At 35.1% G+C, this 57671-nt stretch carries 38 protein-coding genes (2 of these 38 cut by a window edge); 36 read left to right on the forward strand and 2 right to left on the reverse strand.

The features are described from left to right. The 15 genes from ACO05S_RS13665 to ACO05S_RS13735 form a co-directional block, all read left to right on the forward strand. On the forward strand, positions 1 to 2281 hold the 3' portion of the coding sequence (locus tag ACO05S_RS13665; RefSeq protein WP_421918567.1) for a Gldg family protein. Its footprint begins 23 nt before the window's first position; only the last 2281 of its 2304 coding nucleotides appear in the window; the start codon falls outside the window, past its left edge; it ends in the stop codon at positions 2279 to 2281. A 32-nt stretch (positions 2282 to 2313) separates the two neighbouring features. After that, a complete protein-coding gene (locus tag ACO05S_RS13670; protein WP_421918568.1) occupies positions 2314 to 3693 on the forward strand; it encodes a TlpA family protein disulfide reductase in 1380 nt (459 codons plus the stop codon). Positions 3694 to 3716: 23 nt separating this feature from the next. Next, the gene (locus ACO05S_RS13675) at positions 3717 to 5375 is read left to right on the forward strand and encodes a trypsin-like peptidase domain-containing protein (protein ID WP_421918569.1); all 1659 of its coding nucleotides are present in this window, start codon (positions 3717 to 3719) and stop codon (positions 5373 to 5375) included. Positions 5376 to 6634: 1259 nt separating this feature from the next. Next, positions 6635 to 7189, forward strand: coding sequence for an RNA polymerase sigma factor (locus ACO05S_RS13680; protein ID WP_421918570.1), 555 nt, complete (start codon positions 6635 to 6637; stop codon positions 7187 to 7189). 239 nt (positions 7190 to 7428) lie between these two features. Continuing rightward, entirely contained in the window at positions 7429 to 8640 is a 1212-nt protein-coding gene (locus tag ACO05S_RS13685) for a FecR family protein (RefSeq protein ID WP_421918571.1), read from the forward strand. 86 nt (positions 8641 to 8726) lie between these two features. Then, positions 8727 to 12143 carry a SusC/RagA family TonB-linked outer membrane protein gene (locus ACO05S_RS13690; protein WP_421918572.1) on the forward strand — a complete coding sequence of 1139 codons (3417 nt, stop codon included), beginning with the start codon at positions 8727 to 8729 and terminating at the stop codon, positions 12141 to 12143. Between the two features lie 10 nt (positions 12144 to 12153). Continuing rightward, positions 12154 to 13623 carry a RagB/SusD family nutrient uptake outer membrane protein gene (locus ACO05S_RS13695; protein ID WP_421918573.1) on the forward strand — a complete coding sequence of 490 codons (1470 nt, stop codon included), beginning with the start codon at positions 12154 to 12156 and terminating at the stop codon, positions 13621 to 13623. 114 nt (positions 13624 to 13737) lie between these two features. Beyond that, a complete protein-coding gene (locus ACO05S_RS13700; RefSeq protein ID WP_421918574.1) occupies positions 13738 to 14496 on the forward strand; it encodes a DUF4843 domain-containing protein in 759 nt (252 codons plus the stop codon). Positions 14497 to 14508: 12 nt separating this feature from the next. After that, positions 14509 to 15960, forward strand: a complete 1452-nt coding sequence (locus tag ACO05S_RS13705) for a PKD-like family lipoprotein (RefSeq protein WP_421918575.1) — start codon at positions 14509 to 14511, stop codon at positions 15958 to 15960. 459 nt (positions 15961 to 16419) lie between these two features. Continuing rightward, on the forward strand, positions 16420 to 18660 hold the full coding sequence (locus ACO05S_RS13710) for a Gldg family protein (protein ID WP_421918576.1): 2241 nt from the start codon (positions 16420 to 16422) through the stop codon (positions 18658 to 18660). A 150-nt stretch (positions 18661 to 18810) separates the two neighbouring features. Beyond that, positions 18811 to 19740, forward strand: coding sequence for an ABC transporter ATP-binding protein (locus tag ACO05S_RS13715; RefSeq protein ID WP_421918577.1), 930 nt, complete (start codon positions 18811 to 18813; stop codon positions 19738 to 19740). Between the two features lie 154 nt (positions 19741 to 19894). After that, entirely contained in the window at positions 19895 to 22237 is a 2343-nt protein-coding gene (locus ACO05S_RS13720) for a Gldg family protein (RefSeq protein ID WP_421918578.1), read from the forward strand. A 212-nt stretch (positions 22238 to 22449) separates the two neighbouring features. Continuing rightward, positions 22450 to 23664 (forward strand): thioredoxin family protein, encoded by a 1215-nt coding sequence (locus ACO05S_RS13725; RefSeq protein WP_421918579.1) that lies wholly within the window; start codon positions 22450 to 22452, stop codon positions 23662 to 23664. 186 nt (positions 23665 to 23850) lie between these two features. Continuing rightward, positions 23851 to 25218, forward strand: a complete 1368-nt coding sequence (locus ACO05S_RS13730) for a TlpA family protein disulfide reductase (RefSeq protein ID WP_421918580.1) — start codon at positions 23851 to 23853, stop codon at positions 25216 to 25218. 248 nt (positions 25219 to 25466) lie between these two features. Continuing rightward, positions 25467 to 27134, forward strand: coding sequence for a DUF4369 domain-containing protein (locus ACO05S_RS13735; protein WP_421918581.1), 1668 nt, complete (start codon positions 25467 to 25469; stop codon positions 27132 to 27134). A gap of 310 nt (positions 27135 to 27444) precedes the next feature. Here the strand turns inward: ACO05S_RS13735 and ACO05S_RS13740 are convergent, their stop codons facing one another. Both ACO05S_RS13740 and ACO05S_RS13745 read right to left on the reverse strand, forming a co-directional pair. Next, positions 27445 to 28149 (reverse strand): DNA-binding domain-containing protein, encoded by a 705-nt coding sequence (locus ACO05S_RS13740; protein ID WP_421921291.1) that lies wholly within the window; start codon positions 28147 to 28149, stop codon positions 27445 to 27447. Next, positions 28134 to 28727 carry a transposase gene (locus ACO05S_RS13745; protein ID WP_421918582.1) on the reverse strand — a complete coding sequence of 198 codons (594 nt, stop codon included), beginning with the start codon at positions 28725 to 28727 and terminating at the stop codon, positions 28134 to 28136. The genes ACO05S_RS13740 and ACO05S_RS13745 overlap by 16 nt, the downstream gene beginning before the upstream one ends. 769 nt (positions 28728 to 29496) lie before the next feature. Here ACO05S_RS13745 and ACO05S_RS13750 point away from each other — a divergent pair. The 21 genes from ACO05S_RS13750 to ACO05S_RS13850 all read left to right on the forward strand — a co-directional run. After that, positions 29497 to 29958 carry a hypothetical protein gene (locus tag ACO05S_RS13750; RefSeq protein ID WP_421918583.1) on the forward strand — a complete coding sequence of 154 codons (462 nt, stop codon included), beginning with the start codon at positions 29497 to 29499 and terminating at the stop codon, positions 29956 to 29958. Positions 29959 to 30230: 272 nt separating this feature from the next. Next, positions 30231 to 31508, forward strand: a complete 1278-nt coding sequence (locus tag ACO05S_RS13755; RefSeq protein WP_421918584.1) for a retropepsin-like aspartic protease — start codon at positions 30231 to 30233, stop codon at positions 31506 to 31508. Positions 31509 to 31659: 151 nt separating this feature from the next. Continuing rightward, the gene (locus ACO05S_RS13760) at positions 31660 to 32127 is read left to right on the forward strand and encodes a hypothetical protein (RefSeq protein WP_421918585.1); all 468 of its coding nucleotides are present in this window, start codon (positions 31660 to 31662) and stop codon (positions 32125 to 32127) included. 38 nt (positions 32128 to 32165) lie between these two features. After that, positions 32166 to 33098: an IS630 family transposase gene (locus ACO05S_RS13765; RefSeq protein WP_421918586.1), complete on the forward strand. Its 933-nt coding sequence runs from the start codon at positions 32166 to 32168 to the stop codon at positions 33096 to 33098. A 509-nt stretch (positions 33099 to 33607) separates the two neighbouring features. Further along, entirely contained in the window at positions 33608 to 34159 is a 552-nt protein-coding gene (locus tag ACO05S_RS13770; RefSeq protein ID WP_421918587.1) for an RNA polymerase sigma factor, read from the forward strand. Positions 34160 to 34299: 140 nt separating this feature from the next. Beyond that, entirely contained in the window at positions 34300 to 35436 is a 1137-nt protein-coding gene (locus ACO05S_RS13775) for a FecR family protein (protein ID WP_421918588.1), read from the forward strand. A 223-nt stretch (positions 35437 to 35659) separates the two neighbouring features. Then, positions 35660 to 38998: a SusC/RagA family TonB-linked outer membrane protein gene (locus ACO05S_RS13780; protein WP_421918589.1), complete on the forward strand. Its 3339-nt coding sequence runs from the start codon at positions 35660 to 35662 to the stop codon at positions 38996 to 38998. Between the two features lie 10 nt (positions 38999 to 39008). Continuing rightward, complete coding sequence (locus tag ACO05S_RS13785) at positions 39009 to 40487, forward strand: RagB/SusD family nutrient uptake outer membrane protein (protein WP_421918590.1); 1479 nt, start codon at positions 39009 to 39011, stop codon at positions 40485 to 40487. 12 nt (positions 40488 to 40499) lie between these two features. Continuing rightward, entirely contained in the window at positions 40500 to 41288 is a 789-nt protein-coding gene (locus tag ACO05S_RS13790; RefSeq protein WP_421918591.1) for a DUF4843 domain-containing protein, read from the forward strand. A 283-nt stretch (positions 41289 to 41571) separates the two neighbouring features. After that, on the forward strand, positions 41572 to 43026 hold the full coding sequence (locus tag ACO05S_RS13795; protein ID WP_421918592.1) for a PKD-like family lipoprotein: 1455 nt from the start codon (positions 41572 to 41574) through the stop codon (positions 43024 to 43026). Between the two features lie 18 nt (positions 43027 to 43044). Next, positions 43045 to 44178, forward strand: coding sequence for a thioredoxin-like domain-containing protein (locus ACO05S_RS13800; RefSeq protein WP_421918593.1), 1134 nt, complete (start codon positions 43045 to 43047; stop codon positions 44176 to 44178). A 336-nt stretch (positions 44179 to 44514) separates the two neighbouring features. Further along, on the forward strand, positions 44515 to 45129 hold the full coding sequence (locus ACO05S_RS13805) for an RNA polymerase sigma-70 factor (RefSeq protein WP_421918594.1): 615 nt from the start codon (positions 44515 to 44517) through the stop codon (positions 45127 to 45129). A 404-nt stretch (positions 45130 to 45533) separates the two neighbouring features. Then, on the forward strand, positions 45534 to 46721 hold the full coding sequence (locus tag ACO05S_RS13810) for a FecR family protein (protein WP_421918595.1): 1188 nt from the start codon (positions 45534 to 45536) through the stop codon (positions 46719 to 46721). Positions 46722 to 46851: 130 nt separating this feature from the next. Next, positions 46852 to 47451 (forward strand): carboxypeptidase-like regulatory domain-containing protein, encoded by a 600-nt coding sequence (locus tag ACO05S_RS13815; RefSeq protein ID WP_421918596.1) that lies wholly within the window; start codon positions 46852 to 46854, stop codon positions 47449 to 47451. Then, positions 47439 to 50288: a SusC/RagA family TonB-linked outer membrane protein gene (locus ACO05S_RS13820; protein WP_421918597.1), complete on the forward strand. Its 2850-nt coding sequence runs from the start codon at positions 47439 to 47441 to the stop codon at positions 50286 to 50288. Before ACO05S_RS13815 ends, ACO05S_RS13820 begins: the two co-directional genes overlap by 13 nt. 32 nt (positions 50289 to 50320) lie before the next feature. Further along, positions 50321 to 51832, forward strand: a complete 1512-nt coding sequence (locus tag ACO05S_RS13825) for a RagB/SusD family nutrient uptake outer membrane protein (RefSeq protein ID WP_421918598.1) — start codon at positions 50321 to 50323, stop codon at positions 51830 to 51832. 30 nt (positions 51833 to 51862) lie between these two features. Next, entirely contained in the window at positions 51863 to 52618 is a 756-nt protein-coding gene (locus ACO05S_RS13830; RefSeq protein ID WP_421918599.1) for a DUF4843 domain-containing protein, read from the forward strand. 11 nt (positions 52619 to 52629) lie between these two features. Continuing rightward, entirely contained in the window at positions 52630 to 54099 is a 1470-nt protein-coding gene (locus ACO05S_RS13835; protein ID WP_421918600.1) for a PKD-like family lipoprotein, read from the forward strand. Between the two features lie 364 nt (positions 54100 to 54463). Further along, positions 54464 to 55642, forward strand: a complete 1179-nt coding sequence (locus ACO05S_RS13840; RefSeq protein ID WP_421918601.1) for a DUF4369 domain-containing protein — start codon at positions 54464 to 54466, stop codon at positions 55640 to 55642. A gap of 63 nt (positions 55643 to 55705) precedes the next feature. Beyond that, the gene (locus ACO05S_RS13845) at positions 55706 to 57088 is read left to right on the forward strand and encodes a TlpA family protein disulfide reductase (RefSeq protein WP_421918602.1); all 1383 of its coding nucleotides are present in this window, start codon (positions 55706 to 55708) and stop codon (positions 57086 to 57088) included. 181 nt (positions 57089 to 57269) lie between these two features. Next, positions 57270 to 57671: the 5' portion of a hypothetical protein gene (locus tag ACO05S_RS13850; protein ID WP_421918603.1), read on the forward strand. It continues 21 nt past the right edge of the window; only the first 402 of its 423 coding nucleotides appear in the window; it begins with the start codon at positions 57270 to 57272; its stop codon lies off the right edge, out of view.

Raw genomic sequence — 57671 nt, forward strand, 5'->3', positions numbered from 1 at the left:
AAAGTTGGAGCTTAGTACTTTGTTTTTTTCTCCAATAGCCTGGATCGTATTATTTGTTTTTTCATTATTATGTGGAATTTCTCTTTTTGGTTTTCTTGAGGAAACTTTTTTACTACAGCTTTTTTATGAAGAAGGCTCTGGTCAAACACTGTCATTCCTTGTGGATGGAGATTCAGGGTATTTTAGATTAATTCGAACAACCTTATTTGTTTTTATCCCATTGCTAACCATGGGTATCATTAGCAGGGAAAATCATAGTGGTTCCATAAAACTTTTATATTCATCACCGATAAGAATTCGTTCGATTATTGCTGGAAAATATCTAGCCATTTTGGTGTATGTTTTTCTTTTAATGTTTATCGCTTTTATTGGAGCTTTTTATACAATGTTTTATATCGAAAATGCCGATTTTAATATTGTTTTATCAGGTTTGTTAATTCTTTTCTTAATGGCTGCAGCTTATGCTGCCATTGGACTTTATGTTTCTTCTTTATCGCACTACCCGGTTGTTGATGTTATTGTTACAATAGCTATCCTGGGCTTTTTAGATTTAATGCTGAGTTTGGTTAGGGAAGTACCCGTTGCCCGTGATATATTCTATTGGTTTTCATTATCACAGCACACAAGAATAACCTTAATGGGCCTCATAACCACTGGCGATATTGCTTACTTTTTAATGATAATCATCTTGTTTTTATCATTAACCTGGTTTAAACTCAATTTAAACAGATTGTCGTCAAGAGAAAAAATGATATCAAGACTAAAAATGTTTGGAGTAATTTTATGTATTGCTGCGATAGGATATATTTTAACCCACCCAAAATATACCTATTACAAAGATGTTACACGGAATCAATCCAATACTATTGGGACAAGGTTACAAAATGTACTAGAACAACTTGATGGTGAGCAAATAAAAATGACCAATTATGCAAATATATCAGGTGGTGATTACGCATGGTTAATTCCTAAGTCTCAGATGTTGGATAAATCTATATTGGAATCCTACAGACGCTTTTTACCTGATATGAATGTGGATTATATTATGTATGTCCCAATTGATGGTAAGTTTGAAGATTTGAATGAACTTGGTCAGAAAAATATTGAGAAAGCCTTAAATCAGCATAAGATGAAGCTGGGGAAAGATGTTGTAACCTCAGGTGAATTGAAAGACAAGATTGATTTGAAAACATTGGCTAATAATATGTCGGTTCGTGTACTAGAATATAAAGACAGGAGGGCTATAATTCCTATACAGTATAGTTCTAATGACCTTGCAAAAGAGCAAGAATGGACAGCAGCCTTTTTGAATTTGGCTGATTCTTGCTGCCAGGTCGCATTTTTAACCGGAAATGGGGAGCGAGCTTATACTAATAGCTATGACAGAAAAGATAATTGGGGTTATTTCTTTACTCACAGAAAACTCCGAGGGTCACTTATTAATCAGGGCTTTGAAATTAGGGAGGTTGATCCCCGGAATGCTATCTCTGAAGATGTTGACATTCTGGTTATTGCCGATCCAACTTCTGCTTATTCAGAAGAAGAAATGACAGTGATACATAATTATGTTGATAGGGGAGGAAACTTAATAATTGCAGGTGAACCTGAACACCGGGGAAGCCTAAATCCCTTACTCTCATATCTTGGTGTTGAGTTGTTGCCTGGAGTAATTTACAACGATGATGCAGTAAAACATGCTCCAGATTTGATTACGGGCTATATGAATCATACTTATGGTATAAATAGTGAATTTTCATTGGAGGAATACGGAGGTTCCATTAAAATTGGTTTTCCTGGTGCTACAGCTTTGAAATATGAGGAAATTAAAGGATTTAAAGTGACACCATCCATAAGAACTAAGCAAGACTATACCTGGATGGAAGCTGAGAAAATGACTAATCTACAAATGGTAAAATATAATCCTGAGCTTGGAGAGAAGAAAGAGTCGTTTGCTTTAGGAATTGACCTGGTTAGAGAAATAAACGGTAAGCAACAAAAAATAATAATTTTTAGTGATGCAGATTTTATTACTCAAAAAGGGAGTGAAACTGCTTCAAGAACAGGGAGTCATTCCAATTTTTCACTAATCACTGAAATTGTACCCAAATGGTTTACAAATTCATTGCTGCCTCCTAAAACCGTTAATATTGCTGGAACCGATACTAGTGTTACAATCGGTTTATCTGGCCTAACTATTATAAAACTCATCTTTTGGGTATTGATACCTCTCTCAATTTTAAGTTTTGGGTGTATTATACTTATTAAACGCAAAAGGATGTAGTTGAACATTTAATTATAAAAAATTATACAACAATGAAAAAAATAGGATTACTGATATTCGCTGTTTGTTTAAGCATTCAAATATATGCCGAACAGGTAAAAGTAAATGTAAACATCAATAACCATAAGGGAAAACAAACATTATTGATTGTTAACGGTACTTCTCATAATTTCAATCTTAATGAAGAACATAAGGCAAGTCTTGATCTGGATATTTCAGAAACAAGCTGGGGCAGGTTTAAATATATGGGTTCATTATTAGTAGTTGATTTATTACTGATTCCCGGAAAAGAAATCAATATTGAGTTTGATGCGAAAGCCAGTCATAACGGAGTAATGGGTAAAATAGGCTTTCCTGTGGCTATTAAATGTGACGATGGAGGGATCAATGAGTTTTTGCTGAACTATCAGATTGATATTTCGGAAAGTCAATTGGCACCCTTTAGTATAGAGGATAGAGCAAAATCATCCGATGAATTAGCTGTACGTTTTGATGAGGTCATAAATAATGAATTGAAAAAGATTGATAAGCTTGGGACAGGTGTAAAATACAAAGAACAGCTTTCTTCATACATCAAAAATACCGTTGGTAACTCATTTCTGGGGTTTGCTTTCGAAAAAATGCGAAAAGGATATATTGTAAATTATGGAGATGCTTATTATCAAAAAATCGAATCTATAATTGAAAATAATGAAGAATCTGCATTCAATGAGTATAGCTTACAATATATTAAAGATGCAGTTTTCCTTATTTCATCGCGAAATACAGATACTAAGGCAAAAGTGTATACTAAAGCCGTTAATTATGCAGATAGTTTAAATATCAGGCCGCTAACAAGAATGTTGATATGGAAATATGCGTATGAATGTGTTGAAAATCACGGTATTGATGGTACCAAAGAAATGAGAGACGTTTTTGAAAAAACCTTTGCAGATACTCCGCAAGCTATGGATAGATTTAATTCTTTCATTAAACCATTTTTGATAACAGAAAAAGGGATGCCATCTCCTACATTCAATTTTAAAGATGTAAACGGTAAAATGGTTTCCTTAGAAAGCCTGAAAGGAAAATATGTCTATATCGACCTGTGGGCCACATGGTGCGGTCCGTGCAAGAGGGAAATTCCATTTTTGCAAAAGCTCGAACATGCTTATGCTGGTAAAGACATTTATTTTGTGAGTATTTCTACCGATTTTCCTGATGATTTAGAAAAGTGGAAGTCGATGGTAAAAGAAAAAGAACTGGGAGGAATTCAATTGCATATTGGAGAGGATAAAGAATTTGTTAAAGCTTATAAAGTAAAAGGAATACCTCGTTTTATTTTACTTGACAAAGAAGGAAAGATTGTTGATGCGAATGCTCCCAGACCTTCATCTCCAAAAGTTCGAGAATTGTTTAATGTTTTGTTGTAAACTTTTAAATTAAGTCTATGTTAATGAAAACAATGTGCTTTTTGGGATTTCTCAGTGTTCTAACATTATATACGCAAGCTCAAGCAGATATTGATGATAATTACACTAAGGCTATATCATTTGAAAAACAATTAATTGAAAATTATGATCGAATGCTGAAAAGTACTGTTCTGATAACAAAAGGAACAGGTGTTATTGTTTCGGAAGATGGCTACATTCTAACTGCAGCTCACGTAGTAGAGGGGCTCATTGAAGAGTTCGGTGATAGTATTTATACGGATATACAGTTATACGATGGAAGAGAACTTAAGGCAAAGATACTGGGTAGGGATGAAATCAATGATTATGCCTTATTGAAGATTGTTGATGAAGGCACTTGGCAGTACTCAAAAATTGGCAATACAGATACCTTTGGTGAAAACAATATTTGTTTCATGCTTGGGCATCCCGGTGGTCGAGAAGAAAACCGTCCGGCTGTACTACGTATGGGGTTTTATGAGCTATTGGCTGATAATTATTTCTTTCAAACTACTTGCATCATGAATCCCGGAGATTCCGGAGGACCTTTGTTCGATATTAAAGGAGAAGTTGTAGGCTTGTGCAGTTTCAATAATATAAAAACTGAATTTAACTTTTACACAAATATTGGTTATGTGAAAAGGAATTGGCATAAACTACTCGCTGGAGAGGTTTTTAACATTCTTTCTTCTTTAGATTATGAAAGCTCTAGTGGTCATGGTTTGTATACACCAAGAATTAAGAATGAGGTCAACGCCATTGATGGTGGATCTAAAGGTTTTAAAGAGGTGTTCAACAAGCTTAAGAATGAGACTGCTCATTCGATTGTTCTTGTCCGAAGTAATAAAAACAAACAAAAATCGCTTGTAAGTGGAAGCATTATTCATTCAGATGGTTACATTGTAGCAAAATCATCTATCGTAGGAAATGAAAATATAGAATGCTATTTGCCAGATAAAGAATGGGTTGAAGCTAAAGTTATACATCGGTTTATTGAGAATGATCTTGCACTTATTAAGGTTGAAAAAAATAATTTAAAACCTCTTAATATGAGTTTTCAGGATCAGTTGAAACCAGGTGATTTTGTAGCAACGATAGATTATAAAGATAGTATCAGGTATGCAGGAGTAGTAGGTGTACAAACCCGAAAGATTCCTGAGAAATCCCCTCCATATGGCTTTTTAGGACTTAAGTTCAAAGATGGATTAGAGGTTGAGCAGGTAGTTGGCTATAGCCCTGCTTACAATGTGGGCGTAAAGAAAGGTGACAGATTGCTTAAAATGGGACAGGATTCAATTGCTGATTTGCAAAGTTTTTATAAGTGGATGGAAGCAACTAAACCGAATCAGATTATAAGTTTTAGCCTTGAACGAGATGGTGAAGAATTGAATTTTGATGCAACACTCATAAAAAATACATTTTGGAGACCTCGGTTTAAAAATGGTAAAAATGGGCATAATTGGGCAGATGGTCTATCAGCAGTTTTCACACATGATATGCCATTGGTTTATGACGACGCAGGCACGCCGGTAATTAATTTAGATGGTGATGTGGTTGGGATAAATATTGCCAAAGAAAATCGAACCTGTTCTTTTGCAATCCCAATTTATGAAGTTAAAAAATTGCTTGATACATATTTGCAAAAACATGAAACGGATAAGTGAGGCCACAGAGAAAGTTTACTATCCAATTAAAGCAGTAAAAAAGATTTCTTCTTTTTTACTGCTTTCTGTGTATATAATCTATGCCAGAAAAGCACTTATTTTCACAAGCGTTTGAAAAGAGAACTTTACAAACAAGCGTTGGTTTCTTTAAAATCCAGAAATTTGCTTTCGTAATTTAAAAAAGGGCCTAAGGCAGTATTCCCGTTTATACAAATTACATTTCAAAACATCTGGTAAACCAATCTATTTTCTTGCAATCATTAATTCTTTTTGTATTGATTTGTATTTTCACCATCAAATTGTAAACAATCAATAGGAGAATAAAATACAAATCATTTTGATTCTTAAAATGTCAAATCAATTACGCAGTATCAATTATTCAATATACTGCATACAGAAACTTTTGGTTTACAATCAGTGCAATACCAGTTGAATAGCCAAAGGATTCTAACTTGTTTTTGCTAAAATCTCTACAAATTTTTTGTGATTTTTAGAAAACCGCTGCTTTTGTTCTGTTCGCACTTGCATTTGATTGCTCTGCATGTTGTGTTGATTTCGATTTCAGATGGTTTAATTGTGTCCGCAGCTTGTTTTGTATCAAAAACCACTGCTTTTGTTCTGTTCGCACTAGCATTTGAATGCTCTGCATGTTGTGTTGATTTGAGACTGTTTAATTAATTGTGTCCGCAGCTTGTTTTGTATCAAAAACCACTGCATTTGTTCTGTTCGCACTTGCATTTGATTGCTCTGCATGTTGTGTTGATTTCGATTTCAGATGGTTTAATTGTGTCCGCAGCTTGTTTTGTATCAAAAACCATTGCATTTGTTCTGTTCGCACTTGCATTTGATTGCTCTGCATGTTGTGTTGATTACGATTTCGGAAGGTTTAATTGTGTCCGCAGCTTCTTTTGTATCAAAAACCACTGCTTTTGTTTCATTTGCAGGAACTATCGGGGACTATTTTAAGTCGAATTCACGTTATTTAGCAAACTGTGTCGATCCTTAATTCAGAGCGCCCGAGCTTCACCCACTTTTGAAATTTGCGTGTTGATAAAGCGTATCGTTAGTATATGTTTCGAAACATAAACATTTAAAATCATGCCAATAGTACTGGTAACAGAACAGTTAATTATGCGATGGGCAGCCTCAATGGAGAGTGACTGCTCTTTTTTTACTCTCGGAACAAAGTATAAATTCAATTTTGTAACCGATTAATAAATTATCTTTTCAGATAAAACATCTATATTTGAACCACTAATATGAAAAATCAGGAGCAAATAATCATACAGACATTAAAGAAAGGCGATGAGTCTGGTTTGCGTCAGATGTTTGATCTGTACTACACTCCAATGTGTGTATTTGCACTAAAGTATATTGATTCTTTCGATCAGGCCGAAGATTTGGTTCAGGATATTTTTATTGGTTTTTGGGAAAACAAGCGCATAGATAATTTAAATAGCTCATTAAAATCTTATTTGTTTACTTCGGTTCGAAATAATGCCATCAATCGTATTAGAAAGGAAAAAAGATTTCATCTTGAGGAATTAGATGATGAGTTTGATCTGTTTGAAGATGATGTTGTAGATCTTGAAGAATTGGAAGAAAAAAAGCAGAGCATCTATAAAGAAATTGAAAAACTTCCAACTCAAAGTCGCAAAGTATTTGAACTAATCATATTTGGCAACTGCAAATACGATGAAGTAGCTGTTGAATTAAATGTATCACGAAATACCGTAAAAACTCATTTTTCCAGAGCCTTAAAACAACTGCGTTCATCGCTTGATGTTATAATTCTGATACTTATCGCATCATAAATGAAAAGAGCAATCTGTGTCAGTTGTCAACTATATTGCATTTCAATGTTTTCTAGACTCCTTCCAGACTTGTTTAAGACTCGTTCTACGTTTTAGGCTTCTTTTGTGCTTAATTTATAGCTTGTTACATGCGCATGTTTAAAAAACTGATCTTTTTTTTTAACTCTTGTCACCCATGAGCAATTTTTTGAATCATACTAATGTAAGCGCACTCGAAAAAGCTATTTAAATTGCGACAAATGAATCAGAACGAAGTATATATTATCAACTTGGCCTTAGACTACAGCAAGGGAGAGCTGTCGGCTGAGAAGAGAGCCGAATTAATACAGATCATGAATGATCCCGAAAGCAAGAAGATATTTGTACGATATTACAAAACTTACAAAAAGACTCGTTCTGTAGCTTTCATAAATCAGGTAAATGAGGGTGACGCTTGGAATAAAATCAATTCAAGAATTCGTAAATCAATTCCAATATCTCGTAAATCAAAACTTAATAGGTTCAAATCCTGGATTCCTTATGCTGCTGCCATAGCAATTTTTGCAATTGTTGGAACTTACTTGGTGCAACGTAGCATTAAGAATATTGATTATACAGCGAATTATAATTTTGAGGAATTGGTAGATGTTGACAGAGGAAAAGCTTTCTTAAAAATGGCAAATGGTTCTGTTGTTAATTTAGAGAAAAATAAGGAGTTAGAATTATCTGAATTGGATGGCACAAAAATTTATAAGGATTCGACCAATAGCATAAGCTACGAGACCGATAATACAGAGACTGTTGAAAGAAAACAGTCCAAGATACTATACAACACGGTAGTTGTACCTAAGGGGGGAGAGTATCAATTGATATTAATTGATGGTACAGTGGTTTTTCTTAATGCAGATTCTGAATTGCGATTTCCAATACAATTTGCTAACGACAAAAGGGAAGTGTTCCTAAAAGGGGAGGCATATTTTGATGTGGCTCAAAATAAAAACGCACCATTTACAGTATATGCACATGATACCGAGGTAAAGGCATTGGGTACCAAGTTTAATATTTCTGCCTACAACGATCAGGAATACATTGCCACTACTTTGGTAGAAGGTAGTGTAAGAGTAAACAACCTTGGGAATAGTACAGTTTTGGAGCCAGCTTACCAATCTATGGTAATCAGGGGGAGAAGCGCAATTGATGTAAAGGCAGTGGATACAAAATTATATACCTCGTGGATAGATGGTGTATATGAATTTGAGAATACGGAGTTAGAGTACATCATGACTCAACTGAACAGATGGTACAATGTTAAATTTTTTTTTGAAGAAGCACAGTATAAAAATATTAGATTTACAGGAGCCGTTAAAAGAGACAATTCATTTGAATATACATTGCAGCTGATTAGCCGTGTAGCTGATGTTGATTTTGCAATAAAGGATGATTATGTTGTAGTGAGAAAAAAAACAAAATAAAAACAGGAAGTATTGGCGTACTTCCTGCTAGTGATAGTTAACACCATTGTTGGCGCAATGGTATTTAGTAACCTCAACCCTAAATTATGAAAAAACTCGAAAAAAGGGTGCATTTATCTGCACCTGTTCGGAAAATTCTACGTGCTATGAAAATAAGTGTGTTTTTAGTACTGGTTTGTTCTTTGCAGCTGTCGGCAAGTGTAATGCTTGGTCAACAGGTAAAAATGCAAGAAGGACAAGCAAGTGTACGTGAAGTTTTTAAAGAATTTAAGAAACAAACAGGCGTCTACTTTATGTACAACGAAGAGGAGGTGGACAATTCTGTAACTGTAAAGGTCGACTTCGATAATATGAGTTTGGAAGAAGCATTGAATGATGTGTGTGAACAAGCTAATTTGGAGTACCAGATCGTGGATGATTATGTGTTAATCAAAAAGAAAGAGTTGATTCCTGATAATCAAGAACAACAACAAAAATCCATCAAAGGAAAAGTGACCGACAAAAATGGGATGGAGCTTCCAGGTGTTTCTGTTATTATTAAAGGAACATACACAGGTACTTCTACCAATATGGATGGTGTTTATCAAATTAAAGTTTCTGAAGGTGATGTTTTGGTGTTCTCGTTCGTAGGAATGCTTAATCACGAGGTTCGATTTGAAGGTCAAGCAGAATTGAACGTTGTGATGGAAGAGGCTGAAACAAAGCTGGATGACGTAATTGTTACAGGTCTGTACGAGCGTAGAAAACAAAGTTTTACAGGTACCGCAACAACTGTTTCGGGTGAGGAACTGATGGAGAAAGGTGTGGAGAATGTAATTCAAAGCTTGGTTCTTGTAGATCCGTCTTTAAATATCACCGAGAATAATTTGGCCGGATCTAACCCAAACAACATGCCTGAATTAAGGTTGCGTGGAACTTCTGTTTTAAATACAGGTGGTTTTGGTGAAATAAGCAGGGAAAATCTGATTGGTGATCCTAACCTTCCTACTTTTATTCTTGATGGTTTTGAAACGACCATGGAAAAAGTACTTGACATGGACATGAACAGGGTGAGTTCAGTAACCATTTTGAAAGATGCCGCAGCTACCGCACAATATGGATCAAAAGCAGCAAACGGTGTTATTGTAATTACAACAAAACGACCTAAAAGTGGTAAGCTGCAGGTTAGCTACAATACCAATATTGGCTTTTCTTTTCCCGACTTGTCTTCATACAATATGCTTGACGGATCGGAATTGTTTGAGCTACAGAAAAAATTGAACATTTATAATGTAGACGGAGCGGAGTGGGATTATAAAGCAGTTCAAATAGAAAGAAACCTCGCCAGTGGTGTTAATACCGATTGGATGTCGCAACCACTTAGAAATACAGTTAAACAGAAGCATTATCTAAATCTTACGGGTGGTAGCGAAAAAATGCTGTACAATATTGATTTGAACTACAGTAGTAACCCGGGTGTTATGAAGGATTCATACAGGCGTAATGCAGGCATAGCAATTGCTTTAAATTATAATTTGAATGATAAGATAAGGTTTCGAAACCAGTTGACCGTAAACAGAAATTACGCTAAAGAATCACCTTATGGTAGTTTCTTGGAATATACAAGAATACCTGACTATTTTCCTATGCGTGATGAATATGGGGAGCTGTTAGAGAAATTTTCATATACCTATTATGATGATACAGAACGCTCATTTGGATTTAGAAACCCCATGCAGGAAGCAACTGTTGGGAATGTCGACAAATCAAAATATACCGATATAACAGACAACTTACAGTTCGATTGGCGGATGACGGATGCACTTAGATTTATTGCAAAGGTATCCTATTCATACAAGACAAGTGAAGATACCTGGTTTAAATCGCCAGATTCGTTTGTGTATGCAAGAAATGGCATAAACCCTCTGGAAAAAGGAGAATATAGGTATACACATCGTGTAGATGAGAGATGGGAAGCAAGAGCACAGCTGAATTATAATAAAACTTTTAATGGACATATTATCAATGCTTCTTTGATTAATAGTTTAAGTGAAAGTTCTTACAATGTTTTAGGGTTTAGCGCCCAGGGTTTTGCTTCCAGTAATTTATCAAACCCTGCATTTGCTTCAGGATACGAGATTGGCGGGCTTCCAACCTCTAATGAAGGATCATCAAGGACTTTTAACATGGCTGGAAACATCAACTATTCTTTTAAGGACAGGTATCTTTGCGATATAACCTACAATTGGAATGGATCTTCGGCATTTGGTACAAAGAATAAATTTGCAGGATTCTATGGTTTTGGATTGGGTTGGAATGTACACGAAGAAAACTTTCTTAAAGATAACGGTTTGTTTAACAGGTTAAGAATAAAAGCCAATTATGGGCAAAGGGGTACTGTTAACTTCTCGCCCTATCAGGCGAAAGATATGGTGACTTATGATGCCGATAACAGATACCTGGGTGGTTTGCCAACTTCTATAATTGGGTTGGGAAACGAAAGTTTGGTATGGCAGACAACCAATACCTTAGATATAGGTACAGATTTCGGATTGTTTAACCGATTTGACTTTACTTTTAATTATTTTAAGAATGAGACCGTTGATATGGTATCTGATATTACTACACCTCCATCAACAGGATTTTTAAGCTTTGCTGATAACTTAGGAGAAATGGAAGTAAAAGGATTTGAATTTTCTGCAAGGGCTAATTTGATACGAAAGAATGATATAACGTGGTCGGTAAATGTAAATGGTTATCATGATAGAACGAAACTACTTTCAATTAACGATAATTTAAGTGGTTACAATGATTATGCCGATGATGCGGGTTTATCTAAAGAACAACAAACAGGTCTGGGAGCCGATCTAAGGTATGCCGAAGCATCTCATGATTTTTTAGTTCGTTTTGAAGAGGGAGGATCTACAACGGCAATTTGGGCTGTCAGATCATTGGGTATTGATCCGGCAACCGGTAAAGAGATATTTATGACAAAAGATGGAGGTATTACTGATGTTTATAACCCGGATGATCAGGTTATAGTGGGAAATACTGCACCTGACTTACTGGGTAACTTTGGAACACAATTCAGGTATAAAAACTTAAATATAGGTATGACTTTTTCTTACTCATTTGGAAGTGATGCTTATAATCGTACGCTTGTGGATAAAATTGAAAACTCCTCTAAGGTATATAATGTAGATCGCAGAGCTTTAAACGAAGCTTGGTTAGAGCCGGGAGATATTGTGAAATACAAGACGAATCATGATTTCCAAACAGGGGCATTTAATGAAAAAACCCCAAGTAGTTCAAGGTTTGTTCAGAAAAATAATTACATCCGATTTAGTTCGTTAAATATTAATTATTTAATGAACAACTCTTTTACAAAGAAATTAGGTTTAGAATCATTAAGGATATCTCTTTTAACAAATGAATTATTCTACATTTCTACCATTGAAAGAGAACGAGGATTAGATTATCCGTTTGAACGATCATTTACAGTAGGATTACGTGCTAACTTTTAAAAATTGAACAATGAAAAAAATGAAATTTATTTATATACTAATTTTAGGCCTTTCATTTACAGCATGTAGTGATTGGTTGGATGTAAAGCCTGAAACAGAAGTGGATCTTGTTGATCAGGTGAGTACGCCAAGAGGTTTGGTTGAGATGTTGAATGGGGTGTATGTTAAAATGGTAAGCCCTGAATTATACGGACACCATCTTGTCTATGGAGCAATTGCAGATCTTGCACAAAATTACTATACACGTCAGGACTGGAACCAACGCCCATTTATACATTATACTTATGAATCAACTCAAGGCAAAACGATTAAAGATAATATTTGGCATGGCATGTATAATGCAATAGCAAATACGAATGCAATTATTGATAATATTGATGCTATTAAAGAAAAAATGCCAACTGAAGATTACAATCTGATTAAAGGCGAAGCTTATGCGATTAGGGCTTATTTGCATTTCGACCTGATCAGATTATTTGGTGATGCTTATGAAGATGCAGGAGAATCTCCTCAAATACCTTATGCTAACAAGTTTGATAGAGTTCGTTTTAAGCATTTAAGTGCTGAGAAGGTGTACACCTACATTTTGGATGATATTAGCGAGGCTGAAAAACTATTAGTCGAATCGGATCCTGTAGTAACAGGTAGTGCATATGATGGTGATTTCTTTGAATTGGAAGACAGACTTAGACATCTGAATTATTATGCAGTTATAGCTCTTAAAGCAAGAGTGCATTTGACAATGGGTGATACACAAACAGCTTCAAATTTAGCCCAACAGGTGATAGATGAATATACATGGAATTGGACAGTAGTCGAGGATTTAACGCATTACGAAGTACAATTAGGAAAAAAGACTCTATTTGAACCAGAGTTGGTTTGTGCTTTAAACGTGAATAAGTTAAATACCTATTATAATTCGTATTTTGGTGATGAAGAAGAAGTTTCTTATAACGCAGGAATTGCAGATGTTGAGTTTTCAAGTTCATTATTTGAAGCTTCTGGTTTTGGAGCCAATGATTGGAGATATTTATACTTATGGCATAAGAATGAGCAAGGTTATTTTAATGTACCAAGTAAATACGACCAGATTTCTACAAAAGCAGGTGTTAATGTTAGAGAACCAAAGATTCAATCTGTCCCCTTGGTTCGTATTACCGAAATGATGTTAATTGTGGCTGAGCATGAGTTAAAAGATAACTATGCTGAAGCTATTTCTATTATCCAAACCATTCAGGATAAACGCGACTATCAGATTGCAGATCCTGATTTACTTACTGTTTCGGATGCAGGTACAATGCTTGAAAAAGAATTTAGAAAAGAGACCTATATCGAAGGTCAGTTATTTTATAGGTATAAAAGGCTTGGTTTAGAATCAATACCTGCCATGAATGATGTAGGGACAATTACACTGCCTGAAGGAGCCTACAAGTTGCCACTACCGGAAAGTGAAAGAGAATACGGCAATATTGATAATTAAAATTTTAAACAGATGAAACGAACATGTAAATTTTAATCTTAAAAGTTACACACAGGGTAATGATTAAAATTTCTTGAGAGTTCCATGTGATAAATGAATGAAAATTTTAGACACATGAAAAAGTTAAATATCATTTTTAGTATAATATTGTTACTTGTATTTATTTCTTGTGACAAGGACGAAATCATGACCTATGAAGGTGACGATTATCTTTATTTTACCAATGTAGATGAAGATGGAAATTATCCTGAATATTTCAACAACTTTGTTTTCGATGATGAAGCGGTAACCGAGAAGAATATTACTGTACCTATATTTTTAAGGGGTATGCTAAGTAATGCTGACAGAAACTTTAAAATCTCTGTTGTTGACACACTAACCACAGCAACTGAAGGTCTTCATTACACAATCATTCAGAATGATCAAATTGTTCCTGCAAATTCAATAGAAGGAACTGCCTCAGTTAAAGTGATGAAAACGGAGGACATGAATGAGAATGAATTTAGTATTGGAATTCAAATAGAATCGAACGAAAATTTTGATACAACAGCCAATACCGTTGTCATTTTAAAAATAACAAATTCATTTTCTCAACCAGATTGGTGGTATCCACATCCAAATAAGTATTATACTACCCATATTGGTCCATATACCCAAACAAAAGCTTTGTTGTGGTTGGAGTATTTTGGTGTAACAGATGGTTCAGATCCCTTGTTCGATATTAGGTCTTACGTTTGGAAAGGAGTTCAGTATTATGATCCAAACAAGTTCAAAGCTCAGGTTGCAGCTTTTAAACGTTGGCTTGAAAATGAAAAAGGAGATCCAACAGATGAAAATGGAGATTTGGTATCAAATACTTTATTATACGAATAAAATATTGAAATGATGAAAGCATTAAAAAAAATAACATACATAGCTATAGCATGCCTGTTACTCGTGTCTTGTCTCAAAGATGAGGGTAATTACGATTATGACATGCTTACCGAAATAGATCTTTCTGACATACAGTCACAAACTTATAACGTATTTGTTGGGGATATTTTAACTATAACACCTGAATTGGGCGAATCCATTTCGGAAGAGAATCTTGAATTTCTTTGGGCGAGACGCTATGTGGATGATAATTCAGATTTTCAATTAGATACCATATCGACAGATAAAACACTTGACGTAGCAATTAATCTTGCTCCCGGCAATCATACATTTATTTTAGATGTTTTAAATACAGAGCGAGTTTATAGAAAAAAAGTATTTTTCGACGTTTTGGTTGAAACGCCTTTTGATAAGGGCTGGGTTATTTTAAAGGAAAAAGGTACAGCTACAGATTTCGATTATTACTCTGATATTACTGAAAAATTATCTGAAAATGTTTTGGAAAATATCACGGGAGTGAATCTTTCAGGTAAACCGGTTTCTAGCGGACATATCTTTAATTCGTGGAACGGGTATAGTCAATTAAATATTTTATCAGAAGATGGCGGTGTATTTCTTGATGCCACATCAATGCTGGAAATAGGAACTTGGGAAGAGCAATGGAAACCAACATACCTGGAATTACCTTTTTCCGGAACTTCCATATCCTATAATGGAAGGTTAAAGACTTTGGTTGCAGGAGGTAAAATTTTTCCTTACTCGACCGATTTTCAGAATCCAATATCAGAAGGATTAGATTGGTTTGAATTACCTGTTAAAGGTGATTATTATGCAAATGGAATGCTTTGTGGATGGTATACTGGCCTTTTGGTTTATGATGAATTAAATAGAAGGTATATAAACTATAGTGGTAATACATTTGATGAATTTGAAGAAATTAGTGTAAATATTGAGGAACAGCCTTTCGATCCTAATAATCTTCAGATGAATGTTTTATATATGGATAATGACGAGCTTGAGGCCTATAATGGAAACGTAGTTTCATTTTTAAAGGCAGATGATGGTTCTTATTACACACATGAGTTCAAAACTCATAGGAGAGATGGATTTACTGTTGCTTATCATGAAAAGCTTCCGGATGGAGCAATAAGCGATATGTCAGTATATGCCGTTAGCACCAAATTACCATTTAGTTATATGTCAAATGGTAATAAAATTCACAGGTATAACAGAGATTCTTATCAGTTGCAAACTGATTACATAACTGCTGAGGGGAATATAACAGCTATGGGGCTTTCAAAAGACGGAAAAAATCTTGCAGTGGCTACTGATAATGGTGCAGGCTCTAAAATTACCTTCTATGATCTGTTTAATGATGAGCTTGTTCTAATGACACTTGAAACGGACTCTAAAGTTGTAAAGCTTATGCAGAAGTGGGATGTTCAAAGTTATCAGTTACGATAATCATGCATAGAACGCCTAAAACAGAGGCATACTAAAGCATAACGAGACTGACAAATGTATCATAAATTGTTCAGAATCTAGGGTATGTAGAGTTTGTTAATAAAGAATATAAAAACAAGAGGAACATCTTATGATGTTCCTCTTCTTATAAGCCGGCAACTCTTATTAACCTTAATTAACCTAAAAAGAACTAAGAAATTTACAACTGTCAATGCCATTAGCTAAGTGCTAATAGCCAAAATAACAGCAGAATAAAGCTCAATTCAATGTAATATTGGTATAATACGCCTAAAATCTTTTGAATTGAATATAAGATAGAAGAAAGAATTAGATAAAATATATTTGGCAAACAGAATAAATAAAAAGTAAGTTATAGCTTTTAAAGAGCTAATAGCAAATAGCCAACAACTAACAGCTAATGACTAACACTAATGACTAACAGCTAACTGCAAGATTAAAATGAAAACAACACTAAAAATAGCAAAACTACAACTGGTAAACCTGATGTATTCTCCTGTAGCCTGGGCGGTACTGGTAGTTTTTGCACTCTATTCAGGTATCCAGTATACAGATGCTGTTGAGAACATACATAATATGTTTAAGCAGACCCAGGATAAGATGGACTATAGTACGCTTAATGTTTTTGGGGGCTATTTATTCAAGATGAAAAACCTGATGTTTCTATTTGTGCCTATTTTAACCATGGGGCTCATCAGTAATGAAATCAATAGTGGTACCATAAAGTTATTGTATTCTTCGCCGATAAAGATCAGATCAATTGTGATTGGTAAATACCTGGCCATACTGATCTTTAGCTTGTTTATCGTGTTGATAATGGCAGCTGTTGTGGTGGGTACAGGATTCTTTGTAAATAACATGGATTATGGACTTGTGTTAACCGGGCTTTTAGGTTTTTTCCTTTTAATCTCTACTTATTGTGCCATTGGATTGTTTATGTCAACGTGGACGAGATATCAGGTAATATCCGGTATTGCAAGCATTGCTCTTTTGTATTTATTGGATTATGTAGGGAAATTTGGTCAGGATATCTACATCTTAGGGGATATCTTAAATTGGTTGTCCATCTCAAAACATTCAACACCATTGCTGCGAGGCTATATTGTTAGTTCTGATGTACTTTATTTTGTAATCATAACAGTATTGTTCCTTGCTTTTGCGATTAATAAAATGACTGCTGATCGTTTGAATAGTATTGGAAAACAAAAAATCAGAATCCTTTCCCTTGCCTATGTTGGTGCCACAGTATTAGCCATTATGCTAATTACCGTTCCTCAGTTAAAGTTTTATTTGGATACAACTGAAACCAAAAGGAATACGGTAAATCCGGTTACCATTGAAATTATGGAAAAGCTGGATGAAGAGCCCTTAACTATTAGGGCATTTGCAAATGTGCTTCATGGGGGGCGTATTTACCCAAAAAAAAGAAATGGGTTTAAACGAAGTTTTAGCAATTATACGCGCTTTATGCCCGATATAAAATTTCAGTTTCAGTTGTTCGCTGGATCTGTTACATATGATAGATTTCAAGGAGAGTTTAAAAACTATAGCATCAAAAAGAAAGCTGAAATGACAGCTTCCTACTACGAGCTGGGTAAGAATGAAATTGTAGATATTAACGAATTGGATATTAAAGATCAAGAGGTGCTCAATAGGTATGATATGACCTTTAAGTTACTCTTGAAGTTTCAATATAAAGGTAATCAAGCCTTTGTTAGAACGACAAGAGACGATAGAAGAATGGGGGTGTCAGAATTTGATTATGCTACAGCCATGAAAACACTTATTGTATCCCCCAAACATCTTGTTTTCTTAAGCGGAAATAATGAAAGGAGTATTGAACGTGCCTGGGAGCAGGACTGGAATCGCATGGCAAAAGGGTGGACGCATCGTTCAGCATTGGTGAATCATGGTTTTACTGTTGAAAATGTAAATCTGAAAAATCAATCCATTCCTGAGAAGACGGATGTGTTGATTATTGCCGACCCTATGATTGCTTATACTGAAACTGAATTAGAACAAATCAAAAACTATATTGAAAAGGGAGGCCACCTATTGATTGCCGCAGAGGGGGCAAATCATAAAGTAGTTAATCCATTATTAAGTTACTTTAAGGTTGAAATTCAACATGATAAAATCCTCAGCAATCAATCTGGAAAGCTAACAGAGTTTTGTTCAGGAATCATAAATCAAGAAGCTCCTGAATTCCTAATAGATTATGGAATAGAGTCATTTGACTTGCCTGGAGCCAGTCCTTTGGAATATGAAGCTGAAAATGGATTTAATACTATTCCACTGGTAAAAACTGATGAAAAATATACAAGCCTGGAAAGTACTGGTCAGAAGGGATCATTTACTACTGCTCTGGCATTGAATCGTAGGGTTAACAACAAAGATCAGAAGGTAATTATAATAGGGGATGCCGATTTTGCTTCCGATAAGGAGATATTGAAAACCAAAAAAAAGGGATTTACTGATAATTCCGAGTTTTATAAAAACCTATTCAGATGGTTTACCGATGGCGAATACCCATTGCGTTTTGAACAAGCAAAACCTTCCGACAATACACTTAATATAAGTAATGAAAAAGAGAAATTGTATAAAATCATTTACATCTGGATTATTCCTTTTGCATTACTCCTTATTGGTGGATATATTTTCTGGAGAAGACGACGCATGTAGCGTCTAGTTGAAAGTTAAAAGTTGAAAGTCAAAAGTGCAGGAGAAAGGAACAGAGAAAGGAAAAAAAGGACAACGAACTGGGGGATCTCTAAAAAAAACTCTGCGCGCCTCTGTGTTTATTTATAATTCATCATTCATAATTAGAAAGTCATGTCAAACAAAATATTAGAAATCAAAAACTTGTCGCACCGCTATACTAAAAACTGGGCGATTCGCGATATCAATATTGAAATGCACTCCAACGAAATCCTTGGATTATTAGGATCTAACGGAGCTGGTAAATCAACCACCATGAATATTCTTTGTGGTGTTTTGAACCAAAGCGAGGGTGAGGTATTTATCAATGGGATTGATTTACGTAAGAACCCGGAAGAAGCCAAAAAGAACATTGGTTTCTTACCACAAAAACCACCGGTGTATCCCGATTTAGCCGTAGAAGAATACTTAAAGCATACGGCACACCTACGTTTTGTGCCGGAGAAAGAAATTCCTGCAGCCTTGGAAGCTGCTATGGAAAAATGTGGATTACTACACATGCGCAAAAGACTAATCCGTAACTTATCAGGAGGTTACCAGCAGCGCGTTGGTATTGCACAGGCCATTATTCACAAACCTAAGCTGGTAATTTTCGATGAGCCTACTGTAGGGCTTGATCCAAATAATATTGCCGAGATTCGTGAGTTGATTCGTGAAATCGCACAGGATCGTGCTGTAATCCTTTGTACCCACATTTTACCTGAGGTGCAAATGATTTGTAAATCGGTTAAAATGATCGAACAAGGTAAGTTGGTGTTCTCTGATAGTATCGATGCCTTTAACGATTATGTAGAGCCGGATACGCTGTTTGTAGAAATGGGCAACCCGCCATCCATCGATGCTTTAAAAGCCATTGATGGCGTATTAGAGGTTGAGCCTAAAAACGGAAACCAGTTCCGTGTGAAGTTCGATTTCCATAAAAATGTATCCGAAGAAATCATTAGCCAGAGTGTGAAAAACGATTGGAAACTAAAAGAAGTAGCCATCGAAAAGCAATCGCTTGATTTAATTTTTGCACACTTATCGGGGAAGGTAAAGAAATAAGACACAAGTATCAAGACTATTGAGTTATGGTACTTGCTACTTGAAACGAATGAGTAATTATTAATTAACTGTAAGTATCATAAAATAGAACGGTTTTATACATCATGTAAATCATCTTGCTACTTGATACTTACTACTTGATACTTAATAAGAAATGAAAACAACAATAAGAATAGCAAAACTCGAACTGAACAACCTGTTTTATTCGCCATTGGCATGGTTGGTATTGGTTGGGTTTAGTATTTATACGGCAGTGTCATTAATGCCTTTTTTTGAAGGTCAAACTTTAAATCAGGAATTATATAATGAAATTTCCATCCTATCCTTAACTCACTCAATTTACTTTAGTCCTAATAAGGGCTATTTTAGAATATTGATCAATTTATTGATGGTGTTAGTTCCTTTAATAAGTATGGGGGTCATAAGTCGCGAGGCAAATACAGGATCTATAAAACTCTTATATTCATCACCTGTAAAGTTACGTTCAGTTGTTTTAGGTAAATACATAGCCGTAATGGGAATGGTGAGTTTGTTGATGACAATTGTATTAATGGCGGTTCTGGCAGGATGGCTATCAATAGATGCTTTTGATATTGGCAGAATATTAAGTTCATATCTACATCTGTATTTGTTTGCAGCACTTATTGCAGCCATTGCTGTGTATGTTTCTACTTTTTCCGAATACCCGATTGTGGATGCAGTAGCTACAATAGCTTTGGTTTATGGACTGGATTTATTATATGGGTTGGTAAAAGATATTCCGGTGATTAATCAGGTTATGTATTGGATGGCTCCATCGAGACAGATGAGTTATGCTTTTGCCGGATTAATAACTTCCAAATCCATTATGTATTTTATAAGCCTGACCTTAATGTTTTTGAGCTGGGCCTATTTTAAAATGGCCATAAAACGTCAGACCAGTAAAGTGAAAAAATACACCCGTGTAAAAATGGGAATAGGTTTATTGCTTACTATGGGCGTAATTTATGTAACAAGTTTACCTGCTTTATTGCTGTATAGTGATGTTTCAGGTCGCAAGGTGAATGAGATTAACCCGGTAAGCAAAGATGTCTTAGCTCCCTTAAAAGATAAGCCCATAAAAATTACAACTTATGTAAATATTTTTGGAAATAACGCTAGCTCTTTACTTCCCAATCGTCAGATCAGTGATAAACTTTTTTTTCATAAATACAGACTGGAATATCCTCAAATAGAGCAAGAATATGTCTATTTCTACATGCCGGAAATGAAGGAGACTTATCAAAAAAACAGAATGGTAAAAGGAGAAAAATCCTTGGAAGAGCTAGTACAGCATTTTGCCAATCTTAGGAAATTGGATGTTAAAAACATCCATCATATCGATGAGTTAGGTCTGAGCGATGTGGTAAAATCTAAATATGCGAATTTTAATTTCCGTATTATCGAAAGTGAAGGTAAAAAAAGTGTTTTAAATCATAGGTTCGATGATAAAATGGGATCACCTTTTCAGGCACAAATTTCAGCAGCATTTAAACGAGTGGCAAGTAAAAATTATAAGGCAGCCTTTGTATATGGGCATAAGGAAAGAGGGATCAATGTAAATGAAGAATTGGCAAAATCCAGGATGAACTATTATACAAAGATCACTTATTCTGAGAATTACGATCATTTGATCTCAAATTCAGATCAAAGGTATGCATGGATTAATAATGGCTTTGATATCAACAGTATAAAACTAGACAAAGAAGTGCCTGCAGATATTGATGTATTGTTTATTGCAGAACCAAAGTCAGCTTTTTCAGAAACTGAAATGGTGAATCTTAAGCAATATATTAATACGGGAGGAAATCTGGTAATCACTTCGGGAAGTGGGAACGAAAAGCTTATGAATCCTATTGTAAAAGAGTTTGGAGTGGAATACTTACCGGGTGTATTGGTGAATGATAATCCTGCTTATCCTGCTGATTATAACCTTGCCAAAACAGATGGCGCATTTAAAGAAAGATTTGGATATGATGCAAATGTTCAGATGTTAAACGCAACCGCCTTAAAACTGAATAAAAATAGTGAATTTGAGTCAACTATAGTGCTAAAGGCAAAACAGAAAGAATGCTGGATTGATAAAACAGGGCCCAATTCAATGGGTGAGATTGAGTATAACGAATCAGAAGGCGATTTAAAAGCAGATTTACCACTGGCAGTGCAATTGGAAAGAAATGTGAACGGAAAAACTCAGAAGGTGTTTATTGCTTCTGATGCTGATTTCCTTTCCAACGAAAGGCTCTATAACGCACCATCCGGAATATTTATTGCTAATATGGGTATTATGCCCTATATGTCCAGTTGGTTTACGGATAATGAATTCCCATTGGATATACAATATGAAGAGACAAAAGATTTACGCATGAAAGTTGCTTACAGCAATATTAAATGGTTAAAGCTACTATTCTACCTGATCATTCCCGGCATCTTTGCTTTGTTTGGAGCAATAATGTTGATAAAAAGGATGAGAAACTAGTGTGAAGAGTGTTAATAAAACGAATTAAAGTTTTTGAAAATATTTTTCTTTTTACAAGGCAAGGTATACAGGCATAGCCGTAGCTACGGCGAAAAAGCTTAACGCAGTAGAAAGGAAAATAGGTCAAAAAATTAGTTCGGGGAATTAGCATTCTTTACACTAGTAATCTTATTGGATATAGGTAAAATAAATTAATACGGAATAATTTGAAAATGAAGAAACTGATTCTAATAACTGTAGCCATACTATGCACGAGCACAGTCTTTTCTCAAGGAATACAATTTGAGCATGGGACTTTAGCCGAAGCTTTTGAAAAGGCAAAAAAAGAAAATAAATGGGTATTTGTTGATACTTATACCGAATGGTGTGGTCCATGTAAGGCTTTAAGTAAGAGAGTTTTTCCACAGAAAAAAGTAGGCGATTATTTTAACTTACACTTTGTGAATATTAAGCTTGATGCCGAAAAAGGGGAAGGCATTGAGTTTGCTAAGAAATATAATATAAATGCTTATCCTACCTTACTATTTCTGAAACCCAATGGTGATGTAATGTATACTACAAAAGGCGCTGTATCTGCTGATGTTTTAATTGGGGATGCCAAAATTGCTATGAATCCTTCTTTACAATTAACAGCTCTTGAAAAAAGATATGCCAATGGCGAGCGCAATTTGGATTTCTTACTACAATATTGTGCAGAACTGCGGAAGGCTGAAAAAACCGATAGAATACTAAAATTAGGAGATGCCTATCTGGAAACGATAGAGATGAAGGATTTACTCAACCCAAAGGTTTTAAGAATGGTGATCGGATCACATAAATTGACTTTTAAAGGAGAAGTTTACCAGTTTATGTATGCCAATTGGGAAAAATTTGAGGCCATGGAAGGTATTGGTAAAGATGGAATGATGTATTATATGGAACGTCCTGCACGAGAATATTTGGGCGAAGTTGCCAAAAAAGGAAGCATAGAGGAACTTAATAAGGGCTTTGAAGAGGTAAAACGCGCATATAATACAAACAACGATACCAGAGATATTTATTATTCACTTCATCATTTGGAGCAAGGGAGAATGAATAAATGGTATGATATACACATGAAGCGGATGAATGCTTCTATATCTGAATTAGATTATGAAAATGCAGCTAATGTGTTGTCTTTTATGATTTACCAGACAAAAAACAAAACTGATTTAAAAGGTTCTAAGCATTTCAAAAGGCTACTTAAAACATCTGAAAAATTTGTAAAAGAATATGAGGATAAACAAATCAGGGGAGCTTACAAAGCACTTATTAATTTGTATAAAATGGAAGGGAATAAACAAAAAGCACTCGAAAGTGTCGATACCTACCTTAAACAGGTAGAAATGAAGTTTGGTAAAGTATTTCCTTCAGATTTAAAGTTAAGAGAAGAAATAGAGAATATGTAGTGCTTGGTTTTACAGGTACATTTTCAATATTACCATTTCAAAATGATGTAGGCGTATTTACATCTGCTGTATGTTTATATTCAACATCATGTTTTTGTTTGAAAAATAATAATGAAAATGAGCAACTGTAGAATTTAATTGTAATTGAATACAACATTAATGTTCTAACGCTAAAAAATTAAACAAATGAAGAAACAAATTTTAAGCATGCTCCTTTTCTGCAGTATTGCCCTTGGAGCTTTCGCGGAAAAAACAAAAGTGGAAGTGAAAATTAAAGATTGGCGCTTAGCAGGATGTAGCATGACAGTTGATGGGAGTATTAAATATTTTGATTTTAATGAAAATTTAGAAGGGTCATTAGAATTTGATCTAAAAGAAGCCAATTATGCCTACTTTGATTTTTATGGAAGTGGTGTATTAATGGATTTTTATTTGACTCCGGGAAAAGATTTGAGTATTACCATTCATGGATCGGAGGAAGGTTTTGGTGTACAAAATAAAATGCAGTGGCCGGTAAGTATTGAGTGCGAAGATGGAGGGATAAATCAATATTTATTAGATTACCACACCTCTGTTTGTAAAACACACGAAGCACCCTTTACCAATGAAGAAATGGCCGCTGGTGATGAAGTGCTTGTTAAACGTCTTGATGAATTGGTAGAGGAATATCGTAAAGAGCTTAAAAAAACAAAATTGCCAAAGGAATTTAAAAAGGTACATTATGAGGCCATTCCATATTTGGTAGTAAAACCATTGGCTTATTTAAAAGAATACGTTAAAGATGCAGCTCCCGGAGACTTATACTATAACAAACTAAAATCCTTGCTTGTTGAAAAAGAAATTCTTTTTCACTCAAAGGATTATAATGCATTTGTAAATGCCACGACCAAATCTCTTGGCGAATGGAAGTCTACAAGTATAGTAGAATGCACAACCAAGAGTATAAAACTTTCTGCGTCTTTTAAAGATAAAAACATTAAAAACAAGTTGATAGCATCCTACGCTTTTCCTTATTTCAAGAAATATGGAACGGATGGTACCGAAGAGATACAGGCTATTATGCGCGAAAATTTGGAAGCTGAGGATATTGAAAAACTGGATAAAATAGTGAAGGACTATGCCCAAATTTCCCGGGGACAAGCCTCATTTAAATTTGAGTTTAAAGATATCGATGGTAAACTGGTTTCTTCCGATGATTTTATAGGGAAATACTTGCTTATCGACCTTTGGGCAACCTGGTGCGGTCCATGTAAAAAGGAAATCCCCTTTTTGGAAAAGTTGGAGCACGAGTATGAAGGGAAAGATATTCAATTTGTAAGTATCTCTTTGGACAAACCTAAGAATAAAGAAAAATGGTCTAAAATGGTAAAAGAAAAGAATATGGGAGGGATACAATTATTTGCCAATGGAGACCTTAAAATTGCGGAATTTTACAAAGCTTTTAGTATTCCAAGGTTTGTTTTTATCGACAAAGAAGGTAAAATAATAAGCATGAATACACCAAAACCGAGCTCTGTATACATTAGACCTTTGCTGGATAAGTATTTAAAATAAGTATAGTAAGATAGACAGTACTCAAAATTGATTGTCGATTTCAATTATATAGTTATTACAATATAAGCTGTTGGTTTTTAGCCATTAGCTATTGGCTTTTATGAAAGTCAATTTAGTATTTTCAAATTAGCAGCGAAAGGCTAATTACCAATCGCTTGATGGGTGTTGCCTAAAGTGAACTCAGGTTAAATGAGATCAAGAAATAGTGATTTAAATGAAATTAATCTAAAAATTGAAATTCTAAGAATATGAATAATAAAAGTCTGATTTTTATATGTGCGGTTTTAGTAGCATCGCTTTGGGGCTGCAAGCAAACAACAAAAAAAGAAGAGGGCAAACAATTTGCCCTAAGTGCAGAAATTAAAGGTAAAGAGAATGGCTGGGTATATATATCTTCATTTCCATGCGTTTCTGATGCAGCTGAATATAAGTCTAGTACCAGCATGATGGATAGTGTGATGATTGAAAATGGTAAATTTGAATATCACTGCGACTTAAAAATTCCTTCTACAGTTCAAATTTTTTTGGATAAACCCAAAGACAAAAGAAAAAAAAACAAGGTCCTTCATCTTTTCGCTACCAACGAAACAATTCATTTAGAGGTTTCTATGGATAATTTAGAGAATGCAAAGTTTGAGGGAGATCATTATAATAAAGAATACAAAGCTTATAAAGAAGGATTAAAAAAGTGTGAAAATGTCCCGGGTTATAAAGAGCACAAAGAAAAATATTCTAAGCTGTCTTATGAGCAGATAAGAAGCCTACCCACAGATAAGTATAAAAAGTGGAAAGATGATGGTGCCGAATTTAATAGACTTGTATTTAAAAAGCAATTTCAATTTAAGGAAGACTACCTTAAAGAAAACCCTAAATCTCTACTTTCGCTGGTATTGGTAAATGAATTAGCCACAAATAAAAGTGCTGAATATTTTGATAAAATGCTAGGGCATATAGATAATGAAACTTTGGGCCATCATCCAATTTATTTGTTTTACAGCCGGAAAATTGAAAAAATGAGGGGTACTGAAGTAGGCTTTAATGAGTTGTTCAAAGGAATTGCAAATGTCAACTACCAGGTAGATAAAAGCTTTAAAGGTAAAAAGCTGAAAGATATTATTTATCTGGGGTCTTTTGCCAATAACAATACATGTGCCATAACAAAAGATGCTGCAGTTCAGATTATCAGTCCTCAAGCCAAAATTCTATCTAGTTTCGAAACTAAAATTGAAGGAAAACCCTCATCTGTAGCCGTTGATCAGGATGAAAAAATTTATGTTTTGTATTCTATTTTTGAGGTGAAAGAGATTAAACGAAGGGGTAAAAAATTCAAAGTAGAAAAACCTAAGGAGGCCAGATGTCGAGTTTTTAACACAAATGGGGAAAAAATAACTGACTATAAACTGGAAGGATTATTAACGCCAACCGGTGCAAAAGTAGCAGGTGCTAAATTATTGGTTTCGGATTCCAAGCAAAAAGCGGTGGGTATATTCAATTCTCAGAGTGGGGAAAAACTCTCCGCTATTGAAGACTTACGTTCTTGTTGCGGTATCATGGATATTGACGTGAAGGACAATAATCAGATTTTGGTTGCTAATCTGGGCGCTTTCAGAGTTTCAGGATACGATTTGAATGGTGTAAAGAATCTGGATTTTGGCCAACGAGGCAATGTTCTGAACGATTTTCATGGATGTTGTAATCCTGTAAGTGTGGCTTATTTATCTAACGGAGCCATTGTAACTGTTGAAAAAAGTCCAACCAGAGTTAAAATTTACAGCCGGGACGGAGCAAAAGTAATATCAGGGATTCATGAATTGGTTCAGGGGTGTGATCATATACCAATGACTGTAGACAATAATGATAATGTGTACCTGGCATCTCCCGATAGAGGAATGATAAGGTGTATAAAAAGCATTTAGCACAAATTCAGATTCTAAACTTGAATAAGATTTGGTTAATTATTGGATTTGTGTGAACAAAAACCGATTTCCCTGTCATGTGTCAGGCTTGCAAATCTGTATTAGCAATTTTTATATTTCACCCAAACACTTTGGGCAGTACAGTCCAAGGTGTTTGGTCTTACAAGCCCAAGGTGTTTGGGGTTATAAGCCCAAGGTGTTTGGGGTAGTAAGCCCAAGAAGTATGGGCTTATGCGACCAAGCTGTTTGGAAATAAAAAGAGCCTGACTCCAAGTCAAGCTCATAAATAAAAGATGCGTAATTTACAGGATTATCCTGGTGTCAGTTCATTGAGCAGGCGTCCTTTTTTTAGGGTTTTCCCTTTATGAAGAATACATCTTACTTCCACTTTAAAGATACCACTTGTCAAGGATTCCGGCACAAAAAACAACAATTCCGAGGGTTTGTTTTTTACTACTTCAGAGACCTTTGTTTCGGCACTATCCTCGGCAATAAAAAAGATACCTTGCTGTTCGTCCTCTGCATCAAACTTAAGTAAAGATCCCTTAATGCTGGCAATTTGGCCTGGTGAAAAGGATTCGTTTATTGAATTGCTCTTTAAATCCACAAAACGCTGAACTATCGGCTGTGGAGAAGAAATTTCAACCTTTTTAAGTTCAATACGATCTGTAACTTCCAACAGCCGTTTTCCTGGGTTCAGGTTAATTTTAATCGAATGCCTGGAGGCATCGAACCCGTCCTCGTCGTTTTCAAATACACCACAAACACTAGGATATACCTTAAATAGTCCTGTATTCACATTGTTTCCTTTAAGAATTGCGTCTACCACCGCGTATTCATATTCTTCAATTACCGAGATCGCCTCGGCTTTGGTAACGGTTGAACCTTTACCAATCATTTGTTCTACAATTTGATCAACGTTAATCGTGTCATTGTCAGTAGTAACTGCCATGCAGTCGTTCTGATCATCTGTCAGATGATTTGGTACTAAACCATAGCTTATTGCACATAATATTTTTCCGGCATTTTAACATCAAGCTGCTTGATCAGGATATCCAGTTCTTCCAGAAGTTTTTTGACCAAATGCAATAATCCCCTGGTGATGGCAATGCGTTCTTTTTTCGGTTTGCGGCGTTTACGACTATAGTTCCCATAACGCTGTTTCCACTTATTATACTTGCAGCGAGGCATGGTCTGTTTACCATATGAACAAAGTAGTTTCAGCTGGTTATAGCACCAATCTGTGGCCTCCCATAACAGTTTTTGGTCAGTTGGAAAGCGCAAACTGCTTTCGTAACAAGTGGCATCAGTAACAAGCTGATCTAGCTCTTCCATATAAGGCAGCCAATGCCTGGCTAAACTCTTTTGCGCTTCGTCAATATCCAACTTGGCTGTCAGCTCGCATCGTATCTGGCTAATAATTTTAAAATTATTGATTTGCTCTCCAATACCCAACAGTAAACCACAAAACAGCTGGTAATGAATATTGAAATTCAACTGCTCCATTAAACGTTCATCTGAACAACAAGCATAGTTCTTTAGAAACATTAAAGCCAGCTTACCCTTGGGGCTAAAAATGCAGTCTGGAGCCATCTTACTTTCTGTGAGACCGAAACAATCAACTAGCTCATCCCATGGGATGGCTTGGTGAATCTTACCTAATGAACTGGCAAGAAATTGATTATATACAACCTTAAAATTATCTTCAATAGAAAAATAGAGGAAGATGTGCCTGATATTCTGGAATACTTTGTAATTTTATCACTACAAGAAAAAAAGTAAACCCCGATTTATGGCAAAAGTGCCTGTTTTCGGGGTTTTGTTATACTTTTAAGATGGTGATATTTATCTAATTATCAAAGCAATAGTACTATTTGTGAATGTGCCTAATTAGACAGAAAGATGTAAATAGGTATTATTCAACCAAATTAAAGTGTTAAAGTAGAATTAGTTACCGTTGATAGAATTTTTCTCAGATTATTTTGTTTCTTAAATATGAAATCTTATTTTAGCTAACCTAAAAACAAACATAGTTTAGTATTTAGAAAGAAAATAAGTGTAATAATACCTCCAAAGGTTATGAGAAAAAATCAGGATATAGTTTAATCTAATTGGGGTTTAATTCCCCGAGACTTGCCTCGACTTACGATTGTAAAGCGAACAGCGCAAGCTGTTCTATTTGAACGATGCCTCTGGGCTTGCCCCGAGGTAGTTCACTAAATTAGTAATTGCTGCTGTAAAGTTGGTGGTTATTTTATATCAGTAAAATAATTTTTTGAAAAGTGTAAAATTTAAACACTATTCATTACTGGTAATTTTTATCTCAGATATCTTGGTTAAGGTTAAAAGTAGATAAGGTTTTATGATTCGATTCCCTTCTTGTAAGCAGCTTGACACAATGGAAAGTGAGCAATGGAACTATGGCATAAACCTCAATTCAAGGGTAATATGGAAGTTTATCTTGGAGAACAGGGCTACATTTGGCCAAAATACATATTTTACTCAGGTTGGACAACCTAACAAAATAGAAAATTTTAACAATAGTTTTCAGTTGTTTTTTAAACCACTCAAAAACCTTCATTTTAAAGCTTATTTTAATTATTCGTTACCTTTAATTAATAATTTAAATACAGCCAACAAATCCTTAGATGCGTTTGTACGTTACCAGGCTTTTAAGAAAAGGTTAGTACTAACACTGGAAGGAAAGAACTTGGTGGACCAAAGACGTAGTAATTTGGTTACTAAGGCTGATTATTACGAAGAATCTTCCAGCTTTAATTTGCAAAGGCAGTTTTTCCTGCTAACTGCAGAATGGAGGTTTTAATTATTAAACGCATATAAACTTTGACAAAGGAATAAACTCAAATGAATAAAAAATCACAAATTGTAAGAGGATTAAGCATATCGCTTTTTTTAGTTTGCTTGTTTTCGATAGTAGTTATTTTTATATTAAAATTTGGTATTGCCCCCAGTAACCATTTACTATTGTTTATGTTAGGCGCTTTTTTAACCGCAGGTACAATAATTGGGCTAATAATTCGAAAATTGAAATATGCGTACGTTACTTTATTGATTTTTTCAGTAAGTTTTTACTTTTTGTTAAGGATAAAACCTGAGACCCGGGTTATAGATACCAATGTACATGAAAGCTTTTGGGAATCTGATAAAGATTATTTTACTACAGAATTTGTAGTTGGAAAAAGGGGGCATATTTATTTAAAAGCAAAACTAAACGGAGAGGAGGGGTTATATGTTTTTGATACTGGAGCTACTCAGAGTTGTGTAAATGAACTACTGGTAACTCAGAACAAAGATAGTTTAATTCAAATAAATATAACCGATGCAAATAAGGTAAGGCAATCTCAAGGTTTACTTCAGGTAGACTCATTTAAATTAGGGTCAATAAAAATAAAGAATCTGTGGGTTGTTGCGCTTGACAGCCTGGCCTGGACAAATAAGAACGGAATACTTTACGGGCAGGATAGCCTGAAAGGGATAATAGGATACAATATCATATCAAAATACATTTGGGATTTTGACATGAAGAATAAACAAGTTACCGTTTCAATGGCCAGTAATTATTGCGATGACCTTCCTGATACAACTGCTGTAGCCCTGAAAGATTCAATTAATTCGTGGTACATACCCGTTACAGTAAATGATATAGAGAAAACCCTGTTGTTAGATTTAGGTAGTGCTATACCGATCTCTATAACGGATACTATCCCAACCCGGGATAAGTTTAAATTTGTTGATATTTCATTTAGTGAGAATTCTAACGGATTGTTTAATCATTTATTAGCTCACAATAAATTTCAGTCTTTTGAAAGCTTTAATGACCTGAGCTTTGGAAACTATAATTTTAATAGAATATCATGCCAGGAGAATGATAAAAATGATTTATTTGGAATCCCCATAATTTGGAATTTCGACCGTTTTGTGCTGGATACGAAAAATAACCGGGCGTATTTTATAAATAACAACAAATTTGATTGTGAGCTAAGTGCCAGTTGTTTTAGCAGTAATAAGTTTTATTTTTATTTAAATATGGTTCTTACCTACGGGATTAAAGGAAAAGCAGAAGTCAAACTAAGAAGCAGATTTAAACTTCCTGCTTCAGCAACAGTTGGTTATTATGATACATGCAAACTATCTTATAAAATATATAATGGTTTTAAGGTGGAAGGTATAAATAGTGGTTTTAAGGTAGAAGACAGCAATAAAGACCAGGATAATTATCTATATTTCGCGGACCATTTCATTTCTCTTGATTCGGTTATGCTACCCAACGGAGAAATGAAATATGGTAATTATGCAATAAAGTTTAAAAAGGATGTGTTTAGCATAAAACAAAAAGAACAAGCTGCAGAGTAATTAACCCTTTTAAGTCACACCAAATGAATAAAAAATCACAAATTGTATTAGGATTGGGCATCTTTATTTTTTTAGCCATTTTGTTTTAATAGTATTCTGTTTTTTTATAGTAAAACCAAATGCTGCACATAGTAACCAAATGCTCCGGGTTATGGTATGTACTTTATTTGCTGTAAGTACAATTGTCGGGCTAATAATTCGAAAATTGAAATATGTGTACGTTACTTTACTGGTTTTTACAATTGTTTTTTCAGTAAGTATTTACTTTTTATTAAGGATAAAACCTGAGATACGTGTTATAGATTTTAACGAATATGATAGTTTTTGGGAATCTGATAAAGATCATTTTACTACAGAATTTGTAGTTATAAAAAACCTTATTTATTTAAAAGTAATACTAAACGGAGAGGAGGGGTTATATATTTTTTATACTGGAGCTACTCCGAGTGGTGTAAATGAACTACTGGTAAATAAGGACAAAGATAGTTTAATTCAAATAAATATAACCGATGCAAATAAGGTAAGGCAATCTCAAGGTTTACTTCGGGTAGATTCATTTAAATTAGGGTCAATTAAAATAAAGAACCTGTGGGTTGTTGCGCTTGACAGCCTAGTGTAAAGATTGCTAAATAGCCGAATTAATGCTATTTTTATCTTATGTCAAGGACAGGACGAAAATTAAAGCTCAACGATGAAGATCAAAAGACTTTGGTTGCAACATCAAGAGCCCATAGCGCAGATCATAGGGCAGTAATGCGTTCCAAAATTATCCTCATGTTAAACGAGGGATATAGTTACGATTCCATAAAGGCCGAATTAAAAGTAGGTCGCGAAGCCATTTCGAAATGGAAGAAACGTTACTTGGAGTCTGGCCTGGACGGGTTAAAAGATGCGCCAAGACCAGGAAAGACAGCGATTTACACCGAAGAGGATAAAGCAAGGGTTATACAGAAAGCCTGCTCTAAGCCTGAAGGAGGATACTCCAACTGGAGCCAGCGAAGAATAGCGAAAGAATTTGGCATGAGTCAAAGCACTGTTCAAAATATTTTAAAATCACACGACCTAAAACCGCATAAAGTTGAATGTTGGTGCGGGAAAAGCACCGATCCTGAATTTGAAGAAAAGATGCTTAATGTTGTTGGGTTGTATATGAATCCACCGGAAAACGCTTTAGTCTTATCTGTAGATGAGAAGACGCAAATACAGGCATTAGACCGTTCCCAACCAGAGCTCCCCTTAAGGCCTGGGAGTGCTAAGCGACTAACGGCCACCTACAAAAGGCATGGCACAGGATCTTTAATAGCGGCCTTGTCCGTTCATGATGGAGAAATTACAGCAGACACAATAGATAAAAACAATGCCCAAAATTTTCTGCGCTTCCTAAAAAAAATACACCGAAAATATCCAAAGAAGCAATTACATGTAATTGCTGACAATTTAAACGTCCATAAGCATAAGGATGTTAAAGAATGGGTGGACTCAAAGCAAAGAATGACAATACATTTTACCCCAACCTATTCTTCCTGGCTCAACCAGATTGAAATTTGGTTTAATATTATGTCTAAGGATGTACTCAAAGGCGCTGTATGACACAGCAAAGAACAGTTAGCTGGACAAATAATCCAGTATGTAGACACCTATAATAAGGAACGGGCTAAGCCTTTTGAATGGACTTATGATGGAAAAACCAAGAATAGTTCGGCTAATATAAAATCTTCACACTAGTGCTGGTTTTAGGCTGAAATAAGGCTACCGTTAGTGAAGCATGGATAAGCCTCACGCAAGGGAGAGCATCAAACATGCCAGACATGTTCCCATTCCAAGATTTGTTGTCATTCTTTGGTATTTTTGGCTCCCTTTTCCAGATCGAATTCGCTAGTCTGGATCTGAATTAAGACTTTATTAAACTAGGATTATATATCTGATTTAAATATCGGATTAATGATTTGGGCAATAATCATTGAATTTATGGGTTATGTTTTGATTTTTCAGTTTCCGATAGTGGGTTTAGCTCCGTATTTTTATAAAAGTTATTTCTTTTAATATTAGGAATAGGAGATAACTTTTTCTTGTTCAAAAAAACTCTATATTTACCCGTAATGAGCCTAAGCGATGCCCAAATAACCAGACTTGTAAAAGGAGATATAAATGCATTTCGTGAAATACACGACGATATGTATCACTCACTTTGTTTATATGGATATAAAATGCTGTCGGATCAGTATTTGGTAGCAGATATAGTGCAAGAAGCTTTTATGGTTCTTTGGAACAGGAGAGAGGAATTTACCACATTGCTTGGCACGCGCTCCTATCTATATAAAATTGTCAGAAATAAGATCATTAATCACATTCGAAAAGAGCAACCGGTATTTCTGGAAGATAATCCAACAGATGAACTGCTTATCGATAATCAGATTTCCAAAGAAGAAACTTATAAATTGGTAAGAGCGGCAGTTGCAAAATTACCCGATCGAACTTGTAAAGTTGTTGAGCTTACGATTAATGGACATACCAATGCAGAAATAGCCGAATTTCTGGGGGTATCAATAAACACAGTTAAAACCCTTAAGAAGAAAGGCTATGCAAAACTGCGCGAAATGTTAAAAGATAATATCTATCTTTTACTGTTACTCACCGAAATTTTTCAATAAACACTAAGATATTATGACAGGATGAAAAAAAATCTTGTCTTCGGTCACCCTCTTTTCTTTTTTTAAGACCATACAATAAAGAAGAGTGTGTTTTGGTGCTGAGACTTTTAGTAAGGTCTTGCGGATAGAAAAATCAATTCATGGAATCACTAAAGAAATACATATCAAAAGCAAGCGATTGGTCAAAAGGCATTTTGTTTGGAGAGCTGGATATCTCAGAAATGAAGACTCAGGATGCCAAAGATTTTAAAGAATTGCAATCGGGGGAATATGCCAATTGGCGCCAACAGGTAAAAAGTCTGTTTAATAAAGAGCAGGATTGGAAAAGTTTGCAAGAGCAAATTAATTCAATGTCATCCCAATCCAAGATTATACGTTTCGTAAAATATTGGCAATCAGCAGCTGCAATTCTATTGCTGGCGGTTTTGATATATGGAGGCTATTTCATCTATCATGATATGCAAACTCCAAATTATGATGGTGTACTTCCTGGAAGATCAATGGCCTACCTACAAATTGGTAATCAGCAAAGAATAGAACTTGCCGATACTGATACGTTAATTGTTACTAAAGGATCTCGGGTTCAGCTAGAATCGGGCAAACTGATTTATTCAAAAAAAGAGGCTGTTAAAGAGAACAATGAATATGTGAAAATGAGTATTCCCAGAAATGCTGAGTATAAAGCAGTGCTTTCTGATGGTACAAAAGTGTGGATGAATTCGGAAACGGAAATCGGGCATAAGGTGCTGTTTGATATAGATAAAAGACTTGTTGATTTGCAAGGTGAAGCCTATTTCGAGGTAGCCAAAGATGCCAATCGTCCTTTTGTGGTAAGAACCAGCAACATGAACATTAAAGTTATGGGAACACATTTTAACCTGAAAGCTTACCCCAATGAGGATTATACTTATGCAACTTTAAATGAGGGAAAGGTGAGGGTTTTCAAAGGTGAAATGCAAGAGGATTTATTGCCAAATCAACAATTAATATTGAATAATGCAAGTAAAGAGTATTCTACTAAGGCGGTGGATGCATCCATCTTTTCAGCTTGGACGAAAGGGAAATTTCTTTACAAAAATGAGCGCTTGGAAGTAATTTTATCTTCTCTTTCGCGCTGGTACGATTTAAAAGTGTTTTACGAAAATCCGATTTTAAAAGACGATAGATATTCGATAAGAGTAAATCGATATGATGATATTGAGATACTTTTGAATCATTTGGAATTAACAGGAGGGCTTGAATTCGAAGTGAATAATGAAGTTCTTGTTGTCAAATAAAAGCAAATTAGGAATCATTTAAACAAGAATAGAATAAACCATATTCTCGTGCACAATTTATATTGCACAGGATAAAACAAAAAAGGGAAAGGATATTTGCGGTATCACTTCCCCAGATAGTTAAATTATAGTTTCACAATTATCTAACCAGTACAAATTTATGGAAAATTATTTGAAATTTTTCCGTGATTTCATGCGGAAAAAAATTAAAGTCCTAAGAATTATGAAGCTTACACTAATGTTGCTCATACTAGGAGTATTGCAGGTTTCTGCGGATGTTTATTCTCAAAATGCGAAAATAAACGTTAAGGTCTCTAAAATGGAACTATCCGAATTCTTATGGGAGTTGCAACAAAATTCGGAAGTGGTTTTTGTTTATAGAACCAGTGATTTGGAGGGATATGAAAGAATATCTCTGGAAAGAGAAAATGCCAGTATTACTGACGTTTTGGATGTGATTTTAAGCAATACGAATTTGGAATACAAATTCGATAAGGATGTTATTGTAATTACCAAAAAACAGGAAGAGATTGTTTTGCCTTTTGAAGAACAGGAACAAAAGAAAACCATAAAAGGAAAAGTGACCGACAAGGGTGGTGTTGCTTTGCCTGGAGTCTCAGTTACCATTAAAGGAAGCTATGTGGGTACTGCAACCAATATGGATGGGATCTACCAATTGAAAGTATCCTATGGAGAAGTTTTGTTTTTTTCTTTTGTGGGTATGGCTTCGAAGGAAGTGACATATACAGGGCAGTCGGAACTGAATGTTGTGTTGGAAGAGGATGCTACTCAGTTGACAGATGTAGTTGTTAACGGTTATTTCTCTCGTAAGGCAGAAAGCTATACGGGAAATGCAACTGTAGTAAAGGGTATGGATATTATGAAATTGAATCCAATGAGCGTGTTCGAAGCAATTGCCATTCTCGATCCTGATGTGATGATACAGGAAAATAATTTATCTGGTTCCGATCCCAATAATCCAGCATCAATTCATATTCAAGGAACAGGAAATTTTAATGCAGGAGAAATTAATGGCACCAAGTATACTTCAGATTTTGTTGGAGATCCTAACCTACCAACTTTTATTGTTGATGGCTTTGAGCAGAGCTTCGAAATTGTAAACGATATTGATCCAAACAGGATTGCCACTATGAGTATCTTAAAAGATGCAGCGGCAACTGCGGTATATGGTTCTCGTGCTGCAAACGGTATAATTGTTATTACTACCATTGCCCCAAAGCCAGGGCGTGTTGATGTGGTATACAATACAAACATTCAATTTTCTTTTCCTGACTTAAGCACATATGAATATTTAAATGCTCGTGAGAAATTTGAACTTGAACAAGCTCTTGATGCTACTACCCCATATTATTATGAATGGGAATACAATCGCATTACAAAATGGCTTGCCGAAGGTGTAGATACAGATTGGTTGGCAAAGCCCACAAGAAATGGAGTAAGTCAAAACCATACTTTAAATATAATGGGTGGTGTTAAAACGCTAAGGTATAATATTGGTTTAAACTACTCTGATGATCAGGGAGTAATGAAAGGTTCAAAACGTAGCAATTACTCAGTGAATGCAGATATTCATTACCGGCCAAATGATAAATTAACATTTAAGAATAGTGTGAGTTACGCTAGAAATAATAGTGTTAATTCTCCTTATGGTACTTTCCAAACTTACACCGAAATGAATCCATTTTTTCCCACTCATGATGCAAATGATGAGTTGGTAAAGAATTATTCTACTACCGAAAAAGATGGGCGGGCTGATTATATGTTTAGAGGTCATCATATCAATCCATTATACGAGGCTACGGTTGGTAATTTCGATGAATCAGGATATAGCAATTTTATAGAGAACTTTGGATTGGATTGGTCTTTTACTGAAGATTTAAGGGCACAATTAAATTTATACTATTCCGAACAAAATTCAACCAGTGATAATTTTATTTCTCCTGAATCAAACGCATTTAATGAAGTTAATGAAGCAGCGGAAAGAGGGAGTTATCAATGGACACATACTTTAGCACAAACTTTTAGCGGACGCGCAAGTCTGGGTTATATCAAACAAGTAAACGCTCATCATTTTACTTTTAACCTGGGTTATGAAATAGCAATAAATAAAAATGAATCTAATGGATATAAGGCAATAGGATTTGGTAATTCTGATATGTCGCATCCCAGTTTTGCTGCTGGATTTGATAAAAATGGAGTTCCATTGGCAGGAGAATCTACCGTTCGAACAATGGGAGCATACTTAAGTACGAATTATACATGGGACAATAGATTTCTTTTTGATGCTTCGTTAAGATATGATGGTTCCTCTCAATTTGGAGAAAATAAGAAGGTAGCTCCATTTTATAGTTTTGGATTGGGGTGGAATTTACATGAAGAGGCATTTTTAAAAGGCAATGATATAATTAATCAATTAAAGATACGAGGCACTTATGGAGAAACTGGCTCAATCAAATTTAGTGCTTATCAGGCTATAGATACTTACAACTACTATAAAGATTTAAGATATTTTGATAATTTGGGTCTTTATATCATGGCTTTAGGGAATGAAGATTTGCGTTGGCAAACTACTAATGATATGAATTTTGGTATTGACCTATCCATGTTCAAGAATAGATTTAATGCGAATTTCAATTATTATTTAAAGAAAACAACTGATATGGTTGTTCAGGTTTCTACACCTCCATCTATTGGATTTGAAGGATATATGGAGAACCTGGGGGAAATGGAAAATAAAGGATTTAGTTTTAGTGCTCGTTATGATTTAATCCGAAAGAAAGATTTTAATCTGAATATCTTTGTTAATGGTAGTCAGAACAGAAATAAGATCTTATCAATATCAAATGCCCTGAAACGTTTTAATGAAGCAAGTAATACAGCTCATGAAAATGATAATCAATTTACTTCTGATAGAGCAGATGCTTCGCACCTATACAATAATCAATTTAGAGAAGGTAAATCAACAACGGCTATTTATGCTGTTCAATCATTAGGTATCAATCCTACAAATGGCGAGGAGTTGTTTTTAAATAAAGATGGTTCTACCACCTATGAATGGGATGCAAGCCAAAAAGTAATTGCGGGAAATACAGCTCCCGATTTGCAAGGCTCAATGGGATTAAATGTGCGATACAAAAATTTTATAGCCAGTGCTAACTTTCAATATTCGATAGGATCGCAGGCATATAACCATACCTTGGTAAGTAAGGTTGAGAATGCGTATATCCATAATAATGTAGATCGAAGAGTGTTGGAAGATACATGGATGCAGCCTGGCGATGTTAAGCCATTTGGTAACCCTAACGGAGCCTATTCATATGCAAGCTCAAGATTCGTTCAAGATAACGATTGGTTGCGTTTTAGCTCATTAAGTCTCTCATATGATTTTGATAAAACACTGATCAATAAAATTGGTATGAGATCATTAAGGCTTTCAATTAATACCAACGATCTTGTTTATTGGTCGACCATTAAAAGAGAAAGGGGCACGAGCTACCCATTTGCGAGATCATTTACTGTTGGTTTAAGAACAAACTTCTAAACTTATTATCATGAAAATATTAAAAATCAGATATTATCTAATATTAATGTTAGTAGTGTTGCTTGGTTCATGCAACGATTACTTTGATGTTGATCCACTGGGCGAAATTCCAAGAGATAATAATTTCAATAATCCAGAAGGATTCTATAATGCTTTGAATGGTGTTTATATCTCTTTAAGCGATGAAAACTTATTTGGACATCACTTAACATATGGAGTGATTGAAAAAATGGCTAACAATCATTCGCTCGAAGGAAACGATCCCATAGCTGATTTCGATTATGAGAATGTTGAAATTCAACCTATCGTAAATGGCATTTGGGAGAAATTGTACAATTCAATAGCCCTGATCAATTCGATACTGGATGCTTTAAAAGAAAAGCCCGATGTTTTGAGTGCCGAAAAATTTAAATTGGTGAAAGGTGAGGCTTTAGGGCTTAGAGCATATCTTCATTATACAGCTGTAAAGTTATTTGCGCCTGATTATAATCTCAACAAATCGATGAAGGCAATTCCATATGTTAAAACTTATACTGATAAAGCGATATATGGATTTTCTACTGTGGAAGAAGTATATAAAAGTATACTTGATGATTTGAATGAAGCAGAATTGTTATTAAAAGAGGAGGATCCTGCAGTTACTGGTATTTCTGATAGGAGTGATTCCAATTTTCCTCAGTTCATTGGTGGCGGAACGATATTGGAGAATCGAAGAGTCTATTTCAACTATTGGGCTGTTGTAGCAACAAAAGCTCGTGTTTTTATGAGTATGAGCGATTACAAAAATGCCTATGATGCCGCTAAACTAGTTCTTAATGGACAAGTATTTGATTGGGTTAATTTAACAAGTGCAGCATCAATTTATAGAAGGGATGTTATTTATTATTCCGAAATGATAACAGGTATTGAAGTTTCGAAATTGAAAAACTATTACAATTCATTTTTTGATACAGAAAAATATACAACAACCCAAAGTAGTTGGTACGACTATATCACAAGTATATATGATCACCCTTCAGACTACAGATTAAAATATCAGTTTAGGCCTAATAAAAATAATTCTCCTGAAGGAAATACAATTTCAATTAAATATGATCAGAGGGTTAATGATGGATCAGGTGATTCAGAATCAGTTTACGATGGTTATTACCTAGTGCCTTTGATTAAAAAAGGCGAGATGCAATTGATTGCTGCGGAGGCTATGAATATTTTAAATCCAGGCAATACCGAAGTTATAGACTTGTTGCAAGAATTAAGGCGACACAGAGATATTAGAGATGATTTGCCTGAAATGACAGCGGAAGAACTTGGTGATTTTATTCTTGAGGAATTTCGTCGTGAATTGTATTTGGAAGGACAAATGTTTTTTCAATACAAAAGGCTAAATAAAAATTCAATGCCAAGATTGGGCTTTCCAAGTACTGTCGAAATATCGGAAGGTGCGTATGTAATGCCAATCCCTAAAGATGAATTAGAATTAAACTTTTAATAGCACATTGAGATGAAGAACTTTATATATATAGTCTTATTCTTATTGCTTGTTACATCTTGCAGCAAGGATGAAATAGATTTGTTCGTAGAGACTGATTATTTATCAATCGATATTGAACCTAAAGAGAATCAGAAATACCCGGAATACACTCACACATTTGTTTTTGATAATGAGGATGTGAATAGCACAACCATTACCGTTCCTGTAATTATTGCGGGTCGTCCAACCGCTCAGCTAAGAAACTTTAAAATACAGGTTGTAGATACTTTAACCACTGCCCTCGAAGGAACTCATTTTGAGTCAATCAACCAGGAGCTAAATGTAATCGATGCAAATAGCTCTAATGGTCATATCTCATTAGAAATAAATCGAACCGCAAACCTTAAAAATGAGACATTAACCATAGGTTTGGAGATTATTTCTGATGATACCTTTGGGCAAGGACCAAATCCGCTTGTGACTGTTAACATAACAGATAGATTAGTAAAACCTGATTGGTGGTATACAAAAGGGAATAATCCTTGGTCAAGTGATCCGAATTTGGGTTATTATACCGAAGAGAAGCTAAAACAATGGTTCGAGTTTTGGGATATTAACGATGGTACTGATCCTTGGAGTCTGGAACCTTATACCTATGAATATTACAGTGAATATTTTGGGGAGTGGATGATTGGTACCAATCTGGCGTTAATGCGAATTACCATTGAAGAATTCAGACAGTGGTTATTGAAAAAAGATCCACAACCAATTGATGAAAATGGAGATAAAGTGGCTGATACACTGGATACTCTTGAATAAGTTTTTACTAAGATAAAATAGTTTGAAACGAGCAAGATTAAAATAACCTTCGATAGCTCCCGATAGCGAAAAGTTTGAGGACACACGGTAAAAGCTTGTCCCAGATTTATTTCCGGGTTTATTCTGATCTTTCGGTTTCCTCCCAATAACAATAGGGATGACCAATAAATAAAATTACAAACAGATGAAACGAGCATGATTAAAAATAATTATTTCACATACACGGTAATGATTATTTTGATCTTGTGGCTTCTATCTAACAAATGGAAAAAAATATAAACAGATGAAAAATATAATATTATTACTAATTTCTGCATTAGCACTTTTATCTTCTTGTATCGAAGATGATAGTTCAATAATGCATGTTGATATAGGAGATGTAACAATATCAGGGATTGCAAAAGAATATTTTGCTGTGGTTCGTGAGCCTTTTAAAATTGACCCAATTATTGAATTGGAAGGGATAGCTGAATCCGACCTTAAATATTATTGGGTTTATGGTTCTAATGGAGAGGATACATTAAGTACCGAAAGAGTACTTGATATTTTAATGCCTGATTATATAGGAAGCAAAACATACATCACATTAATTGTTGAAAATGCCAGATACAAAACAAAATATGAGAGTGAAAGTGCAGTTGTGACTATTGGTTCTCATTTCGAAAAAGGTTGGGTGCTGCTAAGTGATAAAGGAGAAAATTCTTACTTGTCGTTTATATCCGAATCGAATACCGAATCACCTGTTTACCACGATTTATATGCCAATATTTCGGATCAACCAATGAAGAAGGGCAAGCAATTATTTATCGACACCAGGTCTTCAGATACATATATAGGGGTTATTCCGGAAGATGCCCCGGAAGAAACATTTTTAATAGAAGGAGATTACTTTACGTATTCTCATTTGCTGTCAGAAGAATTTAGGAATTTTGATAATCTTGATGGGGAATTTAAGCCAAATGCTGTTTTTATTCCTGGATACGGTCCACGTTTTGTTATGACCAATAAAAAGATTTATCCTAGGAGTGGATCGACATATGATTTGGATAAGTACTCAGTGCCAACTTATGGTGATTATGAAGTTCGTGATTTATTTGGTTCTACCGATTATTTAGGAAGAAATTTGGTTGCCTACGATTATAAAAATAAACAATACGTTTTTGTTGGAGATTATGGAGGTTCAAGAAATATTTCAACATTCTCAAGTCCTGATGGTGATTTCGATTTAAGCAATCCGATAGAAGAGCCTTTATGGATGGGGAGTTCAAGTATGTTGAGTTATTATTTGGATAATGAATGTTTATCTGTTGTAAAAGATGCCAGCGGTCAATACAAATTGCATCAAATAATGGTTGAAAATACCAGAGTCAACGACGTTTGGGGATTGTACCTTCGATCAGGTTATCCTATAGAAAGTGATTTGCCGGTAACAATAAATGAAAACACTGTTTTTTGCGGGACCAATGGATTTTTATACATAGGTAATGACAAAGATATTAAAGAACGGGACTTGGTTCGAAATGGCATCACACGTGATCTTGTTACAATGCCACATCCTGTTACATGTATTGCTCCATTTACCAGTACATCTATTGCTGTGGCAACCAATTCGGGGGATCCTGAATTGCCAGGTGATTTTTATATTATTTCAATTGATCCTGCCAATCCTGGCGAAATACTTCAAAAATACGAAAGAGTAGGAGGTATCATTAAACACATGAAGTATAAAAACCTATAAGTTTTAAAAGCTTTATGAATGATAAAAACAAGAATTAAGATGCTAAAAATTAAATTCATAATAATGATGGCTTTGTATGTGTTAACATCATTTGATACCAAAGCTGCGGACGATTTTGTGATAAAGGGAAAGTATGATAACATCCAAAATGGCAAAAAATTGTATTTGCATAATTTAGATTTGCATTATGATGTTGCCACCTGTGTAGTTAAAGATGGCAAATTCATTTTTAAAGGGAAAACAGATCAAGCATACCGTGTAATTATACGATCTTCTACAGACGAACCAAACTTTATTGTTTCCGAAACATTTATCCTTGAAAAAGGAGAAATTTTATTTGATAGTAAAGGAAGGGATTTTAACAAAGCTGTTATTACAGGTGGAGACTGTAACAAATACGACCTAATTTTTCAAGATAGGACCAAAGGCTATAACATTGCAATGGATTCTATTCGCAATGCTCTGAAATATGGGAATAAACTCAGCGAAGAGGAGAAAGATGCTGTTTATGCCAAAGCAGGAGCACTTGCTAAAACAAGAGAAAAGATCGTAAAACAATTTTTGGACGAATATCCTAATACATTTAAATCGCTTTGTCTTTTAACCGAGCCTTACATGAAATTGCCGGGCGATAGCATAAGAATGTACTACGAGAAATTATCTCCTGAATTACAAAATACATTAAAGGGGATTGGTCTCAATTTTGCACTTTTTGGCAAGGTCCTAAAAAATGGAGATAAAGCCGAATTAACAGGTGCTTTAACTTTAAAAGGGAATTCATTTACACTTTCGGAGGTTAAGCAAGAATATATCATACTCGATTTTACATCAATAAGCTGTGGGCCTTGTAAAATATTAAATAAGGAATTACTTCAACACTATGATGCCTGGAAAGATAAAATTGAAATTGTTTCGTTTTATAATGATACAGACAAGGATCAAATTAAAGAGTACATAAAGGCGAGTAATATAAATTGGAAAGTTGTATCTGATTTTAAAGGGGATTTAAGCCTTAATGTTAGAAAGTTTAATGTTCAGGGGATTCCAAATATCTTTGTTTTGGATAAGGAACGCAAAATTATTCATCATCGTGTAGGCTTTTCAAAAGAATCAGATTTTATTGCCGGAATTGAAGAATTGATTCATCAATAATACAATACATGAGAATGCAATTGAAACAGCAGCTTTTGCTTTTAAGGTGCTTTATAAAGACTTTTGTTTAAATAACGTGAGTTCGACGTAAAATAGTACTTTATTGGATTAGTTGTTTGGGAGCAAGCAGGTAAGGGGGCTTGCTCCTTTTTGTTTTATGACGGCAAACAAAGGATCTCTGTTAATAAAATTATGCATGTCAAATGGGGCAAGTTTAATCGAGTTGAGCTTGATATAATTAACATTTTAGAAGTATACCCTCTGCTTTAACAATTGGGAGGTTTGGTATTATTGTAAGTTTTATTCTATATTAGTAGCCATACTTTAGCCTTCTGAATGACGAATTCTTCCACATACGATAATGAAGCAGTTTTAATCCAACAATTGATAATTGGGGATGAAAAAGCGTTTGAATATATTTTTGATTCGTATTACGTTCATCTTTGCCATTATGCTCGGAAGTTGCTATGTGATCAGGATTTATCGGAAGATATTGTACACAATACCTTATGTAATCTGTGGACTAAAAAGCATAAAATAAAAATTACCACTTCAATAAAACCCTACCTGTTCAGATCTGTTTATAATGCAGCCATGACTCATTTACGGCATAGAAAGACTGAAGAGAAATATGCTAAAGAGAAATATTATCAGTTTATCCAGAATGAAATGATGCTTACTCCGGATAAAGAAATAGAGATTATCAATAATGAATTGGGTAAGAAGATTTATGAGGCCATTGATTCTTTACCCGAAAAATGTCAGAAAGTATTTCGATTGAGTAAAATCTCAGGTTTAAAGAATCAGGAAATAGCCGAGGAACTGGGGGTATCAATCAATACGGTTCAAACGCAAATGAAAATTGCTCTCAAAAAACTAAGAGCCAAGCTTGGTGATCAACGATTTTTACTACTCATGCTCTGCTTAGGTAAGAATCAATTCAACAGCTAAGTATTTAACGTGAGTTCGACGTAAAATTCGTTCACAGTTTGATCTGATTTTGAGTAGAAATTTTCTCAAATTTTCGAAGGAATATCGGGATATTTCAAGAAGATTTGAGGAAATTTATGCCGAAAGTAGGCAAACACATAATGGAAAGTTCTCTTTACGACATCTTCACATTAAAAATTCCTCAAAATAGCCCGCTATTCTTTCCAAATTTTTAATGCAAATCTATCGCAAATATAACTTTCTGTGGATAGAATTTTACGTCGAACTCACGTTATTAACAACAATACTCTTATTTTACCTATATTCTTAACTGTTTTCCTGGCATAATTGCATAAATCAACTTTTTTAAATTTCTTTTCACTGCAAATTTAAGAGAGTGCGTCATGTAATTAGAAAAAGGAGAAATGGGCAAGAAAGACATTCATATTATTTTAGTGAGATTTTTCTCTCAGGAAGCAGAACGAGAAGAAATTTCTATTCTTGAAAATTGGTTGAAAGAAGACGAAAACAAGAAGGAATTTGATCAACTTGAAAAGCTGTGGTTTGCTTCGGAAAGCAAAGAATCTTTAAGCATTGACCAGAAATATAGCAAAGCAAAGTATTTAAACTTTATCAGATCAAACAGGAGCAAGACTGCAATCACGCGCAAGCTTACAATGAACATACTAAAAATTGCTGCAATTTTTACAGGTGTCATTTTGGGTGCTTATTTGCTTTACGATTACAGTAATGGTTTGATTCCACAGGTGGTAGAGTTTTCCGAAATGGAAGCTCCAAAGTACGATGATGCAATAATTAAAACCGAAACAGGTAAGATTGTTAAACTTGGTACTGACGAACAGAAAGAGCTAAAGGCTACCGATGGAACTCTTGTAAAGAAGCACCTTGGTGAGGATGTTACTTATCATCCGGAATCGCAACAAAAAAAAGGAGCTGTAATGCACGAATTAGGAGTGCCCAGAGGAAAGCGTGTTGATTTGGTACTGGCCGATGGCACAAAGGTTTGGTTGAACTCAGAGTCTGTTCTAAAATATCCTACTTATTTCGATGGCGATGAGCGCATTGTTTTGCTTGAAGGGGAAGCCTTTTTCGATGTAGCAAAAAATCGCAATATGCCTTTTATTGTAAAAACCTCCGATCTTAATGTTAGAGTTTTGGGAACAGAATTTAACCTCTCATCCTATAAAAGCGAAAAAAATATTGAATTAACTCTTGAGGAAGGGAGTGTTGGCTTGTATAAAAAAGGCCAACTTTTCAATCCGGAAAAAGCTGTGCGAGTTAAACCAAATCAAAAGGCAAGCTTTAATAAAACACTGAATAGAAACGTAAAACTTATTGCCTGTAATCCTGAAATCTACTCTTCATGGCGATTTGGAAAACTTCAATTCAGACATGAGAATTTTGGTGTTTTGATCCGAAAACTCGAGCGATGGTTCGATGTTAGAATAATAAATGATAATAAAGAAATAGATGATATTGCATTCTCTGGCGATTTCGATAATGAAGACATTCATCAAGTAATGGAAACTATAAAACGAAATGCAGGAATTAAATATGAACTAAGTGGAGATGAAATACGAATATTACCCTAAAAATAAATTGCCAATGAGATAAAAAAGAAAGAAAAAAGAAATCGGAAAATGCTGGAACATTTCCCGATTGATCAAGATTTACAAAATCTGAAAATTAAATTATTGTAAACCTATACCCAATCGCAAATTTATGAATAAAAATCGATTTATGATGAAATTCTTTGGCTTATTGCTAACGCAAAGAATTAGCGTGAAAAGTGCTTTGCTCTTGTGTATGCTTTTTATTGGATTATTGCATACTCAGGCAGCAACATATGTACAGAACGAAAAAGTGACTTTGAAATTGAAAGAACAAACCGTTGAAGAAGTTTTCGAGGCCATTTCAAAACAAACAGATTATAAGTTTTTTTACAATCATAATCAACTAGACTTAAACCGCAAGCTAAGTGTTAATGTAGCGGATGAACCAGTAAAAGAGGTTCTTGAACAAGTTTTGATAGGAACAAATTGTGAGTATCAGTTGTATGAAAAACAGATTATTATAACAGACAAAAAGTCTACACCTAAAGAACAACAACAAAAATCAATCAACGGAAAAGTAACCGACAAAAATGGTGTAGCCTTACCAGGAGTATCCGTTTTGATCAAAGGATCTTATACTGGTACAGCAACCAATATGGATGGATTCTTCAATATTTCTGTTGAAGAAGGAACTACTTTGGTGTTCTCATTTGTTGGGATGGCAACTCAGGAAGTATTGGTTGAGAATCAAAAAAATTGCAAATTGTAATGGAGGAAGATGCCGAGCAACTTCAGGATGTTATTGTTAACGGTTACTTTGCCAGAAAAGCAGAAAGTTATACGGGTACAGCAACCGTTGTGAAGCAAGAAGAACTGCAAAAAATGGGGGTTAACAATGTTGTTGAAAGTTTGAGCCTAATTGATCCCGCTTTTCAGATTTTGGATAACAATGAATTCGGATCGGATCCTAACCGTATGCCGGATATCAATCTGAGGGGATCAGCGATCTTGGATGCTCCGGGACTTGAGGCTGTAAGTCGTTCGAACCTTACGGGTAATCCCAACCAGCCCATTTTTATTATGGACAATTTTGAAACAACGCTAGAAAGAGTGATTGACATGGACATGAACCGTGTGGAGTCCATTACAATTTTAAAAGATGCTTCTGCAACTGCGATTTATGGTTCACGTGCAGCCAACGGTGTTGTGGTGATCAAAACCATTCAACCTAAAACGGGTCAGTTGCAAGTAACTTACAATGTGAATACAGATTTTTCTTTTCCTGATTTAGATTCCTATGATCTATTAAATGCCCAGGAATTATTTAACCTGCAAAAGGAATTAAAGGCTTATGAATACGATGGTCCTGATAGACATCTGGCTTATGGGATTGACAAATTCCTAGCCCAGGGAACGGATACCGATTGGTTAGCTCAACCTGTAAGAAATTCAGTGGGACATAAGCACTCCTTAAACCTGATGGGAGGAGACGAGCGCATGCGTTACATGTTCGATTTGAATTATGCCGACAGACAAGGGGTTATGAAAGGTTCAGACAGAAAAAATATGGGTTTGGCCATAACACTGCATTACAACCTGAACGATAAATTTATTTTCAGAAACAGACTGTCGGTAGACCGCACAAAATCGACCAATTCACCTTATGGCTCATTTGATACCTATGCCAAAATGCAACCTTATTTTCCGATTCATGACGATTTTGGAAATGTTCCTGCTTATTATAATTATTACGATGCCTATAAGGGGGAAAATATGGATTATTTCTATGGCAACCCAATGTACGAGGCGCAGGTGGGCAATACTGATGAAAGCAAGTATGTGGATATAACAAATAACTTTGCATTAGACTGGAATATTACTTCTGACCTTAGATGGAAAAACAGCATTAGTTACACTTATATCAATACAAAAACGGATCAGTTTATCTCGCCAGACTCTCAAAGGTTTATTGATGCAGCAGGTCTATCTGATGAGGATGCTGGTTTGTTTCACTTTACAGATAAACAATATGAAAGGTTTTATATCAACTCTATTCTAAGTTATTCGAAAGAGTTCTCAGGTCACTTTGTAAATGTTGCAGCAGGATTTAATGCTACCGAAACAAGCAGCCGATTAAATGGACATGTAGCACAAGGTTTTGCTGCAAACGGATTGGCTGATCCTGCTTTTGCCAAAGGATATGAGATTGATGGTGTCCCTATTACAGGTGAAGGAAAAACACGTTTAATGGGGGCTTTAGCTAACGTAAATTACTCATACAACAATCGTTATTTGTTTGATTTCTCATATCGTTTAGATGGATCATCGCAATTTGGAAATGATAGTAAAACAGCCAACTTTTACAGTGTTGGTTTAGGATGGAATCTGCACAACGAAAATTTCCTGAAAGATAATACAATCATTAGCCAATTAAAACTACGCGGGACCTATGGCGAAACTGGTTCGGTCAACTTTGCACCCTATCAGGCAAAGAATATTGTAAATTATTACAAAGATTTTAGATATACCGGATTAATGGGATCATACCTAAAGGGCATTGGTAATGAAAACTTAATGTGGCAGACCACAGAAAACAGTGAATTAGCAGTTGATTTTGGTTTTTTTAACAACACATTCACTGGTTATATCAACTATTATGAGAAAAAAACAGTGGATATGGTTTCAAACATTACGACTCCACCTTCTCTTGGATTTTCATCTTACACGGATAATCTGGGTGAAATGATGAACAAAGGCCTAGAATTTAATGTAAGGGTGAACTTGGTAAATAAAGATGCTTGGCGTTGGAATGTATATGCCAATGGCGTGCATAATACTTCAGAATTAATTTCGATTGGAAATTCCCTTGAGGAATACAATAAATATACCCAGTCAGGAGGGCTTACCGATGAGCAAAAGCAGGAGGACGATAGAGTTAATCTGGGGAATGATCAAAAAGTGGCCTCGCATAATTTTTTGGTTCAATTCGAGGAAGGTGGCTCAAATACGGCAATATGGGCGGTACGCTCATTAGGCATTGATCCAATGACGGGACAGGAACTATATCTGACCAAAGAGGGAGTTCCAACTTATGAGTGGAATGCAAACGATAAAGTAGTGGTTGGCGATACCGAACCAACTTTACGAGGTACTTTCGGAACATCATTTGGCTACAAACAGTTGGATGTTAATTTAACCTTTAGATACCAGTTTGGTGGCCAAGTGTACAATAGTACATTGGTTGATAAAATTGAGAATTCAAATAAATATTACAATGTCGATCGCAGGGTGTTGGAAGAAACTTGGAGACAACCTGGCGATGTAGTTAAATATAAAGCCAATTTCAATCCAAGAAGTCCCGGCTATTCACCTACATATACAGGTGCTAGTTCACGTTTTGTTCAGGATTTTGACCTCCTGGAATTAAGTGCGGTAAATGTGAATTACGATTTACCAAAAGCATTCTGCCAAAAGTTAAAAATGGAATCGATGCGCTTATCTTTTAATATGAACGATATTTTTTACTGGTCAACGGTTAAGAGAGAGCGAGGAACAGCTTATCCATATGCCCGTTCATTTACACTGGGTTTACGAGCTAACTTTTAATGTTTAAGGTCAAAAATTAAAAATGAAGAAAAATGAAAATAATAAATAGATCCCTTATAGTAATCTTGCTTGCACTAAGCCAATGTTTTGTGGCATGCGAAGATTGGCTGGATGTGAAGCCGGCTGGTGATGTTGACTTAGAAGAACATTTATCTGATGCAGACGGTTATTTTAAAACCTTAACCGGTGTGTATATGAATATGGCTGATGAAAACTTATATGGACATCAACTGATGTATGGCGTCATCGAGACTGCTGCACAAAACAACTTTGACCATAGCAGAGGTCCCTATGATGACTTTAACTGGGAAGATCCGGCCGCAAAAAACCGGATGGAAGCAATTTGGTCAGGTTTATACAATGCCATTGCCAATAACAATGTTATTTTGGATAATATTGATGCCAACAAAGACCTATTCCATGAGGATGATTATAATCTGATTAAAGGGGAGGCCTTGGCCTTAAGAGTATTTTTACATTTCGATGCTCTACGTCTGTTTGGTGAAGCCTATAGCGATGAAACAGCTTCTAATATCCAAATTCCCTATGTGCTTAGTTTTGAATTGGCACGTTACCCGCATCTAAGCATGGATAAGGTGTATGAGCAATTGTTGTTGGATTTGGATGAGGCAGAAAAATTATTAATGGCATCTGATCCTGTTATTGGGGATTATGATGGCCAGCTGTTTAATACAAACAAAAGGAAATATCACCTGAATTACTTTGCTGTATTGGCATTAAAAGCCAGAGTGTGTATTACAAAGGGAGACACAGAGCTTGCCAAGGAATATGCTGAGAGAGTTATTAATGAATATACTTGGACATGGGTATCAGAATCTGATTTAAAAGACCCTGATATTGCAGACCGCGATTTGTTGTTTAGTAGTGAGTTGATTAGTTGTTTGAACGTTCAGAAATTGGATGACTATTACATTGAGAATTTCAACGATATCCGTGCATCTTATACTCCTTATAATGGAAGGCTAAATTTTGCAGAGTTGATATTTGAAGTTTATATTCCAGACTGGAGGTGGAAGAATGATTATAATCCAACACAAGATAAAGGTGGTAATGATTTCCGCTTCCAATATTTAATGAAGGCAACTGGAGACACCGATGGTAAATTGGCTCTCTCAGCTAAATATGATCAGGGAGGTAGTGAATTTTCCAAACCTTATTTGCCGTATAAAGCTGTGCCGTTGTTCCGCGTGAGTGAAATGATGCTGATTGCCGCAGAAGCAAGTTTAGCAGATGGAGATCAAAAAGACATCCCAAAAGCAAGAACATATATTGAAGATCTTTGGGACAACAGGGGAGTTATGCCGGAAGATTTGTCGGGAATGGATGAGCAGCTATTATTGGATATCATTGTAAAAGAAATGAGAAAAGAAACCTATCTGGAAGGACAAGCATTTTATATGTTTAAACGATTGGGCTTAACCAAAATCGATCCTGCAATAAATGATGATTGGTTAAAAGATGTTGATCCTGCCAGCTATGTGGTTCCGCTTCCTGATAGTGAATTAGAATATGGTAACCGATAAGTTATATTAAAACATTAAAATTTTAAAGAAATGAAACTTAAATATATATACCTGGTACTAATGCTCAGCATTTTGTTTGGGGCATGTACTACAGATGAACTGATTGACTATAAGGGGGAGGCTTATATTTACTTCTTTCTGGATGAAGAAATTAATTCTATTATACCAGAGGAGGAACAAATTACCTTGGAAGGTAGTTACACCTTTATTTTTGAGGAGGATGACGTTAATACTAAGGGGGTTGAAATTCCTGTAAGTGTTAGTGGTTACATGTCAGACGCAGATCGCTCATTTACCATAGAGGTGGTAGACAGCATGACGACTGCAACCCAAGGAACGCATTTTAGCATCGACAATGCCAAGCAAGTAATTAAAGCAGGGGAAACCGGGGGGAAAGCAATTATTAGCCTAAATCGAACAGCCGATATGAAGGATTCAATTTATACAGTAGGGATTCGCCTAACCGGAAATGAAAACTTCACGAGCGAGATTCGAACATATTATCAGCTTTCTTTTAGTGATCTACTTTCAAAACCTGATTGGTGGTATCGAATAATTGAAGGGGAGGATTTCTATGATATTGGTGAGTTTACACAGCAGAAATGCCTGCACTGGATGGAGTATAATGGTGTGACTGATGGATCTGATCCAATAGGTCATTTAGATTCTTTTTATAAAGAAGGTGAAAGAAAGAACATCATGCGAGCTTTTGGAGTATACTTACGCGACCATCCTGATGCTCCATTATTAGATGAAAATGGCGATGTTATTTTAGAAACACTTTAATGGTTTAAAAGATGAAGAATTTACTGTATATTTTTTTAATGATTATTGTACTTGGTGCTTGTACCAAAGATGATGGAAACTACGATTATATTGAACCAGGAGAAGTTGATTTTACGGCTATACCTGATGAAGTAAATGCTGTATTAGGTGAAAACCTAAGTATTGCAGGAGATATAAAAACTAATGCAAAATTAGACGATTTAGAATTTCTATGGTATACAGAAACCCAATGGGATAATGAGGCTGGATACGGTACTATCCATGGTAAAGATACCCTAAGTACTGAAAAAGATCTGAATATTACTGTAACACTGAAACCTGGTAATGATATCAGTTTAAGATACCTTGTATATAATAACAAACTGAATGTACGTTACGAAAAAAATATTAAAGTCACTGTTACAACAGCTTTTTCAAAAGGTTGGGGATTTATTACCGATAAAGGTAATGCTACAGATTATTCCTTTATCGCAGAGCTTCAGGATACTGTATACTATAAAGATGCTATATCAGCAATTGATGGTGAACTTGTAAAGGGTAAAGGTATAAAGTTATCTTACAATTGGAGTAGATGGGATAATTATAGTTATGCAAATATTCTAACCGAAACTGGAGGAAGTTACTACGATGCATTTAGTTTAAAAAAGATACAAGATTTTATGGATCTATGGAATTCTACCAGCTATCTTCAATTACCATTTACAGGTGCATTTATGGATTTTAATGCATTTGATTTGGGACAACCTTTTATGATGGCCAATGGAATGCTATATCCTAAAGAAGGAGATTTAATGGAAGATAACTATTGGGAGTTACCAGTTGAAGGTGATTATGAAATAACAGGTCCTATGTTTGCTTCTGCAAATGAAAGAACTATTTTCTTTGATTCTAAAAACAGGAGATATGTATATCTAAAAACGGCTTGGGATGTTGATGTTTGGACGATTAGAAATTTTACTTTAACAAATCCGGAAACCTATCCATTTGACCCTGCCAATGTGAACAAAGATTTGATATGGGCGACGAATAATGTGCCTTTTGGAGAATGGGTTGGAGAATATCCAATTTGCTCAGCGGTATGTAAAGATGCTGATGGTAAATTCTATATGCAGTTATTTATGGATGATTGGGATGAAGGATTTACTCCTTTGGCCGAAGAAGAATTACCTGCCGGAATGGTAGATGACAATTCCGTATTTGCATCAAATGGAGATTTTCCTTATAACTACATCAGTAAAGGAAATGCTATTCACCGTTTTAACCGAAACACGAAGGTATTTGAAAGCAATTATATTACTGACCTGGAAGGTACAATAACCGATATGTGTACAGATACTTATGGGGAAAGACTTGCGGTTGTAATAGACAATGGCGCTGGCTCAAAAGTTGTGTTTTATGATACGCAAACTGAACAGCGTATCGGGAAAGCATACGAATCAACAGATAAAATCATCGACATTAAATACAAAAATGATATTTAATTACATTATATAAGGAATTAGAAAGCAAGAGGATTATTGAAAGATAATCCTCTTGTATTAAGAACCACTTGTTATTTTGGAACAGAACATTACTAGTGTGACGACATTGGTAAATCTATACAATCCTGTCACAAGTTCACAATTATTCATTTATCCAATTCAAGAATTAGAGTATCAACAATGAAACGAATATGTAAAAATTCATCATTTGTTACAAACAGGTAAATGATGATTTATTATTTGTGAGTTTCGTACAATAAATAAGACTATTAATGCATGAAACGAGCCATGAGAAAGTTTCTCACACAGGGGAATGACTATTAAGGCGAGTTCCATGTGATAATTGAAAACAAATTTTAGACACATGAAATATATCATAATCATATCGCTGACATTTATTTCTCTTCAATTTGCCTGTACTCCCCCAAAATCGAGCGATTCCGAAACTAAGCAAAGCAATTACACAATTAGCGGAAGAATTACAGGAATAGAGGGAGAAAAAATGATCTACCTTTATAACAAAGAAGGAAATTATTTTATAGACAGTTGTTTAGTACAAAATGGCAAATTTTCATTAAAAGGTGTACAAAACGATCCTGTTACAGCAGTTCTGAAGTTAAGTAAGAAAGGAAGCCGATTATCAGGAAAATCATTCCTTTTTTATCTGGAGAATGCTGATTATCGCTTAAATACCACTTACCTCGATTTTGAGAAGATTCAACTGGATGGGAATTCAAAAGTGAATAAAGATTTTATCAAATATAGAAATGTGATTGATGAAATTGAGAAAGAAATGCATTCTCTTTCTTCAGCAATGATGGAATCTGAGATGAGTGGTGAAGTTGATGAAAAGAACACAATACTGTATGAAGCAGCCATGAGTAAGTACAGAACTGCGCAGAAGAATTATATACAGGAAAATCCGAATACCTATCCCACGCTTGATATTTTAATTAGTTATAGTGTTATAAATGAGCAATTGAAAAAACATGAGCATTTGAGAGATGTAATGCAACCTGATATGAGTGATGATGAATTAAAAGCATCCTACCAAATGTTTTCGGATGACATGAAGAACTCTTCAAAAGGAAAAGCACTTTATAATAGTTTGTATTTTCCTTATCTAATGCAGGGTGACCAATATGTTGAATTGGAGGATACCTACACTATGGATGGAAAAGGCTTTAAAATTTCCGATTTGAAAACAGACTATGTATTGCTCGATTTTACCGGCATATATTGTGGAGCTTGCAAGAAATTCAATAAACAAATGAAACCCGAATACGATATAGTAAAAGATAAACTTACCATTGTAGCCTTTTATACCGATGCTGATAAAGAAGGGATTATCAAAAGCACCCAAAAAGATGGTATCAAATGGATGGTAGTATCTGACTTTAAAGGAAAAAACAGCCCCAACATGAAAAGGTACAAGGTAAGTGGCATTCCGGATTTTTACCTTCTGGGTAAAGACAGAAAGATAATAGAACATAAGGTTGGGGTTAGTGATGAATTTATTAAGTACTTGCTTAGTCTAAACTAAATAAGATTCATAAGTCGTGCGGTAGTAAAAAATCCATCCAATACATTGAAAATTAAGCTTAAAATGAAGAAACAAATATTATTAGCATTAACCACTATTTTGCTAAGTGCGCAAGCTTTTGCTGCACAGGTAAAAGTAAATGTTCATGCTAAAGGAGATAAAGGAAAAAGTATTGCTGTTGTAGTAGAGGGGCAGCAGTATGCATTTAAACTAAATGAAGAAAAAAAAGGAAGTGTTACCATTGATATAGAAAAACCAACATGGGCCCACTTTTCATATATGGGCGATGCTTTTTGGGTAATGTTGTATCTAAGCCCTGGCAATGATGTTAACATTGATTTGGATGTGACGGGTTCGATGACTGGAATGCCTAGAAAGCTTTCTTTTCCGGTAAGCATAGAATGCCGGGATGGTGGATTAACTGATTTTATGGTAAAATACCAGAGAGAGACTTCACAAACCTTAATGGCACCTTTTAAACCAGAGGTTTTGAGTTTTAGTGGTAAAGATCAAGAAACTCGTTTTGATGATATGCTAAACTTTTATAAAGATGAAATCAATAAAACGGGTATTTCGGATGAATATAAAACAGCGGTAAATGGATTTATAAAGTACAATCTGGCAAACGCATATTTAAGTTTTATTTTTGAAAAAGTGAGGAATCAATCAGTAAAGCTCGATGATGACTATTATCAAAAATTGGAGTCTTTAATTCAGGAAGTACCAGGCATGATTGGGATGAGAAATTATCATGACTTCTTAAGATATGCTGTATTGTATAAATACAACAGAGGTGATCTTAAACCCATTGAATACTATACAAAAGCCGCTAAAGAAATGGCTCAATTTAAAAATCCATCAATTAAATTGCAACCAATGTCTATCTATGTGCAAGAGTGTATTACACGTTTTGGAGCTAAGGGAACTGAGGAGTTACAGAAAATATTTTTAGAGCAAGCCAATGATCCAAGAGCTAATAAATGGGTAGAAAGTCTAGTTGCACAATACTCTGCATTGGACAAAGGGGCTCCTTCGCCAACATTTAATTACGAGGATGTTAATGGCAAAATGGTGTCTCTTGAGAGCTTAAAAGGAAAGTATGTGTATATCGATATGTGGGCTACCTGGTGCGGACCTTGTAAAGCAGAAATACCTCATTTGGCAAAACTGGAACACGATTATGTCAATAAAAACATTCACTTTGTAAGTATTTCAAACGATGCGCCTAAGGATAAGGAGAAATGGAAAACCGTGGTGAAAGAAAAGAACATGGGAGGCATTCAATTATTTGCCAATGGCGATCAGGAATTTGGCCGAGCCTATAAGGTAAAAGGTATCCCGCGTTTTATTTTAATCGATAAAGAGGGGAATATTGTTGCCTCTGAAGCACCAAGGCCATCAGACCCAAAAACACGCGAGCTGTTTGATTCTTTAGAGGGAATTTAATTACTACAGATAATAAAAGTATTTTTTTGCCAAATCACACCTGTTAACTCTCATGAATCAAGTTAATGAGAGGCTCTAAATGGAGAAGCACTAAACTGCCATAATGGTTTCTCCTTTAGGGCTTGGATTTACCAAATCATTAAAGTTAGATTATGGATTTATAACAAAACAGTTTTGAACAATGAACAGATATAGAATTATTGTAATCGTATTAATGGTGATTTTATCGGCATGTACAACAAATAAAGCTATTGTCAAGCATGATGAACTTGCACAATATTCGGATTATCGGTCATTGGCCAAAGAAAAATATGGGGTCAATGTAGAATTCAATTTTAACTCGGACAGCACTTTTGTACTCTGCCAAAAAGTAATTTCCAGGGATGCCTTAAATCCCAATCAAGTCAGAGAATTTTTTGTCTTCGATACCAAGAATAACCGCATCATTTACGAAGATAAAATGGCCAATGCAAAGGTAGCCTGGTACAACAAAACCCAATTATTAATTACCAGGCGAAAAGGTTTTATTGAAGATGAGGTGGATACAGGGAAACGATCTTATGTACTTGATCTTTATAGCAAG

The sequence above is a fragment of the Marinifilum sp. genome, from assembly GCF_965230805.1.
Lineage (GTDB): Bacteria > Bacteroidota > Bacteroidia > Bacteroidales > Marinifilaceae > Marinifilum.

Excerpts from the sequence above, each read along its gene's own strand:
- ACO05S_RS13830 (WP_421918599.1), top strand. The coding sequence starts at position 51,863 with ATGAAACTTAAATATATATACCTGGTACTAATGCTCAGCATTTTGTTT.
- ACO05S_RS13745 (WP_421918582.1), bottom strand. The coding sequence starts at position 28,727 with ATGGCTCCAGACTGCATTTTTAGCCCCAAGGGTAAGCTGGCTTTAATG.
- ACO05S_RS13695 (WP_421918573.1), top strand. The coding sequence starts at position 12,154 with ATGAAAAAAATGAAATTTATTTATATACTAATTTTAGGCCTTTCATTT.
- ACO05S_RS13720 (WP_421918578.1), top strand. The coding sequence starts at position 19,895 with ATGAAAACAACAATAAGAATAGCAAAACTCGAACTGAACAACCTGTTT.
- ACO05S_RS13835 (WP_421918600.1), top strand. The coding sequence starts at position 52,630 with ATGAAGAATTTACTGTATATTTTTTTAATGATTATTGTACTTGGTGCT.
- ACO05S_RS13690 (WP_421918572.1), top strand. The coding sequence starts at position 8,727 with ATGAAAAAACTCGAAAAAAGGGTGCATTTATCTGCACCTGTTCGGAAA.
- ACO05S_RS13780 (WP_421918589.1), top strand. The coding sequence starts at position 35,660 with ATGAAGCTTACACTAATGTTGCTCATACTAGGAGTATTGCAGGTTTCT.
- ACO05S_RS13845 (WP_421918602.1), top strand. The coding sequence starts at position 55,706 with ATGAAGAAACAAATATTATTAGCATTAACCACTATTTTGCTAAGTGCG.
- ACO05S_RS13805 (WP_421918594.1), top strand. The coding sequence starts at position 44,515 with ATGACGAATTCTTCCACATACGATAATGAAGCAGTTTTAATCCAACAA.
- ACO05S_RS13710 (WP_421918576.1), top strand. The coding sequence starts at position 16,420 with ATGAAAACAACACTAAAAATAGCAAAACTACAACTGGTAAACCTGATG.
- ACO05S_RS13790 (WP_421918591.1), top strand. The coding sequence starts at position 40,500 with ATGAAGAACTTTATATATATAGTCTTATTCTTATTGCTTGTTACATCT.
- ACO05S_RS13840 (WP_421918601.1), top strand. The coding sequence starts at position 54,464 with ATGAAATATATCATAATCATATCGCTGACATTTATTTCTCTTCAATTT.
- ACO05S_RS13775 (WP_421918588.1), top strand. The coding sequence starts at position 34,300 with ATGGAATCACTAAAGAAATACATATCAAAAGCAAGCGATTGGTCAAAA.
- ACO05S_RS13725 (WP_421918579.1), top strand. The coding sequence starts at position 22,450 with ATGAAGAAACTGATTCTAATAACTGTAGCCATACTATGCACGAGCACA.
- ACO05S_RS13700 (WP_421918574.1), top strand. The coding sequence starts at position 13,738 with ATGAAAAAGTTAAATATCATTTTTAGTATAATATTGTTACTTGTATTT.
- ACO05S_RS13670 (WP_421918568.1), top strand. The coding sequence starts at position 2,314 with ATGAAAAAAATAGGATTACTGATATTCGCTGTTTGTTTAAGCATTCAA.
- ACO05S_RS13715 (WP_421918577.1), top strand. The coding sequence starts at position 18,811 with ATGTCAAACAAAATATTAGAAATCAAAAACTTGTCGCACCGCTATACT.
- ACO05S_RS13735 (WP_421918581.1), top strand. The coding sequence starts at position 25,467 with ATGAATAATAAAAGTCTGATTTTTATATGTGCGGTTTTAGTAGCATCG.
- ACO05S_RS13765 (WP_421918586.1), top strand. The coding sequence starts at position 32,166 with ATGTCAAGGACAGGACGAAAATTAAAGCTCAACGATGAAGATCAAAAG.
- ACO05S_RS13800 (WP_421918593.1), top strand. The coding sequence starts at position 43,045 with ATGATAAAAACAAGAATTAAGATGCTAAAAATTAAATTCATAATAATG.
- ACO05S_RS13825 (WP_421918598.1), top strand. The coding sequence starts at position 50,321 with ATGAAAATAATAAATAGATCCCTTATAGTAATCTTGCTTGCACTAAGC.
- ACO05S_RS13705 (WP_421918575.1), top strand. The coding sequence starts at position 14,509 with ATGAAAGCATTAAAAAAAATAACATACATAGCTATAGCATGCCTGTTA.
- ACO05S_RS13730 (WP_421918580.1), top strand. The coding sequence starts at position 23,851 with ATGAAGAAACAAATTTTAAGCATGCTCCTTTTCTGCAGTATTGCCCTT.
- ACO05S_RS13750 (WP_421918583.1), top strand. The coding sequence starts at position 29,497 with ATGATTCGATTCCCTTCTTGTAAGCAGCTTGACACAATGGAAAGTGAG.
- ACO05S_RS13785 (WP_421918590.1), top strand. The coding sequence starts at position 39,009 with ATGAAAATATTAAAAATCAGATATTATCTAATATTAATGTTAGTAGTG.
- ACO05S_RS13810 (WP_421918595.1), top strand. The coding sequence starts at position 45,534 with ATGGGCAAGAAAGACATTCATATTATTTTAGTGAGATTTTTCTCTCAG.
- ACO05S_RS13680 (WP_421918570.1), top strand. The coding sequence starts at position 6,635 with ATGAAAAATCAGGAGCAAATAATCATACAGACATTAAAGAAAGGCGAT.
- ACO05S_RS13795 (WP_421918592.1), top strand. The coding sequence starts at position 41,572 with ATGAAAAATATAATATTATTACTAATTTCTGCATTAGCACTTTTATCT.
- ACO05S_RS13760 (WP_421918585.1), top strand. The coding sequence starts at position 31,660 with ATGGTATGTACTTTATTTGCTGTAAGTACAATTGTCGGGCTAATAATT.
- ACO05S_RS13685 (WP_421918571.1), top strand. The coding sequence starts at position 7,429 with ATGAATCAGAACGAAGTATATATTATCAACTTGGCCTTAGACTACAGC.
- ACO05S_RS13675 (WP_421918569.1), top strand. The coding sequence starts at position 3,717 with ATGAAAACAATGTGCTTTTTGGGATTTCTCAGTGTTCTAACATTATAT.
- ACO05S_RS13770 (WP_421918587.1), top strand. The coding sequence starts at position 33,608 with ATGAGCCTAAGCGATGCCCAAATAACCAGACTTGTAAAAGGAGATATA.
- ACO05S_RS13815 (WP_421918596.1), top strand. The coding sequence starts at position 46,852 with ATGAATAAAAATCGATTTATGATGAAATTCTTTGGCTTATTGCTAACG.